This window comes from Vibrio sp. D401a, from assembly GCF_030248515.1.
In the GTDB taxonomy this organism is placed as follows: Bacteria; Pseudomonadota; Gammaproteobacteria; order Enterobacterales; family Vibrionaceae; genus Vibrio; species Vibrio rotiferianus.
The window spans coordinates 1-57,671 of record NZ_JAHGAI010000007.1; the positions used below are offsets into that span (position 1 = coordinate 1).

Consider the following 57,671-nt stretch of genomic DNA (forward strand, 5'->3'; position numbering starts at 1 on the left):
CATGATCAAACTCTTCAATTTAAGATTTTGTCGGCTCAATGAATACTGAACATTACATAAGTAATGTTTGAATTGACTGTGCTGAATCTTTCGATTCAATGGTCACTTCGTATCATTGAAACCTAATTTGAAACCGAAGTTTCTAATTGGATTATCATCAACGAGTGCCCACACAGATTGATAGGTCTATATTGTTAAAGAGCTTTCCTATTGAGCTTTGCTCAAATCGGACGGCCATTTTAGCGAGTTAAAGTTTAGTGTCAATCACTTTTTTCAAACTTTTTTCAAGCGTTTCCGCTTGGCTAATTGGCTTGCTAACTCAACCTCGTTTCTTTCGAAGCGTTGCCGTGTCAGCGAGGTGGCATTATAGAGATTGCGATCACATTGGCAAGCCCTTTTTGACGTTTTTTTTGATTTTTTTATTGTTCGGGCAAAATTTCATCAAAAGCAGTCAAAAGAGCACGTTATTTCTACAGTTCTTTGAATTTATCTGCGAAAAGAGCCACTTTTTCCCAATTGGTGTATTCAACTTCTTTGGTTGTATCGGTTTCACCACCTGTCATCGACATAATAAACTTAATCATGGTTTTGTCGAACCAACTATAACGTGGGTAATAAAGCGCACCAGCGAACACACCTATTAACGTTGGCTTCCAAGGTGACTTAATTAGGAACTTGCGAATATAAGCACTGCCTTCTGGAGTATCCTTTCCTTGGTCTTCTTTACGAGCAGTTAGGTTTACGCAGAAAAACGCCACTTTACTTTGCTCTAGTTGACCCAAGTTTCGCTCAATAAACTGGTATAGCTTCTTATTAAGGTGGCCATAACGAATAGAAGCTCCGATCAGTACTCTGTCGTATTGGCTAAAATCCATCGCCTCTACATTATGTAAATCCACCAGCTCGCAATCGAAGTCTGGTAGTTGCTCATCTATATAGTGAAGAATTTTTCTTGTCTGCCCTTCACGGGAAGAGTATAGAAATAACGCTTTTGCCACGATTTCCCCTTAGCTACGCCAAAACGTCGGCGTAAGTAGAATAAGTAAGGTAAAGATTTCCAAGCGGCCAAACAGCATAGAAACAATCAATACCCATTTTGCTTTGTCATTCACGTCACCAAAGTGAAGTGCCACTTCCCCCAAACCTGGGCCGAGGTTGTTTAGAGTTGCCGCCACTGCCGAGAACGCACTTAGCTCGTCCATCCCAGTTGCAATCAAACCCAACATACAAACCACAAATACCAGTGCATATGCAGAGAAGAATCCCCACACCGCATCAACAACACGTTGCGGTAGCGCACTACCACCCACTTTGATGGTGTAAACCGCACGCGGGTGAACCAAACGCTTTAGCTCACGCGCACCTTGTAAGGTCAGTAGCAAAATACGGATCACTTTCATGCCGCCGCCTGTCGAACCAGCACAGCCACCTATAAAAGAAGAGAACAATAGCAACACTGGTAAGAACAATGGCCAATCAGCAAAGCCGGTCGTTGTAAAACCTGCAGTTGTAGATATAGACACGGTTTGGAAGAGCGCCTGATCAAAAGCGTCATATGGCGAGTCATACGAGTGGTGGTTCAATAATAATAAGAAGCACACTAAAAACAGGACAACTTGTATAAAGATGAAGGCGCGGAACTCTGGATCTTTCCAATAATATTTAGGATGCACGCCGCCAGACGCAAATGCGGCGAAGTGCAAAGAGTAGTTACATGCCGAAATCAACAAGAAGACAACGGTAATCATGTTAATCGCATAGCTATCGAAATAGCCCATGCTGGCATCGTGGGTAGAGAAACCACCGATGGCAATGGTTGAGAAGCTGTGACTGATGGCATCAAATGGCGTCATGCCCGCCAACCAAAACGCCACAGCACACGCGATGGTCAAACTTAAGTAGATGTACCACAGCGCTTTTGCTGTTTCTGCAATACGTGGAGTCATCTTGGTGTCTTTGACTGGACCCGGTATTTCAGCTCGATACAGCTGCATACCACCGATACCAAGAACTGGAAGAATCGCTACCGCCAATACGATGATACCCATACCACCAAACCACTGTAGAAGCTGGCGATAAAAGAGAATCGCTTTTGGTAGTTCGTCCAGTCCGACAATAACCGTCGCGCCAGTAGTCGTTAAGGCAGAGAAAGACTCAAAAAATGCATCAGTCACAGATATATTGGGATTATCTGAGATCAGAAAAGGGATAGAGCCTGCACTACCAAGTACAGTCCAGAAAAGAACCACTATAAGAAAGCCATCACGCGCTTTTAGCTCATGCTTATGCCTGCGGTTTGGGAACCAACATATCCCACCACACAATAAAAGCACGAAGAAAGTCGTGACAAATGGTACACCCGCACCATCTCGATAGATAAGCGCAACTAGCGCAGGCGCGAGCATTGTGACACTAAAAAGTGCGAGCAATAGCCCGACGATTCGAATAATTGAACGAAATTGCATGGATTGATTGACTAGCGAAGCTGTCCCTGTGGCTTCCTATTTTTCATTATTGTCCGTCTAGTGGGGTGACAACTGCCTTTGCACCACTTTTGTTGATGATAGCTTGGGTAAACGCGCTCACTTCACGTAGCTCAATTTCCACCACTAATACCACCTGATCGCTGTATTCAGCATCCACTTCAACCGCGCCAAACTGGGGCATGAGTGACTGTGCGATAGGCATAAACCCATAGTCTAACTCTAGTCGGAGTTTTGTGGTTATTTTTTTCTCAATAGTTTGAAGCAGCTTGAGCGCTTGTTGCACACCACCACCATAAGCTTTGACCAAACCACCCGTACCAAGCTTGATGCCGCCAGAATATCGAGTAACCACCGCGGTGATCTCACCAACTCCAGAGCCAGACAGCTGAGCGAGGATCGGTTTACCAGCCGTCCCTGATGGCTCTCCATCATCACTAAAGCCCCACTTCATCGAATCTTCTGGTCGACCAGCAACAAATCCCCAGCAGTTATGCCTTGCATCAGAGTGTTTGGTTTTGATCTGCTCAACGAATGCCTTCGCAGCTTCCACGCTGGGCGTATGAGCTAAGTAAGTAATAAAGACACTCTTTTTGATCTCTTCTTCAAATTGAGTGGGCTGGGCAGGAATCAGATAAGGCAGGTCATTCATAGGATTAGGTCACTTTTCTCTTTGTTCAAAGTCTATCACGAGACGGAATTGTGAGTCGCATAAGATCTGCACCAGCGCACAATGTTAAACACTTGTTTAAAAAATGTATTGAAATTAACCAATCCGAGGTCCAAACTAACTCCACTGGTCAAACCAGAATAAAAATATAACGACTTTCCTCTATATCTATTTGTTGCCCTACAGGCGCTCAGCCCGCATCAAATCGGTATACAGACAATCCAAGATTGTATGTCATGGAGATAGACAATGATTTACCAAGCCGAAACCCTACAGGTAAAGGAAGTACAAGATGGCATTGCAGAGCTTAGCTTCTGCTCTCCAAAATCCGTTAACAAGCTCGACCTAGCGACACTAGAGTCACTCGACAAGGCCCTTGATGCACTAAAAGCACACCAAGGACTGAAGGGCTTGATGCTCACCTCAGATAAAGACGCGTTCATTGTTGGCGCTGATATCACCGAATTCTTAGGACTTTTTGCAAAGACAGACGCTGAGCTCGATCAGTGGCTGCAATTTGCTAACAGCATCTTTAACAAGCTGGAAGACTTACCGGTCCCGACTATCTCGGTACTAAAAGGTCACACGTTAGGTGGCGGTTGTGAGTGCGTGCTTGCGACTGACATGCGAATTGGTGACAAGACCACCAGCATCGGTCTACCAGAGACAAAATTAGGCATCATGCCGGGCTTTGGTGGTTGTGTACGTCTGCCACGTGTTATCGGTGCCGACAGTGCGATGGAAGTGATCACACAAGGTAAAGCGTGTCGTGCGGATGAGGCATTAAAGATTGGTCTTCTGGATGCGGTTGTCGATAACGACGCACTTTACGAATCAGCACTCAAGACACTGACCTCGGCAATCAACGAGAAGTTGGACTGGCAAGCTCGTCGTAAGCAAAAGACATCACCACTTACGCTAAGTAAGCTCGAATCAATGATGAGCTTTACCATGGCGAAGGGTCTAGTGGCACAAAAAGCAGGTCCTCACTACCCTGCTCCAATGACAGCCGTTATTACTATTGAAGAGGGTGCTCGCTTTGCTCGTAACGAAGCACTCGACATTGAACGTAAGCACTTCGTAAAACTGGCTAAGTCTGAAGAAGCAAAATCACTGGTTGGTTTATTCCTCAACGACCAATACATCAAAGGGCTTGCTAAAAAATCAGCTAAGTCAGCGAGTAAAGACACGCAACGTGCAGCTGTACTTGGTGCAGGTATAATGGGCGGCGGCATCGCTTACCAATCTGCATTAAAAGGCGTGCCGGTGTTAATGAAAGACATCGCGCAACCTTCACTCGATTTAGGCATGACTGAAGCATCTAAGCTGCTGAATAAACGCTTATCTCGTGGTCGTATTGATGGCTTTAAGATGGCTGGTATTTTAGCGTCTATTACACCGAGTCTACATTACGCAGGCATCGAAGAATCAGACGTGATTGTTGAAGCCGTAGTAGAAAACCCGAAAGTAAAAGCAGCAGTTTTGAGTGAAGTCGAATCGCATGTCAGTGAAGACACGGTTATCACCTCAAACACCTCGACAATTCCTATCAACCTGTTGGCAAAATCGCTGAAACGCCCAGAAAACTTCTGTGGCATGCACTTCTTCAACCCTGTGCACCGCATGCCTCTTGTTGAGATCATTCGTGGTGAACATACCTCTGATGAAACCATCAATCGTGTTGTTGCCTACGCAGCGAAAATGGGCAAATCACCAATTGTCGTTAATGACTGTCCTGGGTTCTTTGTAAACCGCGTATTGTTCCCATACTTTGGTGGCTTCAGCATGCTACTTCGCGATGGTGCTGACTTTACGAAAATCGACAAAATCATGGAACGTAAGTTTGGCTGGCCAATGGGACCTGCATACTTGCTCGATGTTGTTGGTATTGATACTGCTCACCACGCACAAGCCGTTATGGCACAAGGCTTCCCTGAGCGTATGGGCAAACAAGGTCGTGACGCAATAGATGCGCTGTTCGAAGCAGATAAATACGGCCAGAAGAATGGCAATGGCTTCTACAGCTACACCATTGATAGAAAAGGTAAGCCTAAGAAAACCTTCTCTGAAGAAATCTTGCCGGTACTCGCTGACGTTTGTGCCGATAAGCAGGACTTTGACGATCAGACCATCATTCAACGTATGATGATTCCGATGATCAACGAAGTGGTACTGTGTCTACAAGAAGGCATCATTGCCACTCCACAAGAAGCGGATATGGCATTGGTTTACGGTCTTGGTTTCCCTCCATTCCGCGGCGGCGTATTCCGCTACCTAGATAGCGTAGGTATTGCTGAGTTTGTTGCAATGGCAAAACAATACTCAGAACTTGGTGCTATGTACCAAGTACCACAGATGCTGATTGATATGGCGGCGAAAGGTGAAAGCTTTTACGGTGCACAACAGCAAGGTTCTATCTAAGGAGGGATTCTAAAATGACTAATCAAACAAGAAATGTTGTCGTAGTCGATTGTCTACGTACTCCAATGGGTCGCTCTAAAGGTGGTGCTTTCCGTCATACTCGAGCAGAAGATCTATCTGCGCGCCTGATGAAGGGCATTCTTGCGCGTAACCCACAGGTGAACCCAAGTGAGATTGAAGATATCTACTGGGGCTGTGTACAACAAACACTAGAGCAAGGCTTTAACGTTGCTCGTAATGCAGCGCTGCTTGCTGGCCTACCAATTGAGATTGGCGCCGTGACGGTGAACCGCTTGTGTGGTTCATCAATGCAAGCGCTTCACGACGGTACACGTGCCATCATGACGGGTGACGCTGAAATCTGCCTAATTGGTGGTGTTGAGCACATGGGACACGTACCAATGAACCACGGCGTGGACTTCCACCCTGGCATGTCAAAGACAGTTGCAAAGGCAGCAGGCATGATGGGCTTAACAGCAGAAATGCTTGGTAAGCTGCATGGCATTAGCCGTGAGCAACAAGACGAGTTTGCTGCGCGTTCTCATGCTCGTGCACATGCTGCAACCGTAGAGGGGCGTTTTAAAAACGAAATCCTACCAATTCAAGGTCATGCGGCTGACGGCACGCTGTTCACTCTGGATTACGATGAAGTGATTCGCCCTGAAACATCCGTTGAAGGTCTGTCTCAACTTCGTCCTGTTTTCGACCCAGCCAACGGCACAGTAACAGCCGGAACATCATCGGCGCTGTCTGATGGTGCATCAGCGATGTTGATCATGAGCGAAGAAAAAGCCAATGAGCTTGGTTTGAAGATTCGTGCACGCATTAAAGGTATGGCCATTGCGGGCTGCGATCCTTCTATTATGGGTTACGGTCCTGTACCTGCGACGCAAAAAGCGCTCAAGCGTGCAGGTCTTTCAATTGAAGATATGGATGTGGTTGAGCTAAACGAAGCATTTGCCGCGCAGTCTCTACCATGTGCTAAAGACTTGGGGCTACTTGATGTGATGGATGAGAAGGTCAACCTTAACGGTGGTGCGATTGCATTGGGTCACCCGCTTGGTTGTTCTGGCTCACGTATCTCAACGACGTTAATCAACCTAATGGAAGCGAAAGATGCGAAATACGGTCTCGCAACCATGTGTATTGGTTTAGGTCAGGGTATTGCGACTGTATTTGAACGACCATAGTCTGTTTAAGAAACGCTAGGTTGTAGTGATCAATTCAACAGTCACGAGCAAATGAACCAATACTGAAATTTTTTAGTATTACACTTAAGGGCGACATCTGATGTCGCCCTTTGTTTTACGCTAAACATTGCTTACATGCACAAAAAGCATACATTAAATGCTCAAGTTTCATTTTATTCATAGACAAAGAAGACATACACTTAGCAGCAGTTGATATCTTGCTGCATGTGACCCAGAGTCACGCTACCGCACAATCGGAGAACCTTATGTTTAATGCTCTAGTTCTAAATCAAGAAGACAAACGTACTATCGCTAGCATCGAGAAAATCGATGAAACACAACTGCCTGAAGGCGACGTTCTGATTGACGTTGATTACTCATCGTTGAACTACAAAGACGGTCTTGCAATTACAGGTAAAGGTAAAATCATCCGTAACTTCCCGATGGTGCCGGGTATTGACCTAGCAGGTACGGTAGTAAGCTCAGAAGACGAGCGCTACCAAGCAGGCGACAAAGTTGTTCTTACTGGTTGGGGTGTAGGTGAAAACCATTGGGGCGGTATGTCTCAACGTGCTCGTCTAAAAGCGGATTGGCTAGTACCACTACCAAAAGGTCTGGACAGCAAGAAAGCAATGATGGTGGGTACTGCTGGCTTCACTGGCATGCTATGTGTTCAAGCACTGCTTGATGCAGGCATCAAACCTGAAAATGGCGAAATCCTAGTAACTGGCGCAAGTGGCGGTGTAGGCTCAGTAGCCGTAACGCTTCTAGCACAGCTTGGCTACAAAGTGGCAGCCGTGACAGGTCGTGTTGAACAAAATGGTCCGCTACTGGAAAAGCTAGGTGCTAGTCGCATCATCGACCGTGTTGAATTTGAAGAGCCAGCACGTCCGCTTGAAAAACAAGTATGGGCAGGTGCGGTTGATACTGTGGGCAGCAAAGTACTAGCAAAAGTATTGGCGCAAATGGATTACAACAGTGCAGTTGCGGCTTGCGGTCTTGCAGGTGGCTTCGATCTACCAACCACAGTGATGCCGTTCATTCTACGTAACGTTCGTCTACAAGGTGTGGATTCTGTTTCATGCCCATTTGAAAAACGTACTGCAGCATGGGAAAAATTGGTTGAGCTACTACCAGACAGCTACTTCGAACAAGCTTGTACTGAGGTAGAGCTAGCAGAAGCACCAAAATACGCTGAAGACATCACAAATGGTCAAGTAACTGGTCGCGTGGTTATCAAGCTATAAGCATTAACTCTTTAATAGAATAAACAAAGCCGGGTCATCACCCGGCTTTTTGCTATTTGGATTTTAGGAAAAATTAGTCCAATCCCATATCTTCAATTCGTTTGGCAATAAGACGGCTACATTCTTCTCGAACCACCGCACGCAACCATTCTTGAGCGGGAGAGTGCTCGCAACGAGCATGCCAAATCATCGAATATTCAAACGGCGTGAATTGGAATGGTAATGGCTTCACCACCAAGTCATAACGATCAGCAACCAAGTACGCTAAATCGGCTGGTACGGTAATGATGATTGGTAAAGTATCAACAATCGCCAGCGCCGCTTCCAAGTGATAAGCGCGTAATACCATTTGACGTTGCGGCTTCTCCACGAGCGCTTGTTCAATCAGCGCTTTAACCCCATCACTGATGGCGATCATGGCATGCGGGTGACTGAGATAATCATCCAGACTCATCTCTTTGTCAGCTAGCGGATGCTGCTTAGAGAGCAGACACAACACACCAACTCGCCCTAACACTTCACTGCGTAATGGCTCCACTGGACCTGTTGGACGACAAATCGCTAAGTCCGCGCCTTCATATGTTAATTGATCAGATAAGCGGTCGTGTTGCAGCGGCAAGAAGTTAAACGACACATTCGGTGCTTCTTGATAAATACGCGGCAAAGCAAAAGGCAAAATGGTTTGCATCGCGTAATCGGTCGTGGCGATAGTAAACGTCTGATCGCAACTGCGTGGATCAAACTCACGTGGAGAAAGTAATTGGCGCAGCGATTCCAGCGGTTCACCTAAAGAGCGATCAATCTCTAACGCTTTCTGGGTTGGGATCAAGTGCTGACCTTGGCGAGTAAACAGTGGGTCACCAAGCAGATCACGTAAACGCCCTAGCACACGACTCATAGCCGATTGGCTCAAATTCAAACGAGTGGCGGCTTTACTGACGCTGCTCTCTTCAATCAACACACGTAGTGCAACCAATAAGTTCAGATCTCTACGGTAGATGTCTTCTAATTCCACGATTTGCCACTTACCATGTTGGGGATTTAGATAAATTGTACTCTTCAGGCAAAAAAAATCCCGCCTTTCAGCGGGGAAGCCCAAGAAAAATGGGGATAGTGTCGGAATGAAGTGTCGTTAAACTTGGTGAGCGGTATATCAATAGGTTCCGATTACAGCAAGAAGCGCTAATTTTCTTGCTCAGATGCACCTGACCATTTGTGCATCTCAATCCAAATCCCAATAATGGTTGCACTCATGCCTAAAAGAGGCATCAATGAGGTTTCAGCTGGCGTTCGAAGCACTAATGCACAAAACGAGATGAAACATAAAACCGAATAGATGGTTAGTCTGTCTAACGCTGTTAACATCGTCTCTCCTTGCCAGTTGTTACCAAATTGTTAATTTAAGGTAAAACAAAAAAATCACTTTGCCAAGTGGTTATTGAATATTTTTTCAACGAAAGTAAAATTCACCGCTAAGTTAGTTACGAGAATCACATTATGAGTTTTAATCCTGAACTGGCGACCAAGACATTAGAGGCGGAAGGATTACGCTGCCCAGAGCCAGTAATGATGGTCAGGAAGACAATTCGAAACATGCAAGATGGTGAGGTATTGCTGGTAAAGGCAGACGACCCATCCACGACTCGAGATATCCCAAGTTTCTGTCGGTTTATGGACCACCAGTTGGTTGCAGCGCAAACAGAACAGCTTCCATACCAATATCTAATTAAGAAAGGTTTGGAATAATCTCAGCAAGATCAAAAACGGCAGCCCAAAGGCTGCCGTTTGTTTATTCATCGTATTCTAGTGTGCGAACTTCAGATTGTAGCTTATTTAATTGTTTTCTCATTGCACGCATCTCTTCGTGCATAGGAATAATATGCGCGACCCGAATCCATGCTTCTACCGTTAAGCCGGTAAGAATGAAGGTCCCTGCCACAATCGGCAACCACATATCAGTCAGCACCATCGCCAACAAGCACAGCGCCAAACCAAAGGTGAATAAATAACTCTGACTCTTTGGGGACATCCCCATATAACGTGTAAGCATAAACTTGCCCTCTCGCCATCATTCACACCATTAAAGTACCATGACAAGTATGGCACTAATATGTCACCCGTCACGGTCTTGAATGATTTTGAGCCAGAGTTTTAACTCGCGCATTACTTCACTAGTTATTGATAATTCAGACCATTTTATGTGCAATGAATCAGAACAATGCCGCTCCGATAGCTAGCGCGATAAACAGGAATGCGGTCACCTTACGAATCAACCCTAAAGGCATCTTATCCGCCGAGAGTTTGCCGATTAAAACCACAGGAACGTTGGCAAGCAACATACCAATCGTGGTACCAAGAATCACCCAACTCAATGCATCTGCGTATTGCGCACCCAAGATAGAAGTGGCGATCTGAGTTTTGTCGCCAATCTCCGCAACGAAGAAAGCAATAAAACTCGCAATGAATGGGCCTCGGTTAGAGATCTGCTCGTCATCATCTAACTTATCAGGGATCAGTACCCAAGCCGCCATAGCGACAAAACTGACCACTAGCACCCACTTAAGGACTTCTGGTGAAAGGTAATCGGCCACAACCACACCTAACCATGCAGCCAAAGCGTGGTTGGCAATCGTTGCCAAAAAGATTGCTGCAATAATTGGGATTGGCTTGCGGTAACGACTGGCAAGCAATAGAGATAGCAATTGGGTCTTATCGCCAATTTCTGCTAACGCTACAGTAGTAATTGAAATAGCTAAAACGCTCACGACATGCTCATTGGGGCGGGATAATTATTTTTAACCATAGACAAACCTCACGCCCCACCCCGGTTCGTGATGATTTGTCTAAGGTCTTGCTAAACCCATCAGGCTGATGAGTCTCGAGCGCCATGGTGATTTTGCACCAATTATGTTGACGAACGAACCGGATGAAACGGACATTTCATCGAGTAAGCTACTCCCCAAAGACAGGCGCAATTCTAGCCATGTTTCCCTACCACCTCAAGAGTGAAAGCCAGCGAAAACTCCCTTTTAGGAAAAATTCAGCAGATAAAGCGGTAAAAATCCATTAAAGGAGAAAATTGCCCACGAATTAATCAAGATTAGCTCTACTCCCATGCTCAATATCTGGGTATACTTGATCGTTATTTTATTCAACCGTCATTACTTTGAATCCTCACTGTTGAGGCTAGAAAACCCAACAATAGAGATGACTTCACAAGTAATAAGAGAATCGCGCGAACCTGACTTATGCAAAAATACGATATCAAAACCTTCCAGGGAATGATCCTCGCGCTGCAGGATTATTGGGCTCAAAATGGTTGCACCATTGTTCAACCGCTAGATATGGAAGTAGGTGCGGGTACCTCTCACCCAATGACATGTCTACGAGCACTTGGCCCAGAGCCAATGTCTACAGCTTACGTACAACCTTCACGTCGTCCTACTGATGGTCGTTACGGTGAAAACCCTAACCGCCTTCAGCACTACTACCAATTCCAAGTAGCGCTAAAACCATCGCCAGACAATATTCAAGAGTTGTACTTAGGTTCTCTAGAAGTACTTGGTATTGACCCACTTGTACACGACATCCGTTTCGTAGAAGACAACTGGGAAAACCCAACACTAGGCGCATGGGGTCTAGGCTGGGAAGTTTGGCTAAACGGCATGGAAGTGACTCAGTTCACTTACTTCCAGCAAGTTGGCGGCCTTGAGTGTAAACCAGTAACAGGTGAGATCACTTACGGTATCGAACGTCTAGCAATGTACATCCAAGAAGTAGATTCGGTTTACGATCTTACTTGGAACATCGCACCAGATGGCAGCAAAGTGACTTACGGTGATATCTTCCACCAAAACGAAGTAGAGCAATCGACTTACAACTTCGAGCACGCAGACGTTGACTTCCTATTTGGTTTCTTCGAACAGTGTGAGAAAGAGTGTAAAGAGCTGCTTGAGCTTGAAAAGCCACTGCCACTACCTGCTTATGAGCGCATCCTAAAAGCTGGTCACGCATTCAACCTACTAGACGCGCGTAAAGCGATCTCAGTAACTGAACGCCAACGTTACATCCTACGCATCCGCAACCTGACGAAAGCAGTTGCAGAAGCATACTACGCATCGCGTGAAGCTCTTGGCTTCCCAATGTGTAAGAAAGAACAAGCGTAAGGGGCAGAGTAACATGGCAAAAGAATTTCTAATCGAGCTAGGTACAGAAGAGCTACCACCAACGCAACTTCGCACTCTAGCTGAAGCATTCGCAGCAAACTTCGAAGCAGAACTAAAAGGCGCTGAGCTTGCTCATGAAGGCGTTAAATGGTTCGCGGCACCTCGTCGTCTTGCACTTAAAGTCGCAGCACTAGCAGACAGCCAGTCTGACAAAGTTGTTGAAAAACGTGGTCCTGCGGTTTCTGCAGCGTTTGACGCGGAAGGCAACCCAACAAAAGCGGCTCAAGGCTGGGCACGCGGTTGTGGCATCACGGTTGACCAAGCAGAACGCATGGTTACAGACAAAGGTGAATGGCTACTTTTCAAACAAGAAGTGAAAGGTCAGCCAACGTCTGAGATCGTAGTTGAACTTGCAGCGAAAGCACTAGCAAACCTACCTATCGCAAAACCAATGCGCTGGGGTAACAAAACGACTCAATTTATCCGTCCAGTTAAGACGCTAACCATGCTAATGGGCAGCGATCTAATCGAAGGCGAGATCCTTGGTGTCGCTTCAGACCGCACTATCCGTGGTCACCGCTTCATGGGTGAGCAAGAGTTCACTATCGATTCTGCTGAACAATACCCTGCGATCCTAGAAGAGCGCGGTAAAGTAATGGCAGATTACGAAGCGCGTAAAGCAATCATCCTAGCTGACGCACAAAAAGCGGCAGCAGCGGTTGGCGGTATCGCTGACCTAGAAGATGACCTAGTAGAAGAAGTAACGTCTCTGGTTGAATGGCCAGTGGTACTAACAGCGAAGTTTGAAGAAGAGTTCCTAAAAGTGCCTTCTGAAGCGTTGGTATACACCATGAAAGGTGATCAAAAATACTTCCCTGTTTACGATGAAAACAAGAAGCTACTACCTAACTTCATCTTCGTATCGAACATCGAATCAAAAGAGCCTCGTTACGTAATCGAAGGTAACGAGAAAGTAGTTCGCCCTCGTCTTGCAGACGCAGAGTTCTTCTTCAACACAGACCGTAAGCGTCCGCTTATCGACCGTCTGCCAGAACTGGAACAAGCGATCTTCCAAAAGCAACTGGGTACGATCAAAGACAAAACAGACCGCATCACTGAACTTGCTGGCTACATTGCTGAGCAAATCGGTGCTGACGTTGAGAAATCAAAGCGTGCTGGTCTACTAGCAAAATGTGACCTAATGACCTCAATGGTATTCGAATTCACGGATACTCAAGGTGTTATGGGTATGCACTATGCTCGCCACGACGGTGAAGCAGAAGAAGTTGCAGTAGCACTGAACGAGCAATACATGCCTCGTTTCGCAGGTGATGAACTGCCATCTAACGGCGTTTCAACTGCAGTTGCAATGGCAGACAAGCTAGACACTATCGTAGGTATCTTCGGTATTGGTCAAGCGCCTAAAGGCAGCGACCCATTCGCACTACGCCGCGCATCTCTAGGTGTACTACGTATCATCGTTGAATACGGCTACAACCTAGATCTTGTTGACCTAGTAGCGAAAGCGAAGTCACTGTTTGGCGACCGCCTAACCAACGACAACGTTGAACAAGACGTTATCGAGTTCATGCTTGGTCGTTTCCGTGCTTGGTACCAAGACGAAGGCTTCAGCGTAGACATCATTCAAGCGGTTCTAGCGCGTCGCCCGACGAAACCAGCAGACTTCGATCAACGAGTTAAAGCGGTTTCTCACTTCCGTGAACTAGAAGCAGCTGAGTCTCTAGCAGCAGCGAACAAACGTGTAGGTAACATCCTAGCGAAATTCGACGGCGAACTAGCAGCAGACATCGACCTAGCACTTCTACAAGAAGACGCAGAGAAAGCACTAGCAGAAAGCGTTGAAGTAATGACGGAAGCGCTAGAGCCAGCATTTGCTACAGGTAACTACCAAGAAGCCCTAAGCAAGCTAGCTGACCTACGTGAACCAGTTGATGCGTTCTTTGATAACGTAATGGTAATGGCAGACGACGAAGCACTTAAGAAGAACCGTCTGACACTACTGAACAACCTGCGTAACCTGTTCCTACAGATCGCAGACATTTCTTTGCTTCAAAAGTAATTCATTACTCTTCGAAGTGATTAAGAAATAACTAAAAGGGAAGCAGATGCTTCCCTTTTTTGTTGCCTTCAAACCGATGAAGGTGACGCTTATTATTCATTTTGTGAACAAGACTAAAATTTGTAGGGTGAGACGCGTTTAACTTGTTGGTGTAGAGCTCGGATTGTAGAGGCACAGTTTTGCTATAACTGGGCTGTTTATTCGGGGGAAGGACACAATGAAAAAAACAATTCTCGCACTCTCTATCGGTCTACTGGGCGCCTGCAGCCAGATTCCAGAAAATGCCATCGTATTAAGCGTTGGTGATGAGACCGCTGTTTTTGAGGAAAACTCACAAGGCTTACTTGTCGCCGAGCAAAAACTCGAAAAAGGCAGTTACACCTTTACCATTGCTGACAGCAAGCAAAGCTGTGGCAGTAGCTTTGCCCTAGCAGAAGAAGATCGCATCAAGTTCAATCGTCCATTAAAAATGGATAACTGCGCCACTGATGCACAAATGCCGCTGCGCATCTTCAAAGCCAATACCTATCAATTTACGCTCAATCCAACCACCAATGAGCTAACTGTAAAAATCAAACCAAAACAGAGTCAGGACATCACCTACTCTTGCCCTGTCGCAACTGACGCGCCAAAAACCATCAATGTTGCTCAAACCTTTAATGATGGCACTGTCGTTCGCGATGCCTTAACCGGACAAGAAGCCACAGTCGCCAATGGCAGCGTCACCATGCAGCCGGGTCCTATGAGCCAAGGTCTATTGCTCCTAGAAGAAGTTGAACAGCAAGCCGATAAACCGTTCAGCTGGGATAACGCGACGGTGTACTTCGTCATGACCGACCGCTTCTACAATGGCAACCCAGACAACGACAACAGCTACGGTCGCAGCAAAGACGGCAAATACGAGATTGGTACCTTCCACGGTGGAGACTTAGCGGGTCTGACGAAAAAACTCGATTACATCGAATCTCTTGGTGTGAACGCCATTTGGATAACCTCACCACTGGAACAAATCCATGGTTGGGTTGGCGGCGGCGATAAAGGCGACTTTAAACACTACGGCTACCACGGTTACTACCATCAAGATTGGACTAAACTCGATGCCAACATGGGTACCGAAGATGAACTAAAAACCTTTGTCGATACCGCGCATAAGAAAGGCATTCGCGTGATTTGGGATGTGGTCATGAACCACACTGGCTACGCGACATTAGCAGACATGCAGGAGTTCGGATTTGGTCAGCTTTACCTTGATGACCAAGAAGCCAAAGAAATCCTTGGTGAGAAATGGACCTACTGGCAGCCAAAATCGGGACAAAGCTGGCACAGCTTCAACGATTACATCAAATACGGTGATAGCGAAGCGTGGGAAAAGTGGTGGGGCAAAGATTGGCTTCGCACCGACATTGGCGATTACGATGCGCCGGGATACAACGACATCACCATGTCTTTGAACTACTTACCGGATCTCAAAACCGAATCAACTCAGAAAACCGGACTACCAAACTTCTTCCGCAATAAAGACACCAATGCGCAAGATGAACTGCAAACCCCGCGTGAGCATCTGATTACGTGGTTATCCGACTGGGTACGTGACTATGGCATTGATGGCTTCCGCGTCGACACCGCTAAACACGTTGAAATGGAAGCGTGGGCAGAGTTGAAAGCCAGCACCACTCAAGCGCTTGCCCAGTGGAAGCAAAACAATCCAGACAAAGCACTAGATGACCTGCCATTTTGGATGACAGGTGAAGTATGGGCACACAGCGTGGTGAAGAGCCCGTATTTCGATAACGGCTTTGATTCCATCATCAACTTCGAGTTCCAATCTGATGTCGCACCAAAAGCACTGAAGTGTTTTGCTCAGCTTGATGGAGACTACCGCCGCTATGCAGAGCGCATCAACAGCGACACTGAGTTCAATGTGTTGAGCTACCTGTCTTCACACGATACTCAACTTTTCTGGTCGGCACGCAGCCGCAGTTTTGATGACCAAGCTCGTGCAGCCAATGCGTTGATGCTGGCGCCGGGTGCAGTGCAAATCTACTATGGTGACGAGATCGCCCGTGACTTTGGTGTTACCGGCTCGGACGCTCACCAAGGTACTCGCTCTGATATGCCATGGGATAAGATTAATGGCGAGCGTGAAGATCTACTGCAACATTGGCAAAAGTTGGGTGAATTCCGTAAACGCCACCCAGCGGTTGCTCAAGGTAAGCACATCACTCGTAACCAAGAAGGTTACTACGCATTTGAACGCCAATACCAAGACGACAAGGTGCTGATTGTTTACACCGGTGAGTAAATCACACTCTCTCCACCAGCAAGGGAAGCATAAGCTTCCCTTTTTTATTGCTCTTTTTGCCTTTTTATCTCGTACCTCTGGTCTGATGACACACTTTTTTCTTTTTCGGCTTAATTCACACTTTGCGTTAATTACGCATTGAGGTAAGGTCAAGGATTACTCGATAAGCCGATAAAACATCGGCACAAACATACACAAAGCAATCACAATGAATTAGGTATAACGACAAATGCAGTTCTCTAAGTTTGGTGAAAAATTTAATCAGTATTCAGGTATCACGCAGTTAATGGACGATTTGAATGATGGTCTGCGCACACCAGGTGCCATCATGCTCGGTGGAGGCAACCCAGCCGCCATTCCTGCCATGCTCGATTACTTTCGCCAAGCCAGTGAGGAAATGCTCGCCAGTGGGGAGCTTGTCGCCGCCCTCGCCAACTATGATGGTCCGCAAGGCAAAGACGCGTTCGTTAAAGCGTTGGCTCAGTTATTCCGTGAAACTTACGGCTGGGATATTTCCGAGAAGAACATCAGCCTAACTAACGGCAGCCAAAGTGGCTTCTTCTACTTGTTCAACTTACTAGCAGGTCAGCAGCCAGACGGTTCACACAAGAAGGTGCTACTGCCAATCGCGCCTGAGTACATCGGTTATGGTGATGCAGGCATTGATGAAGATATCTTTGTCTCTTACCACCCAGAAATCGAGCTGTTGGATAACGGTCTGTTTAAATACCACGTCGATTTTGAGCAGCTAAAAGTTGATGACTCTGTTGCGGCAATCTGCGCGTCTCGCCCAACCAACCCTACGGGTAACGTACTGACAGATGAAGAAATACGTAAGCTGGACAAGCTAGCACGTGAGAACAACATTCCGCTGATCATTGATAACGCCTACGGTCTGCCGTTCCCGAATATCATTTTTGAAGATGTCGAACCGTTCTGGAATGAAAACACTATCCTTTGCATGAGCCTATCTAAACTTGGCTTGCCGGGCGTGCGTTGTGGCATTGTGATTGCGAGTGAGGAAATCACGCAAGCGTTGACCAATATGAACGGCATCATCAGCTTAGCTCCAGGCAGTGTTGGTCCAGCGCTGGCAAACCACATCATTGGTAAAGGCGATCTGCTTAAACTGAGCTCAGAGGTGATTAAGCCGTTTTATAAGCAGAAGTCGCAACGTGCGGTTGAACTGCTCCAAGAAGCGATTACCGATGAGCGCTTTCGTATTCACAAACCGGAAGGCGCTATCTTCTTGTGGTTATGGTTCGATGAACTGCCAATTACGACAATGGAACTGTACCAACGCTTGAAAGCGCGTGGGGTCTTGATTGTTCCGGGTGAATACTTCTTTATTGGTCAGAAGGACGAGTGGGATCATGCACACCAATGCTTGCGTATGAACTACGTTCAAGATGATGAGATGATGCAAAAAGGCATTGCGATTATCGCAGAAGAAGTGGAAAAGGCTTACCACGAAGGTAAATAGACTTGTTAACTCAGCCGTTGTTCTCTTTGAAATTACGGCTTTGAAATAGCAGCTTTGAAAGCCCCAAACTAAAAAGAGCGCCCATGTGGCGCTCTTTCTCATTCTATAACCGGGTGGTTAACTGAAATGTCATCAGTTGATTAGCTGTTTTCAATCAGATTATTGCCACCGATAGCAATCTTACGCGGTTGCATCGCTTCTGGAATTTCACGAACTAAATCGATATGAAGTAGACCGTTTTCCATTGATGCACCAACGACTTTTACGTAATCCGCAAGTTGGAATTTACGTTCAAAATCGCGCTCCGCAATACCTTGGTAAACGTAGTTTTTACCTTCTTCGGCTTTACGCTCGCCCTTCACGATCAACATGTTTTCGTTTTGAGTCAAATCGAGCTGATCTTCAGCAAAACCAGCGACTGCCATAGTAATACGGTAGTTATGCTCGTCTTTTTGCTCGATGTTGTATGGAGGGTAGCCGCCAGAAGTGTTCTTCGCAGAGCTTGATTCCATCAGGTTGAACAGACGGTCGAAGCCAATTGCATTACGGTATAGTGGTGAGAAATCTACATTACGCATAATCTATCCTCTTTTAAGCAATAGTCTTAGCCCAGATGAAGGTCATCCACGTGGCGTATTTATGCAAGAAAACGCCGAGCTAAGGGATCCGATGATTCATTCCTCTGACCTACTCTTTAGGTGCGGGGACATGATGTCGAATCTAGGGTCAAGTTGTGTGCTAATACTGAGTATCCTCTCTTGAGCGATCTCGTTTAGCGATTCCAGAGGCGCTGTTCTTCTCTTGTTGAGCAAGCTAGCCATCCCTCTTCATAACTAGATATAAGGTCGAAAAATGGGCTTTCAAGGGCTCCAGTGAAAATATTTTTAGATCCCCGACTCGGTCGTTCCTCCCTCTCGAGGATGACGCCCTAACATACTGATAATGAAAAGCGACACTTACACCCACTCTTCCCATAAACGTAGAGTTTGAAAGCCAAGCCTCCCCGTCTCCACAGGGCGCAGCCCATTCTCGTTTCTTTTATCTGGTTTCTCTCACTCAATAAAAAAGCACCACCCGAAGGCAGTGCTTTTAAAATTCTATTAAAAGAAATTTAGATTCGTTTTTCCGCAGGGGGATATGCTTAGTTCTAGGAGAAGGCGCGCAGCATACAAGTGTATGTGAGCACCTTCGACAACGAAATCAGCATATCCAGCAAAAGAAAAATAGTCTAAACGTCTAGGTTTGCTACTTTCAGCGCGTTCTCTTCGATGAAGTTACGACGCGGCTCAACTTGGTCACCCATTAGCGTTGTGAACAATTGGTCTGCGCCTACCGCATCTTCAATGGTTACTTGCATCATACGACGAGTCTCTGGGTCCATTGTGGTTTCCCAAAGCTGATCTGGGTTCATCTCACCTAGACCTTTGTAGCGCTGTAGGCTTAGACCACGACGCGACTCTTTGATTAGCCACTCAAGTGCCGATGCAAAGCTTGATACTGGCTGAGTACGCTCACCACGCTTGATGTAAGCGCCTTCTTCTAGCAGACCGTCTAGCGCTTCAGATAGATCCGCTAGCTTGCCGTACTCTTTCGAGTTCAGTAGGTCGATGCTTAGTGCGTAGTTGTGCGTCACACCGTGAGTACGTACGATGATCTTAGGTAGGTTTAGACCTAGCTCTTCGTGTTGCTCTACTTCGAAGCTGTATTGGCTTGCGCCTACTTCTTTCGCGTTTAGCTGTTCAACTAGCTGTTTTGTCCACGCTTCTACTGCTGCTGCATCGTGACATTGCTCTGCCGTTAGACGCGGCGTGTAGATTAGCTCATGAACTAGCGCGCTTGGGTAACGACGGCTCATACGATCCGCTAGCTTGATACCTGCGTTGTATTGCTGAACTAGCTTCTCTAACGCTTCACCTGCCAATGCTGGCGCTTCTGCATTTACGTGTAGTGACGCGTTATCAAGAGCCAAAGCAACTTGGTATTGGTTCATCGCGTCTTCATCTTTGATGTACTGCTCTTGCTTACCTTTCTTCACTTTGTAAAGTGGTGGCTGAGCGATGTACACGTAGCCACGCTCGATAAGCTCTGGCATTTGACGGTAGAAGAAGGTCAACAGTAGCGTACGGATGTGCGAACCATCGACGTCAGCATCGGTCATGATGATGATGTTGTGGTAACGCAGTTTGTCCGGGTTGTACTCGTCACGGCCGATACCACAACCTAGTGCCGTGATCAGCGTTGCTACTTCTTGAGAAGAAAGCATCTTGTCGAAACGCGCTTTTTCTACGTTAAGAATCTTACCTTTTAGCGGTAGGATTGCTTGGTTCTTACGGTTACGGCCTTGTTTTGCGGAGCCGCCTGCCGAATCACCCTCCACTATGTATAGTTCAGAGAGTGCTGGATCTTTTTCCTGACAGTCTGCAAGTTTGCCTGGTAGACCTGCTAGGTCTAGCGCACCTTTACGACGAGTCATTTCACGAGCTTTACGCGCCGCTTCACGAGCACGTGCTGCATCGATGATTTTAGTACACACCATCTTAGCTTCTGTTGGGTTCTCAATTAGGAACTCAGACAGTTTCTCACCCATTGCCGACTCAACCGCAGATTTCACTTCAGATGAAACCAGTTTGTCTTTGGTTTGGCTCGAGAATTTAGGATCTGGCACTTTAACCGAAACAACCGCAGTTAGACCTTCACGAGCGTCATCACCAGAAGTTGCCGTTTTCGCTTTCTTAGAGAAACCTTCTTTGTCCATAAAGGTGTTCAGTGTACGCGTTAACGCCGCACGGAAACCAGCAAGGTGAGTACCACCATCGCGTTGTGGAATGTTGTTAGTAAAACAGTAGATGTTCTCTTGGAAGCCGTCGTTCCATTGCATTGCTACTTCTACGGCAATGCCATCTTCACGTTCAAAATCGAAGTGGAAGATTTTCTCAATGATCGGTGTTTTGTTGGTGTTTAGGTGCTCAACGAACGCTTGAATACCACCTTCAAACATGAAGTGGTCGCTCTTGTCTGCTTCACGCTCATCAACCAGCTTGATAGAAACACCTGAGTTTAGGAAAGAAAGCTCACGTAGACGTTTTGCTAGGATATCGTAATGGAATTCGATATTTGTGAAGGTTTCAGCACTTGGCCAAAAGCGGATTTGTGTACCCGTTTGCTCAGTGTCACCTACTACCGCTAGTGGCGCTTGAGGCTCACCGTGGTGGTAAGTTTGCGTATGGATATGACCACCGCGGTGGATAGTCAGAACCACTTTCTCAGACAGAGCGTTTACTACAGAAACACCTACGCCGTGCAGACCGCCTGATACTTTGTATGAGTTATCATCGAACTTACCGCCAGCGTGAAGTACCGTCATGATAACTTCTGCTGCCGATACTTGCTCTTCTGGGTGCATTTCTGTTGGAATGCCACGACCATCATCCGTAACTGAAACCGAGTTATCCTCATGAATTGTCACAACGATGTCTTTACAGTGACCTGCCAACGCTTCATCAATTGAGTTATCCACCACCTCAAAGACCATGTGGTGAAGACCGGTGCCGTCGTCCGTGTCGCCGATGTACATACCTGGACGCTTACGAACCGCATCCAGACCCTTTAGTACCTTAATACTCGATGAATCGTAATTTTCAGACATGAGTTTCTCTCTTCTAGTTTGACTCTATCCTGCCATGTTCCACATGAAACAATTTGCCCGTATCGTCCAACATATCGGCGATTTGGCTATCAGTGATAGAGCTTACAAATACTTGTGCGCCCGTCTCTTTTAAGCAGTCAGCAAGACGCTTACGACGTTGGCTGTCTAATTCCGACGCAAAGTCGTCAATTAGGTAAATACATTGTTTTCCGGTCATTTCGGTAAGGTGTTGTCCCTGCGCCACGCGCAATGCACACACCATGAGCTTTAATTGACCGCGTGATAGGACGTCCTCAACTGGCGTGCCATTCACTTTAATGCGCAGATCAGCCTTATTCGGCCCACTAAAGGTGTAGCCCAACGACTGATCACGCTCGAAATTTTTCTCTAGTATCTCATGATAGGGCGTGTCTTTGTCCCATCCACGATAATACTTTAATTGGATCTCAAATTCTGGCAAAAATGTCTGACAGATGGTTTCCGCTACGGTTTTCATCTGTTCGATGTAATGCGCTCGCCATTGGCTAATATTTTCTGCCAAACGTGCCATTTCCTGATCCCAGTAACTGAGTTCGCGATAACTTCTGGCAGTTTTGAGTAAAGCATTGCGTTGCTTGTTAAGACGCTTAAAACGTCCCCATGCATCATAGAAAGCTGGCTCCGTATGAAACACGCCCCAATCAATAAATGCACGACGATGCTTTGGACCATCCGTGAGGAGATCAAACCCTTCCGGGTGTATCAACTGCAAAGGCAAAACTTGTGCAAGTTGCGCCAATTTTTGCCCAGATTGACCGCCTATTTTAACCTCTGTTGAGCCATCACGCTGCTTATTAATGCCAATAGGTAGCTCAAATTGATCCGAGTTCAAAAAACGACCATGAACAAACAGTTCATCGCACTCATTTTGGATAACTCGGCCAGTCAATGAGCTCTTGAAAGAGCGGCCATGTCCGAGCAAATAAATCGCTTCTAGGACGCTGGTTTTACCGCTGCCATTCGGTCCAATAAGAAAGTTAAAGCCTGCTGATAGGTTAATATCACAGGCTTTAATGTTTCGAAACTGCTGAATGATGAGGCGAGAAAGTGGCATTCAGATGACTTACAGACGGATTGGCATCACCACGTACATGGCACTGTCGTCGTCTGCATTTTCAATCAACGCACTGGCGTTGGCATCTGACATCGATATACGCACATTATCGCAACGTAGGGTGTTAAGTACGTCCAGCACATAACTTACGTTGAAGCCAATCTCAATAGCATCACCTTCGAAGGTCACGTCTAGCATTTCTTCCGCTTCTTCTTGCTCAGGGTTATTTGCAGTAATACGCATTTCACTGCCGGCAAGATTCACACGAACACCACGGAACTTTTCATTAGAAAGAATCGCTGCACGAGAAAACGCTTGGCGTAATTCATCGCAGCTTGCTTCTAGTGTTTTGGTCGTACTTTGTGGCATTACGCGGCGATAATCAGGGAAACGGCCATCAACAAGCTTAGAAGTGAAGATAAAGTTATTTACTTCTGCACGTACATTTGAACTGCCAATCTGTAGCACAACAGGCTGTTCTGGCGCGTCCATCAGTTTAACCAACTCTTGTACACCTTTACGTGGCACGATGATTTGCTTCTGTGCAAAGTCGGCACCCAATTGTGTTTGAGACACTGCCATACGGTGACCATCGGTTGCCACGCTGCGTAGCGTCGTACCGTCGATTTCAAACAACATGCCGTTTAGGTAGTAACGAACGTCTTGGTTCGCCATCGAGAATTGTGTTTTTTCAATCAGCGTACGTAGCTCAGACTGAGTCAGTGATACTTCAACTTCGCTTTGCCAATCTTCGATATTTGGAAAATCATTTGCTGGTAGTGTAGCTAAAGAGAAACGGCTACGGCCGGAACGAACTTGTACACGATCGCCTTCTAGTACGAAGGTAATGATCGCATCGTCTGGTAGGCCACGGCAGATATCGAGAAACTTACGAGAAGGAACGGTAATGCTGCCCGCTTCAAAATCCCCTTCTAGAGTCACTTTGCTCACCAATTCCACTTCCAAATCGGTTGCGGTCATTGATAACACGTTCTCTTCTACTTTGATCAGTAGGTTACCTAAAATTGGCAGGGTTGGTCGGCCACCCAGAGCGCCCGAAACCTGTTGTAGCGGTTTGATTAAATGACTACGTTCAATGGTAAATTTCATGCTTGGCTCTTTACGCTGTCAGCTCAATTAGTGATTTGCTTAGAATACTGCCATTCTAACCGATTACGAGGACAGGGTGCGAATCAAGTTAGAGTAATCTTCCTTAATATCGTGGCTCTCTTCACGCAGCTGCTCAATCTTGCGACAAGCATGTAGCACCGTGGTGTGGTCACGACCACCGAATGCATCACCAATTTCAGGCAAGCTGTGGTTGGTCAGCTCTTTTGCCAACGCCATCGCCAACTGGCGAGGACGCGCAACCGATCGAGAGCGACGTTTAGATAGTAGATCCGCCACTTTAATCTTGTAGTATTCAGCGACGGTCTTTTGAATGTTATCGATCGTCACCAGCTTCTCTTGCAGAGCAAGTAGATCGCGCAGCGCTTCACGAACAAAATCAATCGTAATTGGACGGCCAGTAAAGTTTGCGTTTGCGATTACGCGGTTCAGTGCACCTTCCAGTTCACGAACGTTAGAGCGTAGACGCTTAGCAATAAAGAACGCTACTTCATCCGCTAAGTGGATTTGGTGGTCTTCGGCTTTCTTCATCAAGATCGCTACACGAGTTTCTAACTCAGGCGGCTCGATCGCGACGGTTAGACCCCAACCAAAACGTGATTTCAGACGATCTTCTACACCGCTGATCTCTTTTGGATAACGGTCAGATGTCAGGATGATCTGTTGGTTGCCTTCTAGTAATGCGTTGAAGGTATGGAAGAATTCTTCTTGTGAACGCTCTTTATTAGCAAAAAATTGAATGTCATCGATAAGTAGCGCGTCAACACTGCGGTAGTAGCGTTTGAACTCTTCAATCGCGTTATTTTGCAGTGCTTTTACCATGTCTTGTACAAAACGCTCAGAGTGCATGTACACCACTTTTGCGTTTGGATTGTTATCCACAATCGCATTACCCACAGCGTGCAAAAGGTGGGTTTTACCCAAACCTGTACCACCATATAAGAACAATGGGTTGTAGGCTGCGCCTGGGTTATCTGACACCTGACGTGCAGCGGCCAAACCCAGTTGGTTTGACTTACCTTCAACGAAGTTATTGAACTTGTGTTTTGGGTTCACGTTTGAGCGGTGGTTGATGTTCGCGATCGCTTGAGCGTCATCATCCCACGTTTTGTGTACAGGTTTGCGTGCTTGCAGCTGTGCAGGCGCTGAAGATTCAGCAGCCACATCTGCCGGCGTACGTGTCGGTGCCGGTTTTGGAGCTGCTACAGGGCGACTGCCCACTTCGAAACGCAAGCTAGGGACGTCATTACCGCAGTATTCTTGCAGTAGACGATTAATGCTGTTCAGGTACTTGTCGCGAACCCAATCCAAAACAAAGCGGTTTGGCGCGAACAGAGTGAGAGTATTGTCATTGAGCTCCGCTTGTAACGGACGAACCCACATGCTGAATTCTGTAGCTGGTAGCTCTTCTTGAAGCTGCTGCAAACATTGCAACCAAAGCGAAGATGACACGGTGCCCCCACTGAGTATTTGAATTATCGGAAAAGACTGGCAATTTTACCTGTTGATAACCAAGATCGCCAGCGATTGATCGACGATCCAGTGAATAAGATCCAAGTTATTCACAATTATTTCGCTGGACATAGCAAGATCAACACATCTTGCCCCAAGATTGCCCACACAATGATCCACATTTAGGCAAAATCAACCAGATCCAGCAATTGGTGATAAGTCTGTGAATGAATTTTCCTTCATTGTGCTTTTTTCATTGCCAATCCAGTTCATTTCGATCGTTTTTTCATCATTTATCCCAATTTATCGCCTACTATCTATACCAAATACGATCTTATTACTCTCAGGTCTAGGTTATTGCACTTGGTTATTTATTTAATTGAGCTAACTAACAGTAGTATTTCCAACCATAAAAGTATGGAGATGTATTATGAAACACTGGATTAAGGTTGCCGTTGCAGCCATTGCTTTGTCTGCAGCAACCGTTCAAGCAGCAGTCGACACTGCAGCTACGGAAGTAAAAGTCGGCATGTCAGGTCGCTACTTCCCATTCACCTTTGTTAAGCAAGACAAGCTACAAGGTTTTGAAGTAGATATGTGGGACGAGATCGGTAAGCGTAACGACTACAAGATCGAATATGTCACAGCGAACTTCTCTGGTTTATTCGGCCTACTAGAAACCGGCCGTATTGATACCATCTCTAACCAGATCACCATGACGGAAGCACGCAAAGCCAAATACCTTTTCGCAGACCCTTATGTGGTAGACGGTGCACAAATCACGGTACGTAAAGGCAATGACAGCATTCAAGGTGTAGAAGACCTCGCCGGTAAAACTGTTGCGGTAAACCTAGGCTCCAACTTTGAGCAACTGCTGCGCGATTACGATAAAGACGGCAAAATCAATATTAAGACTTACGATACGGGTATTGAGCACGACGTAGCACTTGGCCGCGCTGATGCATTCATCATGGATCGCTTGTCTGCCCTAGAATTGATTAAGAAAACAGGCCTGCCACTAGAGCTTGCGGGTGAACCGTTTGAAACCATTCAAAACGCTTGGCCTTTCGTAGATAACGAGAAAGGTCGCAAACTACAGGCAGAAGTGAATAAAGCACTTGCAGAGATGCGCGCCGATGGAACAGTAGAGAAGATTTCGGTGAAATGGTTTGGTGCCGACATCACTAAGTAACATTTCTCTTCTTTTAGGACGCTGAGTTTTATCTCGCGTCCTTTTTTAACTTAATGACAAGGTGGAACTTCGTATTCCACCTTTTCTTTTCTCAAGGTAAGTCGTATGGGATTTGATTTTAATTACATGTTGGAACTGCTGCCAATACTGCTCAAGTATCTTGGCACAACCATGGAAATGGCCACATGGGGATTGGTCTTTTCACTGATTTTAGCCATTATTTTAGCTAATATTCGTGTATTTAAGCTGCCTGTTCTCGACCAGTTAAGTCAACTTTACATCAGCTTCTTTCGCGGTACGCCACTTTTAGTTCAGCTGTTCTTATTGTATTACGGCCTACCACAAATCTTCCCGATCATGGTCGGCATCGATGCCTTCTCTGCTGCGGTAATTGGTTTAACATTACACTTTGCCGCTTACATGGCAGAGAGCATTCGTGCTGCCATCATCGGTATCGATCGCAGTCAAATGGAAGCGAGCTTGTCGGTGGGCATGACAACACCACAAGCGATGCGTCGTGTTATCTTGCCACAAGCCACACGAGTCGCGTTGCCTTCATTGATGAATTACTTTATCGATATGATTAAGTCGACTTCCCTCGCCTTCACCTTGGGTGTAGCAGAAATCATGGCCAAAGCGCAGATGGAAGCCTCTTCGAGCTTCCGCTTCTTTGAAGCTTTCCTTGCAGTCGCTCTGATTTATTGGGGTGTGGTGGTGATTCTGACTCGAGTTCAAATTTGGGCAGAAGCGAAATTGAATAAGGCGTATGTACGATGATCAAATTAGAAAATATCCACAAGCGCTTTGGTGATACTGAAGTTTTAAAAGGTATTGATCTCAACATCAAACAAGGCGAGATCATCGTTATTATCGGCTCAAGTGGTACGGGTAAATCGACATTGCTGCGTACCGTTAATTTCTTAGAGCAAGCGGATCAGGGACGCATCACCATTGATGATATCTCTGTGGATACGCAAAAGCATACTAAAGCAGAAGTATTAGCATTACGTCGCCGGACAGGATTTGTTTTTCAAAACTATGCCCTATTTGCTCATATGACTGCGCGCCAGAACATTGCAGAAGGCCTGATTACCGTACGTGGCTGGAAGAAAGATGACGCACTAAAACGTGCACAAGAAATTCTCGACGACATTGGTCTTGGCGATAAAGGCGAAAGTTATCCAGCGGCACTGTCTGGAGGTCAACAGCAGCGTGTGGGTATTGGCCGCGCAATGGCCTTACAGCCGGAACTGTTGCTTTTTGATGAGCCAACGTCTGCACTGGATCCTGAGTGGGTTGGAGAAGTTCTCTCATTAATGAAGAAGTTAGCTAACCAACACCAGACAATGCTAGTGGTAACGCATGAGATGCAATTTGCCAAAGAAGTGGCTGACAGAGTGATCTTTATGGCCGAAGGCAACATTGTTGAACAAGGTTCTCCACAGGATATTTTCGACAATCCACAAGATCCTAGATTGAAAAAATTCCTTAACCAAGTGGGAATAGAGTAAAGATCAAGCATTAGGATCAATCGATCCTTGAGATTTTACTCACACTACGTATAATCGCCCGGCCGGAATTTCATACACATGAGTCATTGACACATTATGTGAGTGTGATTACAATTCCGCCTCTTTGTTGAGAGGCGTCGGTTGTTCTTCTCTATATAAAGAGCTTCTTTATATAAAGAAAGCATATTGCCCACGCCGGGTTTAACAAGAACCTAAAACTACTGATCAGTAAAGGTAATTATCATGAAACGCACTTTTCAACCTACAGTTCTAAAGCGCAAGCGTACTCACGGCTTCCGTGCTCGCATGGCAACTAAGAACGGTCGTAAAGTTATCAACGCACGTCGTGCAAAAGGCCGTGCGCGCCTATCAAAATAATCGCTAGTTTATTTTGAACACGTACGCGTTTAATCGGGAGTTACGCTTGTTAACTCCCGAGCATTATCAAAACGTCTTCCAGCAAGCTCATCGAGCTGGCTCGCCTCATTTCACCATCATTGCTCGCAATAACAAACTTTCTCATCCACGATTAGGTTTAGCTGTTCCGAAAAAGCAAATCAAAACTGCTGTCGGTCGTAACCGTTTTAAGCGTTTGGCTCGTGAAAGCTTTCGTAACAATCAACATCAGCTTCCAAATAAAGATTTTGTTGTGATCGCGAAGAAAAGCGCGCAAGATTTAAGCAATGAGGAATTATTTAAGTTGTTTGATAAGCTATGGCATCGCCTGTCTCGCCCTTCACGTGGATAGCCATTGGGCTCGTTAATCTTTATCGCTGGTTTATCAGCCCTCTGATTGGTCCTCGCTGCCGGTTCACACCAACTTGTTCCACTTACGCACTAGAAGCTTTGAGAGCTCACGGTTTTGTAAAAGGATGTTGGTTATCAGGCAAACGTCTATTAAAATGCCACCCTTTGAATGAAGGGGGGTATGACCCCGTTCCACCAGTCCAAAAACAAGACAGAGATAACTAACGATGGATTCTCAACGTAATATCCTGCTCATCGCTCTGGCACTGGTTTCTTTCTTGCTGTTTCAACAGTGGCAAGTCGCAAAGAATCCAGCACCTCAAGCGGTTGAACAGGCTCAATCAAGCAGTACTCTACCTGCACCATCTTTTGCGGATGAGCTAGACCCAGTTCCTGGTCAACAGCAAGCTTCTGCAAAAACTATCACAGTAACGACTGATGTTTTAACTCTGTCGATCGACACCGTTGGTGGCGATGTGGTACATGCCGACCTGAACAAATACTCTGCTGAACTTGATTCATCAGACCCATTCGTTCTGCTAAAAGACACTAAAGGTCACCAGTTCATCGCACAAAGCGGTCTAGTGGGTCCTCAAGGTATCGACCTTAGCAGCACTAACCGTCCTCACTACAACGTGAGCGCAGACAGCTTCACTCTAGCTGACGGTCAAGATGAACTACGCGTTCCAATGACTTTCACTGCGAATGGCATCGAATACATCAAGACTTACGTATTCAAACGTGGCAGCTACGCGCTGAACGTAGAATACGATGTAGTGAACAACTCTGGTAACAACGCAACATTTGGTATGTACGCTCACTTGCGTCAAAACCTAATGGACGCCGGTGGTAGCATCACAATGCCGACTTACCGTGGCGGCGCTTACTCTACAGAAGACGTTCGTTACAAGAAATACAGCTTCGAAGATATGCAGGATCGTAACCTGTCTATCAACCTAGCGGATGGCCAAGGTTGGGCAGCAATGATCCAACACTACTTCGCTGCAGCTTGGATCCCACGCAACGAACCAGGTACTAACCTGTACACTCGCGTGATTGGTAACCTAGGCGACATCGGCGTGCGTATGCCAAACAAAACTATCGCAACGGGCGACCAAGCGAAGTTTGAAGCAACACTATGGGTTGGTCCTAAGCTACAAAACGAAATGGCAGCAGTGGCACCAAACCTAGATCTAGTAGTGGACTACGGCTGGCTATGGTTCATCGCTAAACCACTTCACTCACTGCTTGCTTTCATCCAAAGCTTCGTGGGTAACTGGGGTGTGGCAATCATCTGTTTGACCTTCATCGTTCGTGGTGCAATGTACCCACTAACGAAAGCGCAATACACGTCTATGGCGAAAATGCGTATGCTACAGCCTAAGCTGCAAGCAATGCGTGAGCGCATCGGTGATGACCGTCAGCGCATGAGCCAAGAGATGATGGAACTGTACAAGAAAGAGAAAGTGAACCCACTAGGTGGCTGTTTACCTCTTATCCTACAGATGCCTATCTTCATCGCGCTATACTGGGCACTAATGGAATCGGTTGAGCTTCGTCACTCACCATTCTTCGGTTGGATTCACGACCTTTCAGCACAGGACCCTTACTACATCCTGCCGCTACTGATGGGTGCGTCAATGTTCCTAATCCAGAAGATGAGCCCAACAACCGTAACGGATCCAATGCAGCAGAAGATCATGACCTTTATGCCGGTTATGTTTACCTTCTTCTTCTTGTTCTTCCCATCAGGCCTAGTTCTATACTGGTTGGTGTCGAACATCGTTACGCTTATCCAGCAAACTTTGATTTACAAAGCGCTGGAGAAAAAAGGCTTACACACTAAGTAACCTTGATAGAAAAGCATAAGAAAGGCGGCCAAAAGGTCGCCTTTTTGTTTTTGGCTGATTACAATTCAGCTAATTAACTAGTTCTGGCTCCCTAGGTTTCAACACCTATAGCCCAGCTCAAAAGGCAAGATTATGACTACAGATACGATTGTCGCTCAGGCTACCGCACCCGGTCGTGGTGGTGTCGGCATTATTCGTGTTTCTGGCCCTAAGGCCAATCAAGTGGCGCTAGAAGTCACAGGTAAAACGCTAAAGCCTCGCTACGCAGAGTATCTGCCATTTCAAGCGGAAGATGGCACCGTGCTAGACCAAGGCATTGCACTGTACTTCCCTAACCCACATTCATTTACAGGCGAAGACGTACTTGAACTGCAAGGTCATGGTGGCCCTGTGGTAATGGATATGCTGATTAAGCGTATCTTGGGTATTGATGGCGTGCGTGCCGCGCGTCCTGGTGAGTTCTCTGAACGCGCCTTCCTAAACGATAAGATGGATCTTACTCAAGCAGAAGCGATTGCCGACCTGATTGATGCCAGCTCAGAAGAAGCGGCCAAATCAGCACTGCAATCACTGCAGGGTCAGTTCTCACAACGTATTCAAACGCTGGTGGAATCGCTGATCCATTTGCGTATTTACGTTGAAGCCGCGATTGACTTCCCTGAAGAAGAGATCGACTTTTTGGCCGATGGGAAAGTATCTGGCGACTTACAAGCCATCATTGATAACCTCGATGCGGTACGCAAAGAAGCAAACCAAGGCGCCATTATGCGCGAAGGCATGAAAGTCGTGATTGCCGGTCGCCCCAATGCAGGCAAATCAAGCCTACTGAACGCCCTGTCAGGCAAAGAGTCTGCGATTGTGACCGATATTGCAGGTACCACCCGTGACGTACTACGTGAGCATATCCATATTGATGGAATGCCACTACACATCATCGATACTGCAGGTCTGCGTGACGCTTCAGACGAAGTCGAGAAAATAGGTATCGAGCGCGCATGGGATGAAATCGCCCAAGCTGACCGAGTGCTATTCATGGTGGACGGTACAACAACTGACGCGACGGATCCAAAAGACATCTGGCCAGACTTTGTTGATCGCCTACCTAACAGCATCGGCATGACAGTGATCCGCAACAAAGCGGATCAAACCAGTGAAGAAATGGGGATCTGCCATGTCAACGATCCAACCTTAATTCGCCTCTCTGCAAAAACAGGAGCTGGTGTGGATGCTTTACGTAGTCACTTAAAAGAATGTATGGGCTTCTCAGGTAACACCGAAGGCGGCTTTATGGCTCGTCGTCGTCACTTGGATGCACTAGAACGTGCTGCTCAGCATCTTCAAATCGGTCAAGAGCAACTTGAAGGCTTTATGGCTGGAGAAATCTTGGCAGAAGAGTTACGAATCACTCAGCAGCACTTGAATGAGATTACCGGTGAATTCAGCTCGGATGACCTATTAGGCCGAATCTTCTCCTCATTCTGTATCGGTAAATAATCAAAACGCGCGGTGTTAAGCATAAGTTTAACACCGCGTTTCTTTTTGTACTGACGCTAACAGCAATGCTGGCGTCAGTATGGCTCAATAAAGGAAGACACATGATCCACATTATTACAGGCAGTACGCTAGGTGGCGCAGAGTACGTGGGTGATCACCTTAGTGATCTACTGAATGAAAACGGTTTTGAAACCACGATCCACAACCAACCTGAATTGGCATCAATCGAGAACCAAGGCACTTGGTTGCTGATTACTTCAACCCACGGTGCGGGCGAATACCCAGATAATATTCAGCCTTTCATTGCTGCATTGCAGAATACGCCACCTAAGATGGCTGATGTGAAGTTTGCGGTGATTGCAATTGGTGACTCAAGCTACGATACCTTCTGCGCAGCAGGCCAGCACGCGTATGACCTACTCGAAGACATCGGTGCTACGCCGATTACAGACTGCTTGAAAATTGATGTGCTTAGCCACGACGTGCCAGAAGATGCTGCTGAAATGTGGCTAAACGAAAACCTGTCTCGATTTTCCGCTTAACTCCCCCTCTCTCAGAGTCGAATCACGGCTCTGATTTTCCTCTTTGTGAACAACTCCTAGCAAAACCAATTGTTCAACCGCTCAAAAAACACTCAAACTATCTGTGGATAAGTCAGGGAAGATCCAGTGATTTTCCTTTAGTTATCCAAATAACAACTTGGATCCAATTTTACTCCTGTGTATAACCCACACTTTTGATCCCAGATAATCCTCGATCAGATCAAATCATGATCACAAGATATGATCCAAAGAAGATCCATGATCTTGTTGATCATTTTCTAGTTATCCACAGAAACCTGCGATCCTAATAATAGATCCAATAAAAGATCATATATATAGATCTTATATATATAGTCTTGAAGACTAAAATGTGAAAAGCGAGAAAACGATTCTCTCTCACAGATAAAAAAGGTAAAATATCGCTCTTTTTTATCTGTCCATTTAATCCTTTGAATACCTGAGGTCAGTTCATGCTTTATCACGAAAACTTTGACGTCATTGTTGTCGGTGGCGGACACGCAGGAACGGAAGCCGCGCTCGCATCTGCACGCACAGGACAAAAAACCTTACTCCTTACCCATAACATCGATACATTAGGCCAGATGTCTTGTAATCCGGCGATTGGTGGTATCGGTAAAGGTCACTTAGTAAAAGAAGTGGATGCTATGGGCGGTCTGATGGCTGAGGCCATTGACCATGCAGGTATTCAATTCCGAACACTAAATGCCTCTAAAGGTCCAGCGGTTAGAGCAACACGTGCTCAAGCTGACCGTGCATTGTACAAAGCGTATGTACGTAACGCGCTAGAAAACGCACCAAACCTTACTCTGTTCCAACAATCGGTTGATGATCTGATTGTGGACCAAGATCGTGTGGTTGGCGTTGTGACGCAAATGGGTCTGAAATTCCACGCAAAAGCGGTGGTATTAACGGTTGGTACCTTCCTTGGTGGTAAGATCCACATCGGTATGGAAAGCTCTTCTGGCGGTCGCGCTGGGGATCCACCATCGATCGCATTGGCGGATCGACTGCGTGAACTGCCATTTCGTGTCGATCGTCTGAAAACAGGTACACCACCACGTATCGATGCACGTAGTGTGGATTTCTCAGTGTTAGAGGCGCAACACGGTGATAATCCAACACCTGTATTCTCATTCATGGGTAAACGTGAGCACCAGCCACGTCAAATTCCATGTTTTATTACACACACCAATGAACAAACTCATGAGGTGATCCGCAACAACCTTGATCGCAGTCCAATGTATGCCGGTGTGATTGAAGGGATTGGCCCGCGCTACTGCCCGTCTATCGAAGACAAAGTGATGCGCTTTGCGGACAAGAACAGTCACCAAATCTTCATTGAGCCAGAAGGCCTAACGACGCACGAGCTATACCCGAATGGTATTTCCACTAGCTTGCCATTTGACGTGCAAGTACAAATCGTTCGTTCTATGAAAGGTTTTGAGAACGCACACATTGTTCGTCCTGGTTACGCGATTGAGTACGATTTCTTCGATCCTCGTGATTTGAAGCAAACCTACGAAACTAAATTCATCAGTGGTTTGTTCTTTGCTGGCCAAATTAACGGCACAACTGGTTACGAAGAAGCGGCGGCACAAGGTCTGATGGCTGGTTTGAACGCAAGTTTGCACAGCCAAGGCAAAGAAGGCTGGAACCCTCGCCGTGATCAAGCGTACATGGGTGTGCTGATTGACGACTTGTCGACCATGGGTACCAAAGAACCGTACCGCATGTTCACGTCTCGTGCCGAATACCGTTTGTTGTTGCGTGAAGACAATGCCGATTTACGTCTGACAGAAAAAGCTCGTGAACTTGGTTTGATTGATGATGTGCGTTGGGCACGTTTCAACGAGAAAATCGATAGCATGGAAACCGAGCGCCAACGTCTTAAATCGACGTGGATGAACCCGAATTCTGCAGGCATTGATGAGCTGAACAAGCTATTGAAAACACCAATGGCACGTGAAGCAAGCGGTGAGGATCTTCTGCGTCGTCCGGAGATCTCATACTCGCAACTGACGCAACTTGATGCGTTTGCACCTGCACTAGAAGATCAACAAGCGTCTGAGCAGGTAGAAATTCAAGTGAAGTACGATGGTTACATCAAGCGTCAGCAAGAAGAGATCGAAAAGTCACTGCGCCATGAGCACACTAAGTTACCAGCCGATATCGATTACAAAGACGTAAAAGGCCTTTCCAATGAAGTTGTGGCGAAGCTAACGGAAGCAAAACCAGAAAGCATCGGTATTGCATCTCGTATCTCAGGTATTACGCCTGCAGCGATTTCTATTCTGCTAGTGCACCTGAAAAAACATGGCTTGTTGAAAAAAGGTGAGGAAGAGTAATGAGCGCACTACGTACTAGACTGGATGCTCTGATCGCCAAAACCGATTTAGAAGTCTCTGATAAACAACGTGAGCAGTTAGTTGGTTACGTCGAACTGCTCGACAAGTGGAATAAAGCTTACAACCTAACGTCGGTTCGTGATCCTCTTGATATGTTAGTGAAACATATCCTTGATAGCATCATCGTTAGCACTCACTTACGAGGTGAGCGCTTTATTGATGTAGGTACAGGGCCTGGTTTGCCTGGTATTCCATTGGCGATAATGAACCCAGGTAAGACATTTTTCTTACTTGATAGTCTTGGCAAACGCATTCGCTTCATCAAGCAAGTTGTGCATTCGCTGGGACTGAAAAATGTGACGCCAATTCAAAGTCGCGTCGAAGAGTTCCAACCAGAAGAAAAATTTGATGGCGTTTTGAGTCGAGCTTTTGCTTCAATGACGGATATGGTGGAGTGGTGTCATCATCTGCCTAAACAAGATTCTGGGGTGTTTCTTGCGTTGAAAGGACAACACCCTAAAGATGAAATAGATCTGCTTCCTGAATGGTGTTGTGTGACAGAGATCATATCTTTAGCTGTTCCTGAGTTGGAAGGTGATCGTCATCTAGTAATCTTATCGCGCAAGGAAAATTAGCGAGGTAATCGTGGGTAAAATCGTAGCAATCGCCAACCAGAAAGGTGGGGTCGGCAAAACAACAACGTGCATTAACTTAGCAGCTTCGATGGCGGCAACAAAGCGCAAGGTTTTGGTGATCGATCTCGACCCTCAAGGTAATGCTACGATGGCCAGTGGCGTGGATAAGTACATGGTAGACGCAACGGCGTATGATCTTCTGGTTGAAGATACGCCGTTTGATCAAGTTGTGTGTACGCAGACCACTGGAAAATACGATCTGATTGCGGCGAACGGTGACGTGACCGCTGCAGAAATCAAATTGATGGAAGTGTTCGCTCGTGAAGTGCGTTTGAAAAATGCCCTTGCGTCAGTTCGCGATAACTATGATTTCATCTTTATTGATTGTCCTCCTTCTCTAAACCTTCTTACAATCAACGCTATGGCCGCAGCAGATTCTGTGCTGGTGCCGATGCAATGTGAATACTTTGCGTTAGAAGGTTTAACTGCTCTTATGGATACAATCAGCAAGTTAGCGGCCGTGGTCAATGAGAACCTCAAAATTGAGGGCTTACTACGTACTATGTACGATCCACGTAACCGCCTGTCTAATGAAGTATCCGATCAACTGAAAAAGCACTTTGGTAGTAAAGTTTACCGTACTGTAATCCCACGTAATGTGCGTTTGGCCGAAGCGCCGAGCCACGGTAAACCAGCCATGTACTACGACAAGTACTCTGCTGGCGCCAAAGCGTATCTTGCTCTAGCAGGCGAAATGCTTCGCCGCGAAGAAGTCCCAGTTTAACACTAACCTAAGGAATTCATCCCATGTCTAAGCGTGGTCTTGGAAAAGGACTGGATGCGTTATTGTCGACCAGTTCGTTAGCGCGTGAGAAACAGCACATTGCATCTCAAAGTCAGGCTCTATCAGCGGATGGAGAACTGGCAGATTTAGCGATAGGCCAGTTACAGCCGGGTGTATACCAACCGCGTAAAGATATGGCTCCTGAGGCGTTAGAGGAGCTGGCAGCTTCGATTCAGTCACAAGGTATCATTCAACCTATCGTGGTGCGTCAGGTGGCGAGCGGTCAGTTTGAGATCATTGCTGGTGAACGTCGTTGGCGTGCGGCCAAGCAAGCCGGACTCAAGCGCGTGCCTTGTTTGGTGAAAAAGGTTGAAGACCGTGCTGCAATTGCGATGGCGTTGATTGAAAACATTCAGCGTGAAGATTTGAATGTGATTGAAGAAGCCCAAGCACTTGAGCGTTTGCAGGATGAGTTTACTCTCACCCATCAGCAAGTAGCCGATGTGATTGGCAAATCAAGAACCACAGTAAGTAACCTATTACGTCTTAATCAGCTAGAAATTGATGTAAAAGGTTTGGTTGCAGATAAAAAATTAGAAATGGGGCATGCTCGTGCGTTGTTGGCTCTAGAAGGTGAGCAACAAGTCGAAGTCGCAGAGCAGGTCGCAAAGAAACAAATGACCGTTCGTCAGACCGAACAGTTAGTAAAAAAGTGCTTAGCGCCACAAAATGAGCAAAAAGCTCAACAAGAAGATACCGAAGCAGAGCAAATGTCGCATAAATTGAGTCGACTGCTTGATGCTAAAGTTTCTTTAGTCCGTTCAGCGAATGGCAAAGCAAAAGTGACGATAAGTATTGATGAGCCTCACAAATTGGAGCAACTAATTGCCAAGCTTGAGGCCTAGATGAGATAATTGATTTAGGTCAATTAATCAAAATAATCGAATTTTGTGTGAAAGTTGTCGGTTTGTAAACAAAACTGTAAGTTTTTGCTGCAATTTAATTGCATTCAGTTGGACTGACCGTATAATTTTCGCCAATTTCCCTGCACAGAGAGTTTAGTGCGAAGTGGATATTACTAGAGGTACGAATACATGGTAGCTGCGTTAGCTAGACCAGGACGAGAGCTCGCAAGGCAATTGTTGATGATCCAGTCTGGCGCGGTTATTTTTGTGGCTGCAGGAATGGCGATAGCCGTGAATCCTGAATGGGGACTTTCAGCGCTGGTTGGTGGGGGCATTTTTGTTGTTGCCAACGCTGTCTTTGCGTTTTGTGCTTTTATGTTTAGTGGAGCTCGCGCTGCCAAGCGTGTCGCGGCCTCTTTCTACACAGGTGAAGTTCTGAAAATTCTCATCACGGTTGTGTTGTTCTACGTAGCCTACATGTATATGCAGGTGGAACTTGTTCCCCTCAAACTAACCTATTTGCTGGTACTAGGTATTAATATCTGTGCACCAGTGCTATTCATTAACAACAAAAAATAGGATGAGTTATGGCTGCGCCAGGTGAAGCGCTAACATCGTCCGGATACATTGCCCACCACTTATCAAACCTATCTTTAGCTAAGTTAGGCTTGGTAGCGGATGAAGCAAGTTTCTGGAACGTACATATCGATAGCCTGTTTTTTTCTTGGTTTACTGGTTTAATTTTCCTAGGAATTTTTTACAAAGTAGCGAAGAAAACAACAGCGGGTGTACCAGGTAAGCTTCAGTGTGCTGTAGAAATGATCGTTGAATTTGTCGCGGAAAACGTCAAAGACACGTTCCATGGACGCAACCCACTGATCGCGCCTTTAGCACTGACTATCTTTTGTTGGGTATTTTTGATGAACGTGATGGACTTAGTCCCGATCGACTTCTTACCATACCCAGCAGAGCATTGGCTAGGTATCCCTTATCTTAAGGTTGTACCGTCTGCTGATGTGAATATCACCATGGCTATGGCTCTAGGCGTTTTTGCATTGATGATTTACTACAGCATCAAAGTGAAAGGTCTAGGTGGATTCGCAAAAGAACTTGCACTACATCCATTCAATCACCCACTGATGATTCCGTTTAACCTATTGATTGAAGTGGTATCGCTACTAGCGAAACCTCTATCACTCGGTATGCGTCTATTCGGTAACATGTTTGCGGGTGAGGTTGTATTCATTCTTTGTGCGGCAATGCTACCATGGTACTTACAATGGATGGGTTCACTACCGTGGGCAATCTTCCATATCTTGGTTATTACGATTCAAGCCTTCGTATTCATGATGTTGACAATTGTTTACCTGTCAATGGCACACGAAGACTCTGATCATTAATTTTTTAAGCTTTTTATTTGGGCACTAAGCCAACAACTATAAATTGGAGATAGTAATGGAAACTTTACTGAGCTTTTCTGCAATCGCCGTAGGTATTATCGTCGGTCTTGCTTCTCTTGGTACAGCGATTGGTTTCGCACTACTAGGTGGTAAATTCCTAGAAGGTGCAGCACGTCAACCAGAAATGGCTCCTATGCTACAAGTTAAGATGTTCATCATCGCAGGTCTACTTGATGCGGTTCCAATGATCGGTATCGTAATCGCGCTACTATTCACATTCGCAAACCCATTCGTTGGTCAACTAGGTTAATCACCTTTAACTCGGGACGAGCTCAGGCTTGTTACTGATTAACACTAAGTCCAAATAGAGGGGTAGCTGTTGTGAACATAAACGCAACTCTGCTAGGTCAAGCAATCTCGTTCGCACTATTTGTGTGGTTCTGCATGAAGTATGTATGGCCACCGTTGATGCAAGCGATTGAAGAACGTCAGAAAAAAATTGCTGATGGTCTTCAAGCAGCGGAACGTGCTGCAAAAGACTTGGATCTAGCACAAGCCAACGCTTCTGATCAGATGAAAGAAGCGAAGCGCACAGCAACTGAGATCATCGACCAAGCGAACAAGCGTAAGTCTCAAATTATTGATGAAGCTCGCGAGGAAGCTCAGGCAGAACGCCAGAAAATCCTAGCGCAAGCGGAAGCAGAACTTGAAGCTGAACGTAATCGTGCACGCGATGAGCTGCGCAAACAAGTTGCTACTCTGGCTGTAGCTGGTGCTGAGAAAATCCTTGAGCGTTCTATCGATAAAGACGCTCAGAAAGATATTCTCGACAACATTACTGCAAAACTTTAAGTCTGGGGGCGCATATGTCTGATTTGACTACAATCGCACGCCCCTATGCTAAAGCAGCTTTTGACTTTGCTGTAGACAAAGACCAGTTGGACCAATGGGGCCAAATGTTGTCTTTCGCTACTGAAGTTGCCAAAAACGAACAAATGAATGAACTTCTAACGGGTTCTGTTTCAGCTGATAAAATGGCAGAAATTTTTGTTGCAGTTTGCGGTGAACAAGTTGATGCGCACGGTCAAAACCTGATTAAGGTTATGGCTGAGAATGGTCGTCTGACGGCCCTTCCTGATGTTTGTGAGCAATTCTTCTTATTGAAGAAAGAGCATGAGAAAGAAGTCGATGTTGAAGTGATTTCAGCAAGCGAACTTTCTGATGAGCAGCTAGCAAATATTGGCAGCAAACTTGAAGCGCGTCTTGAACGCAAAGTGAAGCTGAATTGCAGCGTAGATGAGACCCTACTTGGTGGGGTTATTATTCGAGCCGGAGACCTAGTCATCGATGACTCAGCGCGTGGTCGTTTGAACCGCCTGAGCGATGCATTGCAGTCTTAATGGGGATTGGAGCATGCAACTTAATTCCACGGAAATTAGCGATCTAATCAAACAACGTATCGAATCTTTCGAAGTTGTTAGTGAAGCTCGCAACGAGGGTACTATCGTATCGGTAAGCGATGGTATCATCCGCATCCACGGCCTAGCGGACGTGATGCAAGGTGAAATGATTGAATTACCGGGTGGCCGTTATGCACTAGCACTTAACCTTGAGCGTGACTCGGTTGGTGCGGTAGTAATGGGCCCATATGCTGACCTTAAGGAAGGCATGAAAGTTACAGGTACTGGCCGCATTCTTGAAGTGCCAGTTGGTCCAGAACTACTAGGTCGCGTAGTAAACACGCTAGGTGAACCTATCGATGGTAAAGGTCCAATCGAAGCGAAACTGACTTCGCCTGTAGAAGTAATCGCACCAGGTGTAATCGACCGTAAATCGGTAGACCAACCTGTACAAACTGGCTACAAATCAGTTGACTCAATGATCCCTATCGGTCGTGGTCAGCGTGAGCTTGTGATCGGTGACCGTCAGACTGGTAAAACAGCAATGGCGATCGATGCGATTATCAACCAGAAAGACTCTGGTATTTTCTCAATCTACGTAGCAATCGGTCAGAAAGCATCGACTATCGCTAACGTAGTTCGCAAACTAGAAGAGCACGGCGCGCTAGCTAACACTATCGTTGTTGTTGCATCTGCTTCTGAATCTGCAGCGCTACAATACCTAGCGCCATACGCAGGTTGTGCGATGGGTGAATACTTCCGCGATCGCGGTGAAGACGCACTGATTGTTTACGATGATCTATCTAAGCAAGCGGTAGCTTACCGTCAGATCTCTCTACTACTAAAACGTCCACCAGGCCGTGAGGCATTCCCAGGTGACGTATTCTACTTACACTCGCGTCTACTAGAGCGTGCAGCTCGTGTAAACGAAGAGTACGTAGAGCGTTTCACTAACGGTGAAGTGAAAGGTAAGACTGGTTCTTTGACTGCTCTTCCTATCATCGAAACTCAAGCAGGTGACGTTTCAGCATTCGTACCGACTAACGTAATCTCGATTACCGATGGTCAGATCTTCCTACAAACTGAGTTATTCAACGCAGGTGTACGCCCAGCCGTTGACCCAGGTATCTCAGTATCTCGTGTAGGTGGTTCAGCTCAGACGAAAATCATCAAGAAGTTATCTGGCGGTATCCGTACTGCACTAGCTCAGTACCGTGAACTAGCGGCATTCGCACAGTTCTCGTCTGACCTTGATGAAGCGACGAAGAAACAGCTAGACCACGGTCAAAAAGTTACAGAACTAATGAAGCAGAAGCAGTACGCTCCAATGTCTGTATTTGACCAAGCACTAGTAATCTTCGCGGCAGAGCGCGGCTATTTAGCAGATGTTGAACTAAGCAAACTGCTAGATTTCGAAGCGGCTCTACTATCGTACGCTCGCGGTCAATACGCTGAATTCGCAGCTGAGATCGACAAGACGGGTGCATACAACGATGAAGTTGAAGCTCAGTTGAAGAAACTGACTGACGACTTCGTAGCAACCCAAACTTGGTAATTAGGTCGGTGGCAGTTTCTGCCACCAACTAACGGAGAGTAACGATGGCCGGCGCAAAAGAGATACGTAATAAAATCGGTAGTGTTAAAAGCACGCAGAAAATTACGAAAGCGATGGAAATGGTAGCAGCTTCAAAAATGCGTCGTTCTCAAGACGCAATGGAAGCTTCTCGTCCATACGCTGAAACAATGCGTAAAGTGATCGGTCATGTGGCTAACGCAAACCTAGAGTACCGTCATCCGTACCTAGAAGAGCGTGAAGCTAAACGTGTTGGTTACATCATCGTTTCGACAGACCGTGGTCTGTGTGGTGGTTTGAACATTAACGTGTTCAAGAAAGCCGTCACAGACATGCAATCATGGAAGGAGAAAGGTGCTGAAGTTGAACTGGCGGTAATCGGTTCAAAAGCAACAGCTTTCTTTAAAAATGGTGGCGCAAAAGTTGCGGCACAGGTTTCTGGTCTGGGTGATAACCCAAGCCTAGAAGACCTAATCGGTTCTGTTGGCGTAATGCTTAAGAAATACGATGAAGGTGAACTGGACCGTCTATACGTAGTGTTCAACAAATTTGTGAACACTATGGTTCAGCAACCAACGATCGATCAATTGCTACCTTTGCCTAAATCGGACAGCGAAGAGATGCAGCGTGAGCACTCATGGGACTACATCTATGAGCCTGAGCCAAAACCTCTATTGGACACACTTCTAGTGCGTTACGTAGAGTCTCAGGTATACCAAGGTGTGGTAGAGAACCTTGCTTGTGAGCAAGCGGCTCGAATGATTGCGATGAAGGCTGCAACGGATAACGCAACCAACTTGATTGAAGATCTAGAACTTGTGTACAACAAAGCCCGTCAGGCTGCGATTACACAAGAACTATCGGAAATCGTTGGTGGTGCATCTGCGGTTTAAGCTTAGGTAAAACGAAATAGTTTAGAGGATTAACGATGGCTACAGGTAAGATCGTACAGATCATCGGTGCGGTAGTCGACGTAGAGTTCCCACAGAGCGAAGTACCAAGTGTATATGACGCTCTAAACGTTACAGAATCGAAAGAGCGTCTAGTTCTTGAGGTTCAACAACAGCTAGGCGGTGGCGTAGTTCGTTGTATCGTAATGGGTAGCTCTGATGGTTTACGTCGTGGCGTTGAAGTGGTTAACACTGGCGCTCCAATTTCAGTACCAGTAGGTACTAAAACTCTAGGTCGTATCATGAACGTCCTAGGTGACGCGATTGATGAGCGTGGTGAGATCGGTGCAGAAGAGGTTTACTCTATTCACCGTGAAGCACCAAGCTACGAAGAGCAATCAAACGAAACAGCACTTCTAGAAACTGGTGTTAAGGTAATCGACTTGGTTTGTCCATTCGCTAAGGGTGGTAAAATCGGTCTATTCGGTGGTGCAGGTGTAGGTAAGACCGTTAACATGATGGAACTTATCAACAACATCGCACTTCAACACTCAGGTCTATCAGTATTTGCTGGTGTTGGTGAACGTACTCGTGAAGGTAACGATTTCTACTACGAGATGCAGGAAGCGGGCGTTGTAAACGTTGAGAAGCCTGAAGAATCTAAAGTAGCAATGGTTTACGGTCAGATGAACGAGCCACCAGGCAACCGTCTACGTGTTGCACTGACTGGTCTAACAATGGCAGAACGTTTCCGTGACGAAGGTCGTGACGTACTACTGTTCGTTGATAACATCTACCGTTACACGCTTGCAGGTACAGAGGTATCAGCACTGCTAGGTCGTATGCCTTCAGCGGTAGGTTACCAGCCAACTCTTGCAGAAGAGATGGGTGTATTGCAGGAGCGTATCACGTCAACTAAGCAAGGTTCTATCACGTCTGTACAGGCGGTATACGTACCAGCGGATGACTTGACTGACCCGTCTCCAGCAACAACGTTCGCGCACTTGGATGCAACGGTTGTACTTAACCGTAACATCGCAGCTATGGGTCTATACCCAGCGATCGACCCACTAGATTCGACGTCTCGTCAGCTAGACCCACTAGTAGTTGGTCAAGAACACTACGACACAGCTCGTGGCGTTCAGCAGACACTTCAGCGCTACAAAGAGCTGAAAGACATCATTGCGATTCTAGGTATGGACGAGCTATCTGAAGAAGATAAGCAAGTTGTATCTCGTGCACGTAAGATTGAGCGTTTCCTAACTCAGCCTTACCACGTAGCGGAAGTATTTACAGGTGACCCAGGCGTTTACGTACCTCTTAAAGAGACACTACGTGGCTTTAAAGGTCTACTAGCTGGTGAATACGATGACATTCCAGAGCAAGCGTTCATGTACTGCGGTACGATTGACGATGCTATCGAGAATGCGAAGAAGCTATAAGGCTAACTAGGAGGCGATATGGCACCAATAACCTTTCACCTAGACGTAGTAAGCGCTGAGAAACGTATTTTCTCGGGTCGCGTAGAAACGTTTCAGGTGACCGGTAGCGAAGGTGAGCTGGGTATTTTCCACGGCCACACTCCGCTGCTGTCCGCTATTAAGCCTGGTATGGTGCGTATTGTGAAACAGCACGGCCACGAAGAGTTCATTTATGTCTCTGGTGGTATGGTCGAAGTTCAGCCGGGTACTGCTACAGTACTGGCTGATACAGCGATTCGTGGTGAAGATCTAGACGCAGCGAAGGCAGAAGAAGCCAAGCGCCGCGCTGAGGAGCAAATCCAGAATCAGCATGGTGACATGGACTTCGCACAAGCGGCCAGTGAACTGGCTAAAGCCATTGCTCAGCTTCGAGTTATCGAGCTGACCAAAAAGCGTCGCTAAGCTCAATTAGCAACGTTGCATGTAAAAGGCGGCCATTAGGTCGCCTTTTTGCTTATTTTTTAAGGGAAATTTACCTTCCTACGTTAACTATTGCTTCTTAACTGACTACAATAGTCGACAGTTTTATTTCAGTTTAAAGGTAATTCGATGAAGTTTAGCGCGGTAATTCTTGCTGCGGGTAAAGGTACACGCATGTACTCCAACATGCCGAAAGTACTGCATACCCTTGCTGGCAAACCGATGGCGAAGCATGTGATTGATACATGTGCGACTTTAGGTGCACAAAACATTCACTTAGTTTACGGACATGGTGGTGACCAAATGCAGGCAGTGCTAGCTGATGAACCTGTAAATTGGATCTTGCAAGCAGAGCAGTTAGGGACCGGGCACGCTGTTGATCAAGCTTCGCCACACTTCGAAGATGATGAAAAGATCTTGGTTTTGTATGGTGATGTACCTCTGATTTCAGCGGAAACGATCGAAAACCTATTAGAAGCTCAGCCAAATGGCGGCATCGCTCTTTTGACAGTTATGCTAGATAACCCGATGGGATACGGTCGTATTATTCGACGTAATGGTCCTGTTATTGCTATTGTTGAGCAAAAAGATGCGACAGAAGAGCAGAAGCTCATCAAAGAATGTAACACTGGTGTGCTGGTGGCGACAGGTGGTGACCTGAAACGCTGGCTTGCTGGTCTAAACAATGAAAACGCTCAAGGCGAATACTATCTAACGGATGTTATCGCGGCTGCACATAGTGAAGGCCGAGCGGTAGAGGCTGTGCATCCGGTTAACTCTATTGAAGTTGAGGGTGTCAACGATCGTGCTCAATTGGCTCGTCTAGAGCGCGCATTCCAATCAATGCAAGCTCAGAAACTGCTAGAGCAGGGCGTGATGCTGCGTGATCCTTCCCGCTTTGATCTGCGCGGTGAGCTGCAATGTGGTATGGATTGTGAAATCGATGCCAATGTGATCATCGAAGGTAAAGTATCACTGGGTGATAACGTTGTCATCGGAGCTGGTTGTGTACTGAAAGACTGTGAAATCGACGATAACACCATCGTTCGCTCATACAGCGTAATTGAAGGCGCAACAGTTGGTGAAGAATGCACAGTTGGTCCATTCACACGCCTACGCCCAGGCGCAGAGATGCGTAACGACTCTCACGTGGGTAACTTCGTTGAAGTGAAAAACGCGCGTATCGGTGAAGGTTCTAAAGCGAACCACCTAACTTACCTAGGTGATGCAGAAATCGGTCAACGTACTAACATCGGTGCTGGTACCATCACTTGTAACTACGACGGTGCGAACAAGTTTAAGACCATCATTGGTAACGACGTCTTCGTTGGTTCTGACAGCCAACTTATCGCGCCAGTGACAGTTGCGGATGGTGCAACCATTGGTGCTGGTACTACGTTAACCAAAGATGTCGCTGAAGGTGAGCTTGTGATCTCTCGTGCGAAAGAGCGCAAAATTACCGGTTGGCAGCGTCCAGTTAAGAAGAAGTAAGCTTAATTCGCTTACATAAAAAGAATAAAAACCAAAGCCGCTCTTGATGAACGGCTTTGTTGTATCTGGTGCTGTGAAAGAGAGAGTTTAGTGACTTGGGATCGCTATGCGCTTCTCTAGCCAGCGCACCGCTTGAGAGACCAAAAGAATCAGCACCAAATATTCTAAGACGAGAAACGTATAGATCTCTAATGGTAAGTACTCATTCACCACCAACTCATTGGCTCGTCTTGTTAGATCACTTAAACCAATCACGCTGACTAGTGAGCTCATCTTGAGAATATAGACAAATTGATTGCCCAGTGGCGGTAAGATTTGGCGAAATGCTTGGGGAAGAATCACCAATCGCATTTTTTGCCAGTAGTTTAGCCCAAGCGACTCTGCTGCTTCATGTTGTCCGCGGCTTATGGCTTGGATTCCTCCTCTAAACACTTCCGCCATAAAGGCACTTTCTGCAATGGTTAATGCGATCACACCTGCCCAAAAATGATTCAGGGATACATCAAGCAGCGTTGGCATGCCGTAGTATACCCAGAGTAGCAATACTAAGACTGGTATCGAGCGGATTATCTCGACATAGATTCTGTTTAACCACTTAAGTGCAGGTGAATCAGATAAGGCTGGAAGGGCGACCAATAGCCCTAGACTCATCGCAAACAGCATGCTGAGTAGAGACACTTGGATCGTGTCATTAAAGCCTGCTATTAGAAACTTGATGTTGGTTAATCCCTGCTCCGTAGAAGGGTCAAGTATGTACCACCCCCATTGATAGTCAGAGCAACCTGTCAGTAATAGAGGGAAAAAGAGCCACAGCGTTCGATTATTCAACCTTCATTTCCTAACTTGACTAAAAAATGCCACTTGTTACTGCTATGTTATCAAGGTTGTGTTTGTAAATCTTGAATCAAAATAAGTATATAAGGAAATACAATGAAAAAGCTTATGTTTGCTGTTGTTCTTTGGTTATCGGTGATTACTCAATTTGCTCATGCTGAGAGCCGACTGCATGAAATACTGGATAGTGGCGTGTTACGAGTAGGGACGACTGGCGATTGGAACCCGATGACGATGAAAGACCCCGCTACCAATAGTTATCGTGGTTTTGATATTGACGTTACCACTGAGTTGGCCAAAGATCTCGGTGTTAAGGTGGAATACATCGCGACGGATTGGAAAACGCTAGTTAATGGCATTACTGCCAATAAATATTATGTTACTGGTAGCGCTTCATTGAATATGTCGCGTGCCAAAGTAGTAGGTTACAGCCAACCATACTTCTATCTTGCGTTTGTACCCGTGGTACAAAAGAAAGATTTAGCTAAGTTCTCTGATTGGGCGGATTTTGATAAACCTGAAGTGAAGGTCGCTGCTACGCTTGGTACCGTGCAAGAGAAGATGGTCAAAGACTTTTTTCCATCCGCGCAGCACATTGTCATTGAAGCGCCAGCACGTGATTTCCAAGAGTTATTGGCTCGCCGAGCTGATGTTTCTGTGACATCTAATGTAGAGGCGGCAACGCTGGTGGAGAAATTCAAACAGTTGGCGATTGTCCCAGTCAAAGAGCCTCGCAAGCCAACGCCTATTGCGATGCTGCTGCCTCAAGACGACCAAGTCTGGATTAACTATATTAACCACTGGGTTGAGTTGAAGAAAACCCAAGGCTTCTTCAAGCGAGTGGCCGAAAAATGGGGCTTGCAGAGTATGTAAGTACTTTCTTTTGTATACAAATATAAAAACAAAGAGCCGCATTACGCGGCCCTTTGTTTGCTGTTCTACTGAGATTGGCAGAACTAAAGTTCGTCTTCACTCACCACGCGAGCATTATCTGGCGTCGTGAAGTGCTTGGATAATTCACGGTTAGACAGGATGTACCCCATCCACAGACCACCCATACAGATGATGATAGCGACGCCCGTTACCATCTGAGCTTGGCTTGCCATCGCTGCTACTAGTGCGCTTGATAGGCTGCTCACGGTAATTTGTAAGCTGTTTTGCAAACCCGCTGCGGTAGCAGGGCTTTGCTTCGCACTTGCCAATGCACGGTTGACTACGATTGGGTACAGCGCACCATTCGCTACCGCAATCAGACAGAAAGGCGCTAGGATTGGCCAGATTGACGTCAATTGCCATTGCGAAGCAATGAAAATTAGTAGTGCAGCAACGCTAAATAGACCAATTAACTGACGCAGAACTTTTTCGTCACCGAACTTGCGTACACCTACTTTACCTAAGTAACCACCCGCCATAAATGCGATCGTCTGAGGGATAAAGCTCAAACCAATGTCTTTAGCTTCGTAGCCCAGTTGTGCCATGATTTCAGGCATACCTGTTAGGTAAGCAAAGAACGCTGCAGAAGCAGTTGCAAACATAAACACGTTACCTAGGTATGTTTTAGAACCCAGTAATGCTTTGATATCTGAAGACATACTGGTTTGTTTGGCTTCTACTTTTTCATTTTTTTGCGCCATAGTCGCAACGACCAACAGCACACCCATAAGCGTTAGTGCAACGAAAATACTGTGCCAACCAAAGCTGTCAGCCAGTAGTACACCTAGCTGAGGAGCGAGCGCTGGAGACAGTGCCACCAGCGGCATGATAGTGGCAAAAATCTGTTGGCTCTGGCTTGAGTGACGTTTGATTACCATCGCTTGCCAGATTACAGCAGGAGCACAGACACCGATTGCTTGTACGAAACGCAGTGCCAATAACTGCCATACTTGTTCACTGAACGCTAAACCAAACGAGGCGATAGTGAATATCACTAGACCTGCCGCCAGCGTATTGCGGTGGCCGAATTTGTCTGAAGCTAAGCCCCACATCAACTGACCAAAAGCCATACCAACAAGAAATACAGTTAAAGAAAGTGCGATTTGTTCTGGACCAGTGGCAAAGTCTATTTCCATTGCTTTGAACGCTGGTAAGTACATATCCGTGGCAATAAAGCCAAGCATAGATAGGGCTGCTAGATAAACAAGCTGTAGTTTTGAGATTTTCATGATTCAACCAATCAAATTATTTAATCACTTTTTAGTCAATATCCGTTGGCGCCAACCCCGATTTATTTACCCTTCCATTCTATTTTTCGATTTTGAGAAAATAAAACGCTAAAATTATTAGTTATCAATCAAATTTTTTGAAAGGTTACGGCCGTGTTCTCGAAGTCTTCGTTAGAAATGCTAGATACTGTTGCTCGTTTAGGCAGTTTTACAGCGGCAGCTGAAGTTCTGCATAAAGTACCCTCTGCGATCAGTTATGGTGTTCGTCAAGTTGAGCAAGAGCTTGATGTCGTTTTATTCCGTCGACTGCCAAGAAAAGTGGAACTGACCCCTGCTGGTGAGTTGTTTATCGAAGAAGCTCGTCTGCTACTCAGACAAATGGCTGAAGTCAAAGCACAAACCCGTCGTGCCGCACATGGCTGGCAGTCAACGTTGAAGCTCACGCTGGATAATGTGGTTAAGCTGGATAAGCTCAAACCTTTGGTTGAAGACTTCTACCGTGAGTTTGAATTCGCAGAGCTGCAAATCAACATGGAAGTATTTAACGGCTCATGGGAAGCCATCGCCCAGGGGCGTGCTGATATTGTCGTTGGAGCAACATCTGCGATACCTGTTGGTGGGGATTTTGAGGTCAAAGATATGGGCGTATTGGATTGGGCATTCGTGATGTCGCCAGCTCACCCTTGTGTCCGCCAGCAAATTCTAACTGAAGAGTTTGTCAGTCAGTTTCCGGCTATTTGTCTTGATGATACATCGAACGTGCTACCAAAGCGTCATACTGGCCACTATCCTAAGCAGCGTCGTTTGCTGTTACCCAATTGGTACAGCGCAATTGAATGCTTGAAGAATGGCGTCGGAGTAGGGTATATGCCTCGTCATATTGCAATGCCGTTGATTCATGAAGGAACACTAGTGGAAAAAGTACTGCAAGATGACATGCCAATCAGTCAGTGCTGCTTGGTATGGCGCAAAGATGACAACCACAAGTTGATTCAGTGGATGGTAGATTACTTAGGTGCATCGAATAAACTGCACCAAGACTGGCTTCAATATTGATAACAAAGCCACTTTCAAGGAAAGTGGCTTTGTTGGTTCTAGGACAAGAAAAACTTATACGATGGGTTGTCTGTTTCGTCTTTGCATTGATAGCCAAGTTCGCGCAAATGCGCAGAAAACTGACCTAAGTCGCTTTCATCTAACTCGAAGCCACATAAAACGCGTCCGTAGTCAGCGCCGTGGTTACGGTAGTTGAACAAGCTGATATTCCAATGAGTACCGAGTGTACTCAAGAACTTAAGCAGCGCTCCCGGATACTCTGGGAATTCAAAGCTGTAGAGGCGCTCTTTAAGCGGCTTAGACGGCTTACCACCAATCATGTAGCGCACGTGCAGTTTTGCCATTTCGTCATCAGACAGGTCAACCACAGGGTAGCCACCATCACGTAAGTCGTGAATGATGTTTTCTAGCTCTTCCTGACCGCCTTGCAAACGAACACCGACAAAGATATTCGCCAGTGCGTCATCATTGTAGCGGTAGTTAAACTCCGTTACGGCACGGCCGCCAATGAGGTTACAGAACTCAAAGAATGCACCTTGACGCTCAGGAATAGTAACTGCAAGCAGACCTTCACGTTTCTCACCAAGCTCGCAACGCTCAGAAACATAACGTAAGCCATGGAAGTTAGTATTGGCACCAGACAGCACGGTGCCTAGATTTTTACCTTGCAGTTTGTTTTGCTCAGCAAACTTCTTCAAACCCGCCAGAGCAAGTGCGCCCGAAGGCTCAGCAATGGCGCGAGTGTCTTCAAAGATGTCTTTTACTGCTGCGCAGATTTCATCGCTAGAGACCGCAATATGGCCATCAATGTACTTTTGACATAGACGGAAAGTCTCTTCGCCAATGCGTTTTACAGCGACGCCATCGGCAAACATACTGACTTGGTCTAGTACCACTGGCTCACCAGCATCCAAAGCGGCTTTGAGGCATGAAGAATCTTCTGGCTCAACTGCAATCACTTTGATTTCTGGCATGAGCTGTTTCACAAGCACCGCAACACCCGCAGCCAAACCGCCACCACCTACAGGAACGAAGATGTAGTCAAGGTGACCATTTTGCTGCAGCATTTCCATGCCGATGGTACCTTGACCTGCAATCACCAGTGGATGATCGAAGGGAGGGACAAAGGTGTACCCGTTTAACTCGGATAGACGCTCTGCCTCGGCTTTTGCCTCATCAAAGTTACTGCCGTGCAACACCACATTGCCACCAAAGCCACGTACCGCATCAACTTTGATGTCAGGTGTGGTTTTTGGCATCACGATAGTGGTCTTGATGCCTAGCTTAGTACCAGAAAGCGCCATGCCTTGAGCGTGGTTACCTGCAGATGCTGCGATGACACCTGCGGCTTTTTGCTCTTCAGACAGGCTTGCCACCATGTTGTATGCACCGCGCAATTTGAACGAGTGCACGGGTTGGCGGTCTTCACGTTTGATTTGCACATTGTTGCCAATACGAGCAGCAAGGCGAGGCATCTCTTGCAAAGGTGTGACAGTTGCGACTTCATACACAGGAGCACGCAAGATCTGGCGCAGATAATCTGCACCAGATTGGTTTTCCTGTTTTAAGGGAAAGGGTTGACTCATAAAGCTAGCCCTCGAGCTTAGATTTGTCTCGTACTGCACCTTTGTCAGCACTGGTCGCCATACTTGCGTAAGCTTTGAGTGCAAATGAAACTTCACGTTGGCGGTCTACCGGTTTCCAGCCTAACTCGTCTTGTTTCGCACGGCGCTCGGCAAGTTCTTGTTCAGATACTTGAAGTGAAATTGAACGGTTTGGAATATCAATCGCAATAATGTCGCCTTGCTTCACCAAGCCAATCGCACCGCCGTTTGCCGCTTCAGGAGAAGCGTGGCCGATAGACAAACCTGATGTACCACCAGAGAAACGGCCGTCAGTCAGAAGTGCACACTCTTTGCCAAGGCCCATCGATTTTAGGTAAGTGGTTGGGTACAGCATTTCTTGCATGCCCGGGCCACCTTTAGGGCCTTCGTAGCGGATAATTACCACGTCGCCTGCTTTTACTTCGCCACCCAAGATGCCTTCCACGGCGTCTTCTTGGCTTTCAAATACCACGGCTGGGCCAGTGAACTTATGAATACTCTCATCAACACCAGCTGTTTTAACGATACAACCATCCAGTGCGATGTTGCCTGATAGAACGGCTAGGCCTCCTTCTTGGCTAAAGGCATTTTCTTTGGTACGAATACAACCTTCTGCTCGGTCATCATCAAGGCGATCCCAGCGGCAATCTTGTGAGAACGCTTGAGTGGTACGAATACCCGCAGGGCCTGCGCGGTAGAACTTAAGTACTTCTTCGTCTTCAGTTTGGATGATGTCGTATTTCGCTAGCTGCTCTTTCATCGAAAGGCCAAGTACGGTGCGCGCATCATTGTGCAGTAGACCCGCTCGGTCTAGCTCACCAAGAATCGCCATTACGCCACCAGCGCGGTGTACGTCTTCCATGTGATATTTCTGGGTAGATGGTGCCACTTTACACAAGTGTGGTACTTGGCGAGACAGGCGATCGATATCTTCCATATCGAAATCCACTTCGCCTTCTTGCGCTGCAGCCAATAGGTGCAAAATGGTGTTGGTCGAGCCACCCATTGCAATATCCAGCGCCATTGCGTTTTCGAACGCATCAAACGTAGCGATGTTGCGAGGTAGAGCCGATTCGTCATCTTGCTCGTAGTAACGACGAGTCAGTTCAACGATGCGACGACCTGCATTAAGGAACAGTTGTTCACGGTCAGCGTGTGTTGCCAGCATAGAACCGTTACCCGGTTGAGAAAGACCCAGTGCTTCCGTTAGACAGTTCATTGAGTTTGCAGTGAACATGCCTGAACACGATCCACACGTTGGACATGCGCTACGTTCGATCTGCTCACTTTGCTCATCAGATACTTTTGGATCCGCGCCTTGGATCATTGCATCAACAAGGTCTAGCTTGATGATCTGATCAGAAAGCTTGGTTTTACCCGCCTCCATTGGACCACCAGAAACAAAGATAACAGGGATGTTAAGACGCATAGATGCCATCAACATTCCCGGAGTGATTTTGTCACAGTTAGAGATACATACCATGGCATCGGCACAGTGCGCGTTGACCATGTATTCTACTGAGTCTGCGATCAGTTCGCGTGAAGGCAATGAGTACAGCATGCCGCCGTGACCCATTGCGATACCATCATCAACCGCGATGGTGTTGAATTCTTTTGCGATGCCGCCGGCTTTTTCGATTTCACGTGCTACAAGCTGACCCATGTCTTTTAGGTGTACGTGACCCGGAACAAATTGAGTAAACGAGTTTACGACGGCGATGATTGGTTTACCGAAGTCTTCTTCTTTCACACCCGTTGCACGCCATAGTGCTCGTGCACCCGCCATGTTACGACCATGTGTTGTGGTTGCTGATCTATATTTTGGCATTTCCTAATCCTTCTTACTTCTGTTCTGGGTACACATAGTCTAACCAGCCCCACTTATCTTCCGTGGTGCCGTTAAATAGGCCAAAGTAGGCCGCTTGTAGTTCTTTAGTGATTGGGCCGCGTTTACCGGTGCCCACTTCAATTTTGTCGATAGTTGCTACTGGTACAACTTCAGCTGCGGTACCTGTCATAAAGACTTCATCGGCAAGGTAAAGCGCTTCACGTGCAATGTTGGCTTCACGCACTTCATAACCTTTATCGCGTGCAATAGTCATGATCGAATCACGAGTGATGCCCGGCAGAATCGCACTGGTTGCTGGTGGTGTGGTGATCACGCCGTCTTTGATAACAAAGATGTTTTCACCGGCGCCTTCCGATAAGTAGCCATCTACGCTCAGTGCGATACCTTCGTCATAGCCGTGACGACGAGCCTCACCACCGACTAGTAGCGAAGATAGGTAGTTACCGCCTGCTTTAGCCGCAGTTGGGATGGTGTTTGGTGCTGCGCGATTCCAACTAGAGATCATGGCATCAACCCCAGCTTCTAGCGCTTCTTCACCTAGGTAAGAGCCCCAAGGGAATGCGGCAATGATCAGGTCCATCTCAGTACCAACAGGTGGGCACACGCCCAAGCCAACATTACCGACAAAACCCAATGGACGAATGTAAGCGCTGTCGAGTTTGTTCTGGCGAAGGGTTTCGCGTGTTGCTTCCATGATTTCTTCCACTGTGTATGGAATCGGGAAGCGGTAAATCTTGGCAGAATCTTTTAAACGTTGTGCATGCTCACGGTGACGGAAGACAATTGGTCCTTTTGGCGTGTTGTAGCAGCGTACGCCTTCAAATACAGAGGTGCCGTAGTGCATTGCGTGAGTCAGAACGTGAACGTTCGCCTCTGCCCACGGAACCATCTCACCATTAAACCAAATGAAATCTGCAGTTTTCGTTGCCATTTATTGCCTTCCTTATGCACTCACGTGTTGTTGTAAGTTGTGATTTGGGAGCTCATCGCTGCGGATTTTGAGTACCTCAACGGTGCGAATATCCCACAACTTCTCAATTTGATTGACCAAAAACGAGATAGGTCGATCGCTGTCGACGATGATCTCTACGCTAGCTACTTTGCTTTCGTGGTTTTGGGTAGCCGCGACTTGTTTGATCACAAAGCCTCGGTGACGAATCACACGAAGAACGCGCTCCAACAATACCGGTTTATCGTCGGCTTTGATGTCGAGTAAATATCTGTCCATGCGATTGTCTCCTAAGTGTTTTCCAACATATCACTGTTTGATGCACCAGGTGGTACAAGTGGCCACACGTTCTCTTCTTCGTCGATTAAAACGTGAAGCATGTAAGAAGTCTTACTTTCTAGCATCTCTTTGAGAGCCGGTTCGACTTCTTCTTTCTTGGTGATGGTTTTACCCGGGATATCGAACGCTTTTGCCAGCATCACGAAGTCTGGGTTGTCATCAAGAATGGTTTCGCTGTGGCGGCCGTCAAAGAACAATGACTGCCATTGGCGAACCATGCCAAGACGTTGGTTATTAAGAAGGACAATCTTCACTGGAATCTGCCGACGCTTCAGCGTGCCCAATTCCTGCACGTTCATCATAAATGAACCGTCACCTGTAATAAGGATAGACTGATCATCAGGACGTGCGACTGCCGCACCCATCGCCGCCGGCAGGCCAAAGCCCATAGTGCCAAGGCCAGCAGAAGTGATGAAGTTTTGCGGTTCGCGCGGTTGGATGTGCTGTGCTGCCCACATCTGATGCTGACCTACGTCGGTCGAGACAATTGAGCTATCCGGCATCATGTCTGACAACTGTTTAAGTAGCAGCGGAGCGTAGATCAACTCGCCCGGGTGGTCGTAACGCCATTTGAATCCGCTACGCAGGCTTTCACTGTGATGTACCCAAGGAGTGATATCTTGAGTGAGCTCTAGTTGAGGGAGAATCTTGCTGATCTCGCCACGAAGTGGTGCATTTGCGTGGCGAAGCTTATGGATTTCAGCCGCATCGATGTCGATATGAATAACTTTCGCGTTTGGCGCAAACGTGTCGAGCTTACCAGTCACACGGTCATCAAAACGTGCCCCAACTACAATCAAAAGGTCACATTCTTGAACCACAAGGTTTGCGGCTTTGGTGCCGTGCATACCCAACATACCTAAGTAGTGCGGGTCGTGACGTTCAATGGTACCCAGACCTTTTAGCGTGCTTACTGCTGGCATTGGGTTTAAACGTAGGAATTCGCGTACTGAGTCTGTCGCTTTGGCAATCTGTACGCCACCACCAACGTATAGAACTGGGCGAGTTGAAGCGGCAAGCACTTCTTGAGCGCGCTGGATATCAGCATCAGTGACTGAAGGTGCAGCTGGTGGAACAAAAGGAGGCAGTAATTCGGTTGGTGCTTGAGCAAGCTGAACGTCTTTGGCGATATCAACAATCACTGGGCCAGGACGCCCTGTTTTTGCAACTTCAAACGCTTCGGCTAGCGTTGGGGCAAGGTCTTCAATCTCAGTCACTAGATAACTGTGCTTGGTACAGGCTAGAGACATTCCGATCACATCCATTTCTTGGAACGCGTCGGTACCGATATGAGAGCTAGCAACCTGACCTGTGATGGCTACTAGAGGAACGGAATCGAGGAAGGCGTCGGCAAGGCCAGTAACAAGGTTGGTGGCGCCCGGGCCGGAAGTGGCCATACAAACGGCAACGTCTTGCGTCGCTCGAGCCATCCCGATGGCGGCCATTGCAGCCCCTTGTTCATGACGGCATAAGATGTGCTCTACACCTCCGTCATACAACGCATCGTAGATTGGCATGATGGCTCCACCAGGATATCCAAACACCGTCTCGATGCCTTGCTGTCTTAAAGCGGCTACGACTAGTTCTGCACCGGTCATCGTAAACCTCCTTTGCTACGTTGTGGCTCGTAGCTATCGCCATGTGTTTTGCACTTCATGTGCACTCCCATTCTTCCCGTTAAGCTGTCTAAGGGTTAGACAGATGACAACTTGTAGTTGTAAAAAAACCCCCGGACTTCTCAGTGCGGGGGTTTTTTGTAATTTGTGGTTATCTTTCGCCCACAATCCCCCGCGCGGTGCCAATAATGACCACGATAATCAGGGCTAGCAGTGAGTTGATGTGAGCGAATAAGTTCATCTGTCTGTCGTTCTGTTTTCGTTAATAAGTATTGTGTAATGTTCTACGAAAATGTTTGCGTCACTAGTGGTAACACACAAATCTGCTGCATGACAAGCAAAAAGTCATTCTTTTTTCACATTAAGTACCAATCTGGACAGGCTATATAACATATCCATATAGAAAACATCTGGTTATATAACGTACAAAAATTTGAGGAAATTATGGGGCTGGCAATCATTCATAGTCGAGCAAGTGTGGGTGTGCAAGCGCCGTCGGTAAGCGTGGAAGTCCACATCAGTAATGGGATGCCGGGCTTTACGCTAGTGGGTCTACCGGAAACCACAGTAAAAGAATCGAAAGATCGCGTCCGCAGTGCGATCGTTAATTCCAACTTTCAATTCCCTGCCAAGCGAATAACGGTCAATTTGGCACCTGCGGATCTGCCCAAAGAAGGTGGACGCTTCGATCTGCCGATTGCATTAGGGATTTTAGCAGCTTCAGAGCAAATCGCGACAGATAAGCTCAAAAACTACGAATTTGTTGGTGAATTAGCCCTTTCTGGTGGATTAAGAGCTGTAAAAGGCGTGCTGCCCGCTGCATTGGCTGCGAACAAAAAACAGCGCCGTTTAGTAGTGCCTCATGCCAATGGTGATCAAGCGGCATTAGTGGGTAAAGATCAGCACAAATCTGCTCAATCGCTATTGGAGGTTTGTGCTGAGTTGTGTGGTCAGCATCAATTGAATTTGTATCAAACCCCGAAGAAAAAAGAGATCAAAATACACAGCCGAGATTTGCAAGACATCATCGGTCAACAGCAAGGTAAACGCGCTTTAGAGATCGCTGCAGCAGGCAATCACAATCTATTGTTTCTTGGCCCGCCTGGTACGGGGAAAACCATGCTGGCATCACGCCTGTGTGACTTGTTACCTGAGATGAATGTTGAAGAGGCAATGGAAACCGCTTCTGTGGCATCACTGACCCAAAGTGAAATCAACGA

53 protein-coding genes (1 of these 53 running past the window's edge) are annotated in these 57,671 nt (G+C 46.6%); 34 read left to right on the forward strand and 19 right to left on the reverse strand.

Annotation, left to right across the window (positions count from 1 at the left end):
- Positions 1-470: 470 nt before the first annotated feature.
- The 3 genes from hemG to KIV41_RS03875 are packed head-to-tail and all read right to left on the reverse strand — an operon-like array spanning position 471 to position 3,135.
- Entirely contained in the window at positions 471-998 is a 528-nt protein-coding gene (gene hemG, locus KIV41_RS03865; RefSeq protein ID WP_252041399.1) for a menaquinone-dependent protoporphyrinogen IX dehydrogenase, read from the reverse strand.
- Between the two features lie 9 nt (positions 999-1,007).
- The gene (locus KIV41_RS03870; RefSeq protein WP_038885256.1) at positions 1,008-2,465 is read right to left on the reverse strand and encodes a TrkH family potassium uptake protein; all 1,458 of its coding nucleotides are present in this window, start codon (positions 2,463-2,465) and stop codon (positions 1,008-1,010) included.
- Positions 2,466-2,511: 46 nt separating this feature from the next.
- Complete coding sequence (locus KIV41_RS03875; protein ID WP_038885255.1) at positions 2,512-3,135, reverse strand: YigZ family protein; 624 nt, start codon at positions 3,133-3,135, stop codon at positions 2,512-2,514.
- A 267-nt stretch (positions 3,136-3,402) separates the two neighbouring features.
- Here KIV41_RS03875 and fadB point away from each other — a divergent pair, with 267 nt between their 5' ends.
- From fadB to KIV41_RS03890, 3 genes are all read left to right on the forward strand, one after another.
- Positions 3,403-5,574, forward strand: a complete 2,172-nt coding sequence (gene fadB, locus KIV41_RS03880) for a fatty acid oxidation complex subunit alpha FadB (RefSeq protein WP_252041397.1) — start codon at positions 3,403-3,405, stop codon at positions 5,572-5,574.
- Between the two features lie 14 nt (positions 5,575-5,588).
- Entirely contained in the window at positions 5,589-6,764 is a 1,176-nt protein-coding gene (gene fadA, locus KIV41_RS03885) for an acetyl-CoA C-acyltransferase FadA (protein WP_252041395.1), read from the forward strand.
- Between the two features lie 266 nt (positions 6,765-7,030).
- Positions 7,031-8,011, forward strand: coding sequence for an MDR family oxidoreductase (locus KIV41_RS03890; protein ID WP_252041393.1), 981 nt, complete (start codon positions 7,031-7,033; stop codon positions 8,009-8,011).
- A 73-nt stretch (positions 8,012-8,084) separates the two neighbouring features.
- On the opposite strand, the gene KIV41_RS03895 is transcribed toward KIV41_RS03890, so the two are convergent.
- Positions 8,085-9,026 (reverse strand): LysR family transcriptional regulator, encoded by a 942-nt coding sequence (locus KIV41_RS03895; RefSeq protein ID WP_010444807.1) that lies wholly within the window; start codon positions 9,024-9,026, stop codon positions 8,085-8,087.
- Between the two features lie 167 nt (positions 9,027-9,193).
- Positions 9,194-9,376, reverse strand: a complete 183-nt coding sequence (locus KIV41_RS03900) for a hypothetical protein (protein ID WP_045386113.1) — start codon at positions 9,374-9,376, stop codon at positions 9,194-9,196.
- Positions 9,377-9,508: 132 nt separating this feature from the next.
- On the opposite strand from KIV41_RS03900, the gene tusA reads away from it, so the two are divergent.
- On the forward strand, positions 9,509-9,757 hold the full coding sequence (gene tusA / locus KIV41_RS03905) for a sulfurtransferase TusA (protein ID WP_010444805.1): 249 nt from the start codon (positions 9,509-9,511) through the stop codon (positions 9,755-9,757).
- 43 nt (positions 9,758-9,800) lie between these two features.
- On the opposite strand, the gene KIV41_RS03910 is transcribed toward tusA, so the two are convergent.
- Positions 9,801-10,061, reverse strand: coding sequence for a hypothetical protein (locus tag KIV41_RS03910; RefSeq protein ID WP_005426054.1), 261 nt, complete (start codon positions 10,059-10,061; stop codon positions 9,801-9,803).
- 160 nt (positions 10,062-10,221) lie between these two features.
- On the reverse strand, positions 10,222-10,776 hold the full coding sequence (locus tag KIV41_RS03915) for a TMEM165/GDT1 family protein (RefSeq protein WP_010444803.1): 555 nt from the start codon (positions 10,774-10,776) through the stop codon (positions 10,222-10,224).
- Positions 10,777-11,259: 483 nt separating this feature from the next.
- On the opposite strand from KIV41_RS03915, the gene glyQ reads away from it, so the two are divergent.
- The 4 genes from glyQ (at position 11,260) to KIV41_RS03935 (ending at position 18,042) form a co-directional block, all read left to right on the forward strand.
- The gene (gene glyQ / locus KIV41_RS03920) at positions 11,260-12,177 is read left to right on the forward strand and encodes a glycine--tRNA ligase subunit alpha (protein WP_045421103.1); all 918 of its coding nucleotides are present in this window, start codon (positions 11,260-11,262) and stop codon (positions 12,175-12,177) included.
- Between the two features lie 13 nt (positions 12,178-12,190).
- Positions 12,191-14,257: a glycine--tRNA ligase subunit beta gene (gene glyS / locus KIV41_RS03925; RefSeq protein ID WP_005378875.1), complete on the forward strand. Its 2,067-nt coding sequence runs from the start codon at positions 12,191-12,193 to the stop codon at positions 14,255-14,257.
- A 217-nt stretch (positions 14,258-14,474) separates the two neighbouring features.
- Positions 14,475-16,559 carry an alpha-amylase gene (locus tag KIV41_RS03930; RefSeq protein WP_285335733.1) on the forward strand — a complete coding sequence of 695 codons (2,085 nt, stop codon included), beginning with the start codon at positions 14,475-14,477 and terminating at the stop codon, positions 16,557-16,559.
- 229 nt (positions 16,560-16,788) lie between these two features.
- Complete coding sequence (locus KIV41_RS03935) at positions 16,789-18,042, forward strand: valine--pyruvate transaminase (protein ID WP_252041387.1); 1,254 nt, start codon at positions 16,789-16,791, stop codon at positions 18,040-18,042.
- A gap of 140 nt (positions 18,043-18,182) precedes the next feature.
- Here KIV41_RS03935 and KIV41_RS03940 read toward each other — a convergent pair whose 3' ends face one another.
- The 5 genes from KIV41_RS03940 to dnaA all read right to left on the reverse strand — a co-directional run bounded on the left by KIV41_RS03940 (position 18,183) and on the right by dnaA (position 25,361).
- On the reverse strand, positions 18,183-18,620 hold the full coding sequence (locus tag KIV41_RS03940) for an Hsp20 family protein (protein WP_285335734.1): 438 nt from the start codon (positions 18,618-18,620) through the stop codon (positions 18,183-18,185).
- A 650-nt stretch (positions 18,621-19,270) separates the two neighbouring features.
- Positions 19,271-21,688, reverse strand: a complete 2,418-nt coding sequence (gyrB, locus tag KIV41_RS03945; RefSeq protein WP_010444796.1) for a DNA topoisomerase (ATP-hydrolyzing) subunit B — start codon at positions 21,686-21,688, stop codon at positions 19,271-19,273.
- A 13-nt stretch (positions 21,689-21,701) separates the two neighbouring features.
- Positions 21,702-22,781, reverse strand: coding sequence for a DNA replication/repair protein RecF (gene recF, locus KIV41_RS03950; protein ID WP_010444794.1), 1,080 nt, complete (start codon positions 22,779-22,781; stop codon positions 21,702-21,704).
- Positions 22,782-22,790: 9 nt separating this feature from the next.
- The gene (gene dnaN, locus KIV41_RS03955) at positions 22,791-23,891 is read right to left on the reverse strand and encodes a DNA polymerase III subunit beta (protein WP_010444792.1); all 1,101 of its coding nucleotides are present in this window, start codon (positions 23,889-23,891) and stop codon (positions 22,791-22,793) included.
- 63 nt (positions 23,892-23,954) lie between these two features.
- Positions 23,955-25,361 carry a chromosomal replication initiator protein DnaA gene (dnaA, locus tag KIV41_RS03960; RefSeq protein WP_010444790.1) on the reverse strand — a complete coding sequence of 469 codons (1,407 nt, stop codon included), beginning with the start codon at positions 25,359-25,361 and terminating at the stop codon, positions 23,955-23,957.
- Between the two features lie 430 nt (positions 25,362-25,791).
- Between dnaA and KIV41_RS03965 the strand changes: the two genes are divergently transcribed.
- From KIV41_RS03965 to glmU, 23 genes are all read left to right on the forward strand, one after another.
- Complete coding sequence (locus KIV41_RS03965; RefSeq protein WP_038885244.1) at positions 25,792-26,553, forward strand: amino acid ABC transporter substrate-binding protein; 762 nt, start codon at positions 25,792-25,794, stop codon at positions 26,551-26,553.
- A 105-nt stretch (positions 26,554-26,658) separates the two neighbouring features.
- Positions 26,659-27,330, forward strand: coding sequence for an amino acid ABC transporter permease (locus KIV41_RS03970; protein ID WP_010444786.1), 672 nt, complete (start codon positions 26,659-26,661; stop codon positions 27,328-27,330).
- Entirely contained in the window at positions 27,327-28,064 is a 738-nt protein-coding gene (locus KIV41_RS03975) for an amino acid ABC transporter ATP-binding protein (protein ID WP_010444784.1), read from the forward strand. Before KIV41_RS03970 ends, KIV41_RS03975 begins: the two co-directional genes overlap by 4 nt.
- 243 nt (positions 28,065-28,307) lie before the next feature.
- On the forward strand, positions 28,308-28,442 hold the full coding sequence (gene rpmH / locus KIV41_RS03980; protein WP_005378825.1) for a 50S ribosomal protein L34: 135 nt from the start codon (positions 28,308-28,310) through the stop codon (positions 28,440-28,442).
- A gap of 46 nt (positions 28,443-28,488) precedes the next feature.
- Positions 28,489-28,812 carry a ribonuclease P protein component gene (gene rnpA / locus KIV41_RS03985; RefSeq protein ID WP_009699098.1) on the forward strand — a complete coding sequence of 108 codons (324 nt, stop codon included), beginning with the start codon at positions 28,489-28,491 and terminating at the stop codon, positions 28,810-28,812.
- On the forward strand, positions 28,779-29,036 hold the full coding sequence (gene yidD / locus KIV41_RS03990) for a membrane protein insertion efficiency factor YidD (RefSeq protein ID WP_005451046.1): 258 nt from the start codon (positions 28,779-28,781) through the stop codon (positions 29,034-29,036). Before rnpA ends, yidD begins: the two co-directional genes overlap by 34 nt.
- A 2-nt stretch (positions 29,037-29,038) precedes the next feature.
- Positions 29,039-30,661, forward strand: coding sequence for a membrane protein insertase YidC (gene yidC, locus KIV41_RS03995; protein ID WP_010444766.1), 1,623 nt, complete (start codon positions 29,039-29,041; stop codon positions 30,659-30,661).
- 132 nt (positions 30,662-30,793) lie between these two features.
- Positions 30,794-32,155 (forward strand): tRNA uridine-5-carboxymethylaminomethyl(34) synthesis GTPase MnmE, encoded by a 1,362-nt coding sequence (mnmE, locus tag KIV41_RS04000; RefSeq protein ID WP_038885239.1) that lies wholly within the window; start codon positions 30,794-30,796, stop codon positions 32,153-32,155.
- Positions 32,156-32,256: 101 nt separating this feature from the next.
- On the forward strand, positions 32,257-32,697 hold the full coding sequence (gene mioC / locus KIV41_RS04005) for an FMN-binding protein MioC (protein ID WP_010444763.1): 441 nt from the start codon (positions 32,257-32,259) through the stop codon (positions 32,695-32,697).
- 470 nt (positions 32,698-33,167) lie between these two features.
- Positions 33,168-35,063: a tRNA uridine-5-carboxymethylaminomethyl(34) synthesis enzyme MnmG gene (mnmG, locus tag KIV41_RS04010; protein ID WP_285335735.1), complete on the forward strand. Its 1,896-nt coding sequence runs from the start codon at positions 33,168-33,170 to the stop codon at positions 35,061-35,063.
- A complete protein-coding gene (rsmG, locus tag KIV41_RS04015; RefSeq protein ID WP_252041381.1) occupies positions 35,063-35,698 on the forward strand; it encodes a 16S rRNA (guanine(527)-N(7))-methyltransferase RsmG in 636 nt (211 codons plus the stop codon). Before mnmG ends, rsmG begins: the two co-directional genes overlap by 1 nt.
- A gap of 10 nt (positions 35,699-35,708) precedes the next feature.
- Positions 35,709-36,482 carry a ParA family protein gene (locus KIV41_RS04020; RefSeq protein ID WP_010444758.1) on the forward strand — a complete coding sequence of 258 codons (774 nt, stop codon included), beginning with the start codon at positions 35,709-35,711 and terminating at the stop codon, positions 36,480-36,482.
- A 23-nt stretch (positions 36,483-36,505) separates the two neighbouring features.
- Positions 36,506-37,387: a ParB/RepB/Spo0J family partition protein gene (locus tag KIV41_RS04025; protein WP_010444756.1), complete on the forward strand. Its 882-nt coding sequence runs from the start codon at positions 36,506-36,508 to the stop codon at positions 37,385-37,387.
- Positions 37,388-37,576: 189 nt separating this feature from the next.
- Positions 37,577-37,966, forward strand: coding sequence for a F0F1 ATP synthase subunit I (locus KIV41_RS04030; protein ID WP_010444753.1), 390 nt, complete (start codon positions 37,577-37,579; stop codon positions 37,964-37,966).
- 8 nt (positions 37,967-37,974) lie between these two features.
- The gene (gene atpB, locus KIV41_RS04035; protein ID WP_010444751.1) at positions 37,975-38,787 is read left to right on the forward strand and encodes a F0F1 ATP synthase subunit A; all 813 of its coding nucleotides are present in this window, start codon (positions 37,975-37,977) and stop codon (positions 38,785-38,787) included.
- Between the two features lie 55 nt (positions 38,788-38,842).
- Positions 38,843-39,097 (forward strand): F0F1 ATP synthase subunit C, encoded by a 255-nt coding sequence (gene atpE / locus KIV41_RS04040; RefSeq protein ID WP_002540812.1) that lies wholly within the window; start codon positions 38,843-38,845, stop codon positions 39,095-39,097.
- A gap of 71 nt (positions 39,098-39,168) precedes the next feature.
- Positions 39,169-39,639 carry a F0F1 ATP synthase subunit B gene (gene atpF, locus KIV41_RS04045; RefSeq protein ID WP_010444724.1) on the forward strand — a complete coding sequence of 157 codons (471 nt, stop codon included), beginning with the start codon at positions 39,169-39,171 and terminating at the stop codon, positions 39,637-39,639.
- Between the two features lie 14 nt (positions 39,640-39,653).
- Entirely contained in the window at positions 39,654-40,187 is a 534-nt protein-coding gene (gene atpH, locus KIV41_RS04050; protein WP_010444722.1) for a F0F1 ATP synthase subunit delta, read from the forward strand.
- 13 nt (positions 40,188-40,200) lie between these two features.
- A complete protein-coding gene (gene atpA / locus KIV41_RS04055; protein ID WP_005451027.1) occupies positions 40,201-41,742 on the forward strand; it encodes a F0F1 ATP synthase subunit alpha in 1,542 nt (513 codons plus the stop codon).
- A gap of 44 nt (positions 41,743-41,786) precedes the next feature.
- Complete coding sequence (gene atpG, locus KIV41_RS04060) at positions 41,787-42,653, forward strand: F0F1 ATP synthase subunit gamma (protein ID WP_010444718.1); 867 nt, start codon at positions 41,787-41,789, stop codon at positions 42,651-42,653.
- Between the two features lie 35 nt (positions 42,654-42,688).
- Entirely contained in the window at positions 42,689-44,092 is a 1,404-nt protein-coding gene (gene atpD / locus KIV41_RS04065; protein WP_045386090.1) for a F0F1 ATP synthase subunit beta, read from the forward strand.
- 18 nt (positions 44,093-44,110) lie between these two features.
- Entirely contained in the window at positions 44,111-44,533 is a 423-nt protein-coding gene (locus KIV41_RS04070; protein ID WP_005429758.1) for a F0F1 ATP synthase subunit epsilon, read from the forward strand.
- Positions 44,534-44,680: 147 nt separating this feature from the next.
- Complete coding sequence (glmU, locus tag KIV41_RS04075) at positions 44,681-46,042, forward strand: bifunctional UDP-N-acetylglucosamine diphosphorylase/glucosamine-1-phosphate N-acetyltransferase GlmU (protein ID WP_285335736.1); 1,362 nt, start codon at positions 44,681-44,683, stop codon at positions 46,040-46,042.
- An 87-nt stretch (positions 46,043-46,129) separates the two neighbouring features.
- Here glmU and KIV41_RS04080 read toward each other — a convergent pair whose 3' ends face one another.
- A complete protein-coding gene (locus tag KIV41_RS04080; protein WP_252041377.1) occupies positions 46,130-46,870 on the reverse strand; it encodes an amino acid ABC transporter permease in 741 nt (246 codons plus the stop codon).
- A gap of 102 nt (positions 46,871-46,972) precedes the next feature.
- Here KIV41_RS04080 and KIV41_RS04085 point away from each other — a divergent pair, with 102 nt between their 5' ends.
- Positions 46,973-47,749, forward strand: coding sequence for a transporter substrate-binding domain-containing protein (locus KIV41_RS04085; protein WP_285335737.1), 777 nt, complete (start codon positions 46,973-46,975; stop codon positions 47,747-47,749).
- A gap of 83 nt (positions 47,750-47,832) precedes the next feature.
- Here the strand turns inward: KIV41_RS04085 and punC are convergent, their stop codons facing one another.
- On the reverse strand, positions 47,833-49,038 hold the full coding sequence (gene punC, locus KIV41_RS04090) for a purine nucleoside transporter PunC (RefSeq protein ID WP_010444706.1): 1,206 nt from the start codon (positions 49,036-49,038) through the stop codon (positions 47,833-47,835).
- A 153-nt stretch (positions 49,039-49,191) separates the two neighbouring features.
- Between punC and punR the strand changes: the two genes are divergently transcribed.
- Positions 49,192-50,094 carry a DNA-binding transcriptional activator PunR gene (gene punR / locus KIV41_RS04095; protein WP_010444705.1) on the forward strand — a complete coding sequence of 301 codons (903 nt, stop codon included), beginning with the start codon at positions 49,192-49,194 and terminating at the stop codon, positions 50,092-50,094.
- A 38-nt stretch (positions 50,095-50,132) separates the two neighbouring features.
- Here punR and ilvA read toward each other — a convergent pair whose 3' ends face one another.
- From ilvA to ilvG, 5 genes are read right to left on the reverse strand one after another with little or no spacing between them, the layout of a single operon-like run.
- Positions 50,133-51,680 carry a threonine ammonia-lyase, biosynthetic gene (gene ilvA / locus KIV41_RS04100; RefSeq protein ID WP_020195189.1) on the reverse strand — a complete coding sequence of 516 codons (1,548 nt, stop codon included), beginning with the start codon at positions 51,678-51,680 and terminating at the stop codon, positions 50,133-50,135.
- 4 nt (positions 51,681-51,684) lie between these two features.
- A complete protein-coding gene (gene ilvD, locus KIV41_RS04105; RefSeq protein ID WP_285335738.1) occupies positions 51,685-53,526 on the reverse strand; it encodes a dihydroxy-acid dehydratase in 1,842 nt (613 codons plus the stop codon).
- 13 nt (positions 53,527-53,539) lie between these two features.
- Positions 53,540-54,478 (reverse strand): branched-chain-amino-acid transaminase, encoded by a 939-nt coding sequence (gene ilvE, locus KIV41_RS04110; RefSeq protein WP_009708024.1) that lies wholly within the window; start codon positions 54,476-54,478, stop codon positions 53,540-53,542.
- A gap of 12 nt (positions 54,479-54,490) precedes the next feature.
- Complete coding sequence (ilvM, locus tag KIV41_RS04115; RefSeq protein ID WP_005429819.1) at positions 54,491-54,775, reverse strand: acetolactate synthase 2 small subunit; 285 nt, start codon at positions 54,773-54,775, stop codon at positions 54,491-54,493.
- Between the two features lie 11 nt (positions 54,776-54,786).
- The gene (gene ilvG, locus KIV41_RS04120; protein WP_285335739.1) at positions 54,787-56,433 is read right to left on the reverse strand and encodes an acetolactate synthase 2 catalytic subunit; all 1,647 of its coding nucleotides are present in this window, start codon (positions 56,431-56,433) and stop codon (positions 54,787-54,789) included.
- A gap of 462 nt (positions 56,434-56,895) precedes the next feature.
- On the opposite strand from ilvG, the gene KIV41_RS04125 reads away from it, so the two are divergent.
- Positions 56,896-57,671 carry the 5' portion of a YifB family Mg chelatase-like AAA ATPase gene (locus KIV41_RS04125; RefSeq protein WP_285335740.1) on the forward strand. It continues 748 nt past the right edge of the window, so the window shows 776 of its 1,524 coding nt (coding positions 1-776); its start codon is at positions 56,896-56,898; its stop codon lies beyond the right edge, outside the window.

Excerpts from the sequence above, each read along its gene's own strand:
- ilvG (WP_285335739.1), bottom strand. The coding sequence starts at position 56,433 with ATGACCGGTGCAGAACTAGTCGTAGCCGCTTTAAGACAGCAAGGCATC.
- KIV41_RS04070 (WP_005429758.1), top strand. The coding sequence starts at position 44,111 with ATGGCACCAATAACCTTTCACCTAGACGTAGTAAGCGCTGAGAAACGT.
- KIV41_RS03935 (WP_252041387.1), top strand. The coding sequence starts at position 16,789 with ATGCAGTTCTCTAAGTTTGGTGAAAAATTTAATCAGTATTCAGGTATC.
- KIV41_RS03900 (WP_045386113.1), bottom strand. The coding sequence starts at position 9,376 with ATGTTAACAGCGTTAGACAGACTAACCATCTATTCGGTTTTATGTTTC.
- dnaN (WP_010444792.1), bottom strand. The coding sequence starts at position 23,891 with ATGAAATTTACCATTGAACGTAGTCATTTAATCAAACCGCTACAACAG.
- gyrB (WP_010444796.1), bottom strand. The coding sequence starts at position 21,688 with ATGTCTGAAAATTACGATTCATCGAGTATTAAGGTACTAAAGGGTCTG.
- ilvD (WP_285335738.1), bottom strand. The coding sequence starts at position 53,526 with ATGCCAAAATATAGATCAGCAACCACAACACATGGTCGTAACATGGCG.
- mnmG (WP_285335735.1), top strand. The coding sequence starts at position 33,168 with ATGCTTTATCACGAAAACTTTGACGTCATTGTTGTCGGTGGCGGACAC.
- KIV41_RS03890 (WP_252041393.1), top strand. The coding sequence starts at position 7,031 with ATGTTTAATGCTCTAGTTCTAAATCAAGAAGACAAACGTACTATCGCT.
- KIV41_RS04025 (WP_010444756.1), top strand. The coding sequence starts at position 36,506 with ATGTCTAAGCGTGGTCTTGGAAAAGGACTGGATGCGTTATTGTCGACC.
- fadB (WP_252041397.1), top strand. The coding sequence starts at position 3,403 with ATGATTTACCAAGCCGAAACCCTACAGGTAAAGGAAGTACAAGATGGC.
- glyS (WP_005378875.1), top strand. The coding sequence starts at position 12,191 with ATGGCAAAAGAATTTCTAATCGAGCTAGGTACAGAAGAGCTACCACCA.
- rpmH (WP_005378825.1), top strand. The coding sequence starts at position 28,308 with ATGAAACGCACTTTTCAACCTACAGTTCTAAAGCGCAAGCGTACTCAC.
- KIV41_RS03930 (WP_285335733.1), top strand. The coding sequence starts at position 14,475 with ATGAAAAAAACAATTCTCGCACTCTCTATCGGTCTACTGGGCGCCTGC.
- KIV41_RS03965 (WP_038885244.1), top strand. The coding sequence starts at position 25,792 with ATGAAACACTGGATTAAGGTTGCCGTTGCAGCCATTGCTTTGTCTGCA.
- atpE (WP_002540812.1), top strand. The coding sequence starts at position 38,843 with ATGGAAACTTTACTGAGCTTTTCTGCAATCGCCGTAGGTATTATCGTC.
- atpA (WP_005451027.1), top strand. The coding sequence starts at position 40,201 with ATGCAACTTAATTCCACGGAAATTAGCGATCTAATCAAACAACGTATC.
- glyQ (WP_045421103.1), top strand. The coding sequence starts at position 11,260 with ATGCAAAAATACGATATCAAAACCTTCCAGGGAATGATCCTCGCGCTG.
- mnmE (WP_038885239.1), top strand. The coding sequence starts at position 30,794 with ATGACTACAGATACGATTGTCGCTCAGGCTACCGCACCCGGTCGTGGT.
- ilvE (WP_009708024.1), bottom strand. The coding sequence starts at position 54,478 with ATGGCAACGAAAACTGCAGATTTCATTTGGTTTAATGGTGAGATGGTT.
- atpD (WP_045386090.1), top strand. The coding sequence starts at position 42,689 with ATGGCTACAGGTAAGATCGTACAGATCATCGGTGCGGTAGTCGACGTA.
- punC (WP_010444706.1), bottom strand. The coding sequence starts at position 49,038 with ATGAAAATCTCAAAACTACAGCTTGTTTATCTAGCAGCCCTATCTATG.
- KIV41_RS03875 (WP_038885255.1), bottom strand. The coding sequence starts at position 3,135 with ATGAATGACCTGCCTTATCTGATTCCTGCCCAGCCCACTCAATTTGAA.
- KIV41_RS03970 (WP_010444786.1), top strand. The coding sequence starts at position 26,659 with ATGGGATTTGATTTTAATTACATGTTGGAACTGCTGCCAATACTGCTC.
- ilvA (WP_020195189.1), bottom strand. The coding sequence starts at position 51,680 with ATGAGTCAACCCTTTCCCTTAAAACAGGAAAACCAATCTGGTGCAGAT.
- KIV41_RS04085 (WP_285335737.1), top strand. The coding sequence starts at position 46,973 with ATGAAAAAGCTTATGTTTGCTGTTGTTCTTTGGTTATCGGTGATTACT.
- atpH (WP_010444722.1), top strand. The coding sequence starts at position 39,654 with ATGTCTGATTTGACTACAATCGCACGCCCCTATGCTAAAGCAGCTTTT.
- KIV41_RS03975 (WP_010444784.1), top strand. The coding sequence starts at position 27,327 with ATGATCAAATTAGAAAATATCCACAAGCGCTTTGGTGATACTGAAGTT.
- KIV41_RS03870 (WP_038885256.1), bottom strand. The coding sequence starts at position 2,465 with ATGCAATTTCGTTCAATTATTCGAATCGTCGGGCTATTGCTCGCACTT.
- rsmG (WP_252041381.1), top strand. The coding sequence starts at position 35,063 with ATGAGCGCACTACGTACTAGACTGGATGCTCTGATCGCCAAAACCGAT.
- atpB (WP_010444751.1), top strand. The coding sequence starts at position 37,975 with ATGGCTGCGCCAGGTGAAGCGCTAACATCGTCCGGATACATTGCCCAC.
- yidC (WP_010444766.1), top strand. The coding sequence starts at position 29,039 with ATGGATTCTCAACGTAATATCCTGCTCATCGCTCTGGCACTGGTTTCT.
- mioC (WP_010444763.1), top strand. The coding sequence starts at position 32,257 with ATGATCCACATTATTACAGGCAGTACGCTAGGTGGCGCAGAGTACGTG.
- atpG (WP_010444718.1), top strand. The coding sequence starts at position 41,787 with ATGGCCGGCGCAAAAGAGATACGTAATAAAATCGGTAGTGTTAAAAGC.
- KIV41_RS04030 (WP_010444753.1), top strand. The coding sequence starts at position 37,577 with ATGGTAGCTGCGTTAGCTAGACCAGGACGAGAGCTCGCAAGGCAATTG.
- tusA (WP_010444805.1), top strand. The coding sequence starts at position 9,509 with ATGAGTTTTAATCCTGAACTGGCGACCAAGACATTAGAGGCGGAAGGA.
- fadA (WP_252041395.1), top strand. The coding sequence starts at position 5,589 with ATGACTAATCAAACAAGAAATGTTGTCGTAGTCGATTGTCTACGTACT.
- ilvM (WP_005429819.1), bottom strand. The coding sequence starts at position 54,775 with ATGGACAGATATTTACTCGACATCAAAGCCGACGATAAACCGGTATTG.
- glmU (WP_285335736.1), top strand. The coding sequence starts at position 44,681 with ATGAAGTTTAGCGCGGTAATTCTTGCTGCGGGTAAAGGTACACGCATG.
- yidD (WP_005451046.1), top strand. The coding sequence starts at position 28,779 with ATGGCATCGCCTGTCTCGCCCTTCACGTGGATAGCCATTGGGCTCGTT.
- recF (WP_010444794.1), bottom strand. The coding sequence starts at position 22,781 with ATGCCACTTTCTCGCCTCATCATTCAGCAGTTTCGAAACATTAAAGCC.
- KIV41_RS03940 (WP_285335734.1), bottom strand. The coding sequence starts at position 18,620 with ATGCGTAATGTAGATTTCTCACCACTATACCGTAATGCAATTGGCTTC.
- KIV41_RS03910 (WP_005426054.1), bottom strand. The coding sequence starts at position 10,061 with ATGCTTACACGTTATATGGGGATGTCCCCAAAGAGTCAGAGTTATTTA.